The sequence below is a fragment of the Sphingomonas floccifaciens genome, from assembly GCF_042681125.1.
GTDB lineage: Bacteria > Pseudomonadota > Alphaproteobacteria > Sphingomonadales > Sphingomonadaceae > Sphingomonas > Sphingomonas floccifaciens.
In genome coordinates this window covers 111,724-168,412 of the sequence record NZ_JBHUFC010000006.1, presented here as the reverse complement: position 1 = coordinate 168,412, position 56,689 = coordinate 111,724, and the positions used below count along the sequence as shown (strand labels likewise).

The 56,689-nt window shown below is 66.7% G+C and carries 55 protein-coding genes (2 of these 55 running past the window's edge); 26 read left to right on the top strand and 29 right to left on the bottom strand.

The genetic code is table 11. The features are described 5' to 3' along the window. From ACFSC3_RS14345 to rpsF, 10 genes are all read right to left on the bottom strand, one after another. On the bottom strand, nt 1-249 hold the beginning of the coding sequence (locus tag ACFSC3_RS14345; protein ID WP_380941117.1) for a patatin-like protein. The gene continues 2,028 nt to the left of window position 1, outside the view; 249 of the gene's 2,277 nt are visible here — the first part of the coding sequence; it begins with the start codon at nt 247-249; its stop codon lies off the left edge, out of view. A 13-nt stretch (nt 250-262) separates the two neighbouring features. Next, entirely contained in the window at nt 263-958 is a 696-nt protein-coding gene (locus tag ACFSC3_RS14340; protein WP_380941116.1) for an endonuclease/exonuclease/phosphatase family protein, read from the bottom strand. A 25-nt stretch (nt 959-983) separates the two neighbouring features. Beyond that, nucleotides 984-1,169 carry a hypothetical protein gene (locus tag ACFSC3_RS14335; RefSeq protein ID WP_380941115.1) on the bottom strand — a complete coding sequence of 62 codons (186 nt, stop codon included), beginning with the start codon at nt 1,167-1,169 and terminating at the stop codon, nt 984-986. A gap of 46 nt (nt 1,170-1,215) precedes the next feature. Next, a complete protein-coding gene (locus ACFSC3_RS14330; protein ID WP_380941114.1) occupies nt 1,216-2,568 on the bottom strand; it encodes a sensor histidine kinase in 1,353 nt (450 codons plus the stop codon). Beyond that, nucleotides 2,565-3,290, bottom strand: coding sequence for a response regulator (locus tag ACFSC3_RS14325; protein ID WP_380941471.1), 726 nt, complete (start codon nt 3,288-3,290; stop codon nt 2,565-2,567). Before ACFSC3_RS14325 ends, ACFSC3_RS14330 begins: the two co-directional genes overlap by 4 nt. Before the next feature lie 92 nt (nt 3,291-3,382). Next, nucleotides 3,383-4,147, bottom strand: coding sequence for an EF-hand domain-containing protein (locus ACFSC3_RS14320; RefSeq protein WP_380941113.1), 765 nt, complete (start codon nt 4,145-4,147; stop codon nt 3,383-3,385). 73 nt (nt 4,148-4,220) lie between these two features. After that, entirely contained in the window at nt 4,221-4,991 is a 771-nt protein-coding gene (locus ACFSC3_RS14315; RefSeq protein WP_380941112.1) for a thioesterase family protein, read from the bottom strand. A gap of 516 nt (nt 4,992-5,507) precedes the next feature. Then, nucleotides 5,508-6,104 carry a 50S ribosomal protein L9 gene (gene rplI / locus ACFSC3_RS14310; RefSeq protein WP_380941111.1) on the bottom strand — a complete coding sequence of 199 codons (597 nt, stop codon included), beginning with the start codon at nt 6,102-6,104 and terminating at the stop codon, nt 5,508-5,510. A gap of 13 nt (nt 6,105-6,117) precedes the next feature. Further along, complete coding sequence (gene rpsR / locus ACFSC3_RS14305; RefSeq protein ID WP_056425007.1) at nt 6,118-6,342, bottom strand: 30S ribosomal protein S18; 225 nt, start codon at nt 6,340-6,342, stop codon at nt 6,118-6,120. Next, on the bottom strand, nt 6,342-6,758 hold the full coding sequence (gene rpsF / locus ACFSC3_RS14300) for a 30S ribosomal protein S6 (protein WP_205495443.1): 417 nt from the start codon (nt 6,756-6,758) through the stop codon (nt 6,342-6,344). Before rpsF ends, rpsR begins: the two co-directional genes overlap by 1 nt. A gap of 196 nt (nt 6,759-6,954) precedes the next feature. Here rpsF and fabD point away from each other — a divergent pair, with 196 nt between their 5' ends. The 7 genes from fabD to mltG all read left to right on the top strand — a co-directional run bounded on the left by fabD (nt 6,955) and on the right by mltG (nt 12,361). Beyond that, a complete protein-coding gene (gene fabD, locus ACFSC3_RS14295; RefSeq protein ID WP_380941110.1) occupies nt 6,955-7,890 on the top strand; it encodes an ACP S-malonyltransferase in 936 nt (311 codons plus the stop codon). Between the two features lie 40 nt (nt 7,891-7,930). Then, nucleotides 7,931-8,326, top strand: a complete 396-nt coding sequence (locus tag ACFSC3_RS14290) for a GxxExxY protein (protein WP_380941109.1) — start codon at nt 7,931-7,933, stop codon at nt 8,324-8,326. A 43-nt stretch (nt 8,327-8,369) separates the two neighbouring features. Continuing rightward, on the top strand, nt 8,370-9,110 hold the full coding sequence (gene fabG, locus ACFSC3_RS14285) for a 3-oxoacyl-[acyl-carrier-protein] reductase (RefSeq protein ID WP_380941108.1): 741 nt from the start codon (nt 8,370-8,372) through the stop codon (nt 9,108-9,110). Next, a complete protein-coding gene (locus ACFSC3_RS14280; RefSeq protein WP_380941107.1) occupies nt 9,107-9,622 on the top strand; it encodes a hypothetical protein in 516 nt (171 codons plus the stop codon). The genes fabG and ACFSC3_RS14280 overlap by 4 nt, the downstream gene beginning before the upstream one ends. A gap of 80 nt (nt 9,623-9,702) precedes the next feature. Next, the gene (locus tag ACFSC3_RS14275; protein WP_056424990.1) at nt 9,703-9,939 is read left to right on the top strand and encodes an acyl carrier protein; all 237 of its coding nucleotides are present in this window, start codon (nt 9,703-9,705) and stop codon (nt 9,937-9,939) included. Nucleotides 9,940-10,053: 114 nt separating this feature from the next. Next, a complete protein-coding gene (gene fabF, locus ACFSC3_RS14270) occupies nt 10,054-11,313 on the top strand; it encodes a beta-ketoacyl-ACP synthase II (RefSeq protein WP_380941106.1) in 1,260 nt (419 codons plus the stop codon). A gap of 79 nt (nt 11,314-11,392) precedes the next feature. Beyond that, nucleotides 11,393-12,361, top strand: coding sequence for an endolytic transglycosylase MltG (gene mltG, locus ACFSC3_RS14265; RefSeq protein ID WP_380941105.1), 969 nt, complete (start codon nt 11,393-11,395; stop codon nt 12,359-12,361). Nucleotides 12,362-12,720: 359 nt separating this feature from the next. Here the strand turns inward: mltG and ACFSC3_RS14260 are convergent, their stop codons facing one another. The 9 genes from ACFSC3_RS14260 to ACFSC3_RS14220 form a co-directional block, all read right to left on the bottom strand. Beyond that, complete coding sequence (locus tag ACFSC3_RS14260) at nt 12,721-13,107, bottom strand: hypothetical protein (protein ID WP_380941104.1); 387 nt, start codon at nt 13,105-13,107, stop codon at nt 12,721-12,723. Beyond that, the gene (eda, locus tag ACFSC3_RS14255; RefSeq protein ID WP_380941103.1) at nt 13,104-13,715 is read right to left on the bottom strand and encodes a bifunctional 4-hydroxy-2-oxoglutarate aldolase/2-dehydro-3-deoxy-phosphogluconate aldolase; all 612 of its coding nucleotides are present in this window, start codon (nt 13,713-13,715) and stop codon (nt 13,104-13,106) included. Before eda ends, ACFSC3_RS14260 begins: the two co-directional genes overlap by 4 nt. A gap of 258 nt (nt 13,716-13,973) precedes the next feature. Next, a complete protein-coding gene (gene glk / locus ACFSC3_RS14250; RefSeq protein ID WP_380941102.1) occupies nt 13,974-14,948 on the bottom strand; it encodes a glucokinase in 975 nt (324 codons plus the stop codon). 103 nt (nt 14,949-15,051) lie between these two features. After that, complete coding sequence (edd, locus tag ACFSC3_RS14245; RefSeq protein WP_380941101.1) at nt 15,052-16,872, bottom strand: phosphogluconate dehydratase; 1,821 nt, start codon at nt 16,870-16,872, stop codon at nt 15,052-15,054. 119 nt (nt 16,873-16,991) lie between these two features. Then, a complete protein-coding gene (gene pgl / locus ACFSC3_RS14240; RefSeq protein ID WP_380941100.1) occupies nt 16,992-17,699 on the bottom strand; it encodes a 6-phosphogluconolactonase in 708 nt (235 codons plus the stop codon). A 112-nt stretch (nt 17,700-17,811) separates the two neighbouring features. Next, entirely contained in the window at nt 17,812-19,269 is a 1,458-nt protein-coding gene (zwf, locus tag ACFSC3_RS14235; RefSeq protein ID WP_380941099.1) for a glucose-6-phosphate dehydrogenase, read from the bottom strand. Nucleotides 19,270-19,513: 244 nt separating this feature from the next. Continuing rightward, nucleotides 19,514-20,443 carry an N-acetyl-gamma-glutamyl-phosphate reductase gene (gene argC / locus ACFSC3_RS14230; protein WP_380941098.1) on the bottom strand — a complete coding sequence of 310 codons (930 nt, stop codon included), beginning with the start codon at nt 20,441-20,443 and terminating at the stop codon, nt 19,514-19,516. Next, entirely contained in the window at nt 20,440-21,246 is an 807-nt protein-coding gene (locus ACFSC3_RS14225) for an NlpC/P60 family protein (protein ID WP_380941097.1), read from the bottom strand. The genes argC and ACFSC3_RS14225 overlap by 4 nt, the downstream gene beginning before the upstream one ends. Further along, a complete protein-coding gene (locus tag ACFSC3_RS14220; protein WP_380941470.1) occupies nt 21,191-21,529 on the bottom strand; it encodes a MarR family transcriptional regulator in 339 nt (112 codons plus the stop codon). The genes ACFSC3_RS14225 and ACFSC3_RS14220 overlap by 56 nt, the downstream gene beginning before the upstream one ends. 232 nt (nt 21,530-21,761) lie before the next feature. Here ACFSC3_RS14220 and secG point away from each other — a divergent pair, with 232 nt between their 5' ends. Both secG and ACFSC3_RS14210 read left to right on the top strand, forming a co-directional pair. Beyond that, nucleotides 21,762-22,145 carry a preprotein translocase subunit SecG gene (secG, locus tag ACFSC3_RS14215; protein ID WP_380941096.1) on the top strand — a complete coding sequence of 128 codons (384 nt, stop codon included), beginning with the start codon at nt 21,762-21,764 and terminating at the stop codon, nt 22,143-22,145. Nucleotides 22,146-22,230: 85 nt separating this feature from the next. Continuing rightward, nucleotides 22,231-23,865 (top strand): CTP synthase, encoded by a 1,635-nt coding sequence (locus ACFSC3_RS14210; protein WP_380941095.1) that lies wholly within the window; start codon nt 22,231-22,233, stop codon nt 23,863-23,865. Nucleotides 23,866-24,086: 221 nt separating this feature from the next. On the opposite strand, the gene ACFSC3_RS14205 is transcribed toward ACFSC3_RS14210, so the two are convergent. Then, entirely contained in the window at nt 24,087-26,048 is a 1,962-nt protein-coding gene (locus ACFSC3_RS14205; RefSeq protein WP_380941094.1) for an ATP-binding protein, read from the bottom strand. Nucleotides 26,049-26,225: 177 nt separating this feature from the next. Then, complete coding sequence (locus ACFSC3_RS14200) at nt 26,226-26,693, bottom strand: Hsp20 family protein (protein ID WP_380941093.1); 468 nt, start codon at nt 26,691-26,693, stop codon at nt 26,226-26,228. A gap of 261 nt (nt 26,694-26,954) precedes the next feature. Here ACFSC3_RS14200 and ACFSC3_RS14195 point away from each other — a divergent pair, with 261 nt between their 5' ends. Then, on the top strand, nt 26,955-29,429 hold the full coding sequence (locus ACFSC3_RS14195; protein ID WP_380941092.1) for a TonB-dependent receptor: 2,475 nt from the start codon (nt 26,955-26,957) through the stop codon (nt 29,427-29,429). Between the two features lie 212 nt (nt 29,430-29,641). Here the strand turns inward: ACFSC3_RS14195 and ACFSC3_RS14190 are convergent, their stop codons facing one another. Continuing rightward, nucleotides 29,642-29,887: a hypothetical protein gene (locus ACFSC3_RS14190; RefSeq protein WP_380941091.1), complete on the bottom strand. Its 246-nt coding sequence runs from the start codon at nt 29,885-29,887 to the stop codon at nt 29,642-29,644. A gap of 205 nt (nt 29,888-30,092) precedes the next feature. Here ACFSC3_RS14190 and ACFSC3_RS14185 point away from each other — a divergent pair, with 205 nt between their 5' ends. The 5 genes from ACFSC3_RS14185 (at nt 30,093) to ACFSC3_RS14165 (ending at nt 37,898) form a co-directional block, all read left to right on the top strand. After that, entirely contained in the window at nt 30,093-31,343 is a 1,251-nt protein-coding gene (locus tag ACFSC3_RS14185) for a lipoprotein-releasing ABC transporter permease subunit (RefSeq protein ID WP_380941090.1), read from the top strand. Continuing rightward, nucleotides 31,336-32,022 carry an ABC transporter ATP-binding protein gene (locus tag ACFSC3_RS14180; protein WP_380941089.1) on the top strand — a complete coding sequence of 229 codons (687 nt, stop codon included), beginning with the start codon at nt 31,336-31,338 and terminating at the stop codon, nt 32,020-32,022. The genes ACFSC3_RS14185 and ACFSC3_RS14180 overlap by 8 nt, the downstream gene beginning before the upstream one ends. Further along, nucleotides 32,019-32,498 carry a glutathione peroxidase gene (locus ACFSC3_RS14175; protein WP_380941088.1) on the top strand — a complete coding sequence of 160 codons (480 nt, stop codon included), beginning with the start codon at nt 32,019-32,021 and terminating at the stop codon, nt 32,496-32,498. Before ACFSC3_RS14180 ends, ACFSC3_RS14175 begins: the two co-directional genes overlap by 4 nt. A 215-nt stretch (nt 32,499-32,713) precedes the next feature. Next, the gene (gene dnaE, locus ACFSC3_RS14170) at nt 32,714-36,187 is read left to right on the top strand and encodes a DNA polymerase III subunit alpha (RefSeq protein WP_380941087.1); all 3,474 of its coding nucleotides are present in this window, start codon (nt 32,714-32,716) and stop codon (nt 36,185-36,187) included. Nucleotides 36,188-36,314: 127 nt separating this feature from the next. Then, nucleotides 36,315-37,898 (top strand): long-chain fatty acid--CoA ligase, encoded by a 1,584-nt coding sequence (locus tag ACFSC3_RS14165; protein WP_380941086.1) that lies wholly within the window; start codon nt 36,315-36,317, stop codon nt 37,896-37,898. 283 nt (nt 37,899-38,181) lie between these two features. Here ACFSC3_RS14165 and ACFSC3_RS14160 read toward each other — a convergent pair whose 3' ends face one another. From ACFSC3_RS14160 to ACFSC3_RS14140, 5 genes are read right to left on the bottom strand one after another with little or no spacing between them, the layout of a single operon-like run. Beyond that, nucleotides 38,182-38,328 carry a hypothetical protein gene (locus ACFSC3_RS14160; protein WP_380941085.1) on the bottom strand — a complete coding sequence of 49 codons (147 nt, stop codon included), beginning with the start codon at nt 38,326-38,328 and terminating at the stop codon, nt 38,182-38,184. Nucleotides 38,329-38,376: 48 nt separating this feature from the next. Next, nucleotides 38,377-39,453 carry a PA0069 family radical SAM protein gene (locus ACFSC3_RS14155; protein ID WP_380941084.1) on the bottom strand — a complete coding sequence of 359 codons (1,077 nt, stop codon included), beginning with the start codon at nt 39,451-39,453 and terminating at the stop codon, nt 38,377-38,379. Nucleotides 39,454-39,506: 53 nt separating this feature from the next. Next, nucleotides 39,507-40,034 (bottom strand): molybdenum cofactor biosynthesis protein B, encoded by a 528-nt coding sequence (moaB, locus tag ACFSC3_RS14150; RefSeq protein WP_380941083.1) that lies wholly within the window; start codon nt 40,032-40,034, stop codon nt 39,507-39,509. Beyond that, entirely contained in the window at nt 40,024-41,799 is a 1,776-nt protein-coding gene (locus ACFSC3_RS14145) for a lytic transglycosylase domain-containing protein (RefSeq protein WP_380941469.1), read from the bottom strand. The genes moaB and ACFSC3_RS14145 overlap by 11 nt, the downstream gene beginning before the upstream one ends. 44 nt (nt 41,800-41,843) lie before the next feature. Continuing rightward, nucleotides 41,844-42,551: a uracil-DNA glycosylase family protein gene (locus ACFSC3_RS14140; protein ID WP_380941082.1), complete on the bottom strand. Its 708-nt coding sequence runs from the start codon at nt 42,549-42,551 to the stop codon at nt 41,844-41,846. A 124-nt stretch (nt 42,552-42,675) separates the two neighbouring features. Here ACFSC3_RS14140 and ACFSC3_RS14135 point away from each other — a divergent pair, with 124 nt between their 5' ends. The 8 genes from ACFSC3_RS14135 to ACFSC3_RS14100 all read left to right on the top strand — a co-directional run bounded on the left by ACFSC3_RS14135 (nt 42,676) and on the right by ACFSC3_RS14100 (nt 53,115). Continuing rightward, a complete protein-coding gene (locus tag ACFSC3_RS14135; protein WP_380941081.1) occupies nt 42,676-44,337 on the top strand; it encodes an electron transfer flavoprotein-ubiquinone oxidoreductase in 1,662 nt (553 codons plus the stop codon). 243 nt (nt 44,338-44,580) lie between these two features. Then, nucleotides 44,581-46,200 (top strand): tetratricopeptide repeat protein, encoded by a 1,620-nt coding sequence (locus ACFSC3_RS14130; RefSeq protein ID WP_380941080.1) that lies wholly within the window; start codon nt 44,581-44,583, stop codon nt 46,198-46,200. A 4-nt stretch (nt 46,201-46,204) separates the two neighbouring features. Continuing rightward, on the top strand, nt 46,205-47,035 hold the full coding sequence (locus tag ACFSC3_RS14125) for a 4-(cytidine 5'-diphospho)-2-C-methyl-D-erythritol kinase (protein ID WP_380941079.1): 831 nt from the start codon (nt 46,205-46,207) through the stop codon (nt 47,033-47,035). Between the two features lie 178 nt (nt 47,036-47,213). Further along, the gene (locus tag ACFSC3_RS14120) at nt 47,214-47,936 is read left to right on the top strand and encodes an enoyl-CoA hydratase/isomerase family protein (RefSeq protein WP_380941078.1); all 723 of its coding nucleotides are present in this window, start codon (nt 47,214-47,216) and stop codon (nt 47,934-47,936) included. After that, nucleotides 47,933-48,664: an N-formylglutamate amidohydrolase gene (locus tag ACFSC3_RS14115; RefSeq protein WP_380941077.1), complete on the top strand. Its 732-nt coding sequence runs from the start codon at nt 47,933-47,935 to the stop codon at nt 48,662-48,664. Before ACFSC3_RS14120 ends, ACFSC3_RS14115 begins: the two co-directional genes overlap by 4 nt. 9 nt (nt 48,665-48,673) lie before the next feature. Further along, nucleotides 48,674-50,395, top strand: coding sequence for a dihydroxy-acid dehydratase (ilvD, locus tag ACFSC3_RS14110; protein ID WP_380941076.1), 1,722 nt, complete (start codon nt 48,674-48,676; stop codon nt 50,393-50,395). Nucleotides 50,396-50,512: 117 nt separating this feature from the next. Further along, nucleotides 50,513-51,922, top strand: coding sequence for an NAD(P)H-hydrate dehydratase (locus tag ACFSC3_RS14105; RefSeq protein WP_380941075.1), 1,410 nt, complete (start codon nt 50,513-50,515; stop codon nt 51,920-51,922). Beyond that, a complete protein-coding gene (locus tag ACFSC3_RS14100) occupies nt 51,907-53,115 on the top strand; it encodes a class I SAM-dependent RNA methyltransferase (RefSeq protein WP_380941074.1) in 1,209 nt (402 codons plus the stop codon). Before ACFSC3_RS14105 ends, ACFSC3_RS14100 begins: the two co-directional genes overlap by 16 nt. Here ACFSC3_RS14100 and truA read toward each other — a convergent pair. Further along, nucleotides 53,090-53,836: a tRNA pseudouridine(38-40) synthase TruA gene (gene truA, locus ACFSC3_RS14095; protein WP_380941073.1), complete on the bottom strand. Its 747-nt coding sequence runs from the start codon at nt 53,834-53,836 to the stop codon at nt 53,090-53,092. The genes ACFSC3_RS14100 and truA overlap by 26 nt on opposite strands. After that, a complete protein-coding gene (gene fmt / locus ACFSC3_RS14090; protein ID WP_380941072.1) occupies nt 53,833-54,750 on the bottom strand; it encodes a methionyl-tRNA formyltransferase in 918 nt (305 codons plus the stop codon). Before fmt ends, truA begins: the two co-directional genes overlap by 4 nt. Before the next feature lie 58 nt (nt 54,751-54,808). Here fmt and recR point away from each other — a divergent pair, with 58 nt between their 5' ends. The 3 genes from recR to ACFSC3_RS14075 all read left to right on the top strand — a co-directional run. After that, nucleotides 54,809-55,405, top strand: a complete 597-nt coding sequence (gene recR, locus ACFSC3_RS14085; RefSeq protein WP_380941071.1) for a recombination mediator RecR — start codon at nt 54,809-54,811, stop codon at nt 55,403-55,405. Between the two features lie 32 nt (nt 55,406-55,437). Beyond that, on the top strand, nt 55,438-55,962 hold the full coding sequence (def, locus tag ACFSC3_RS14080; RefSeq protein ID WP_380941070.1) for a peptide deformylase: 525 nt from the start codon (nt 55,438-55,440) through the stop codon (nt 55,960-55,962). Between the two features lie 226 nt (nt 55,963-56,188). Then, a protein-coding gene (locus ACFSC3_RS14075) for a DNA recombination protein RmuC (RefSeq protein WP_380941069.1) crosses the window boundary here: on the top strand, nt 56,189-56,689 show its 5' portion. The gene runs 927 nt beyond the window's last position; only the first 501 of its 1,428 coding nucleotides appear in the window; the start codon lies at nt 56,189-56,191; its stop codon lies beyond the right edge, outside the window.

Here is a 56,689-nt window from a genome sequence, read left to right as displayed (position 1 = left end):
GATCCCGCCCGCGCTGGCGCCCGCGATGATGTCGGGCAGGATGCGCAGGCGCAGGTCGGCGTGGTCGGCGATCTCGGCCAGCAGCGCCTGATAGACACCCTCCGATCCGTCGCCCGGAGCGGCGGCATCCTGGAACGCCCGGCTTGCGCAGGCCAGTCGCCAGATCTCGCCGGTGATGCCGTGCATATAGACCGCCAGGCTGATCCCGCCGTAGCAGACCAGCGCCAGCCGCAGTTCCTTGTCGCGCATCCGCCCCTTTCGATCAGGCGAGGTCGAGCCGCGCCCAGATCGGAAGATGATCCGAAGCGGTGCGCGCGGCAAGGCTGGCGTGGACCCCGCATTCGACGACCCGCCAATCACGCGAGACGAGGATGCGGTCGAGCCGCGCGACAGGCCGGCGGGCGTGGAAGCTCGGGCCTGTCTCCGCACTGGTGAAATCGCGACAGAAGTCCTTCAGGCACCCGGCGGCACGGGTCCATTCGTTGAGGTCGCCCATCATCACCGTCGGATATTGCACCGACGATGCCGCGATATGCGCCAGGATCGCATGCGCCTGCCGCCGCCGCCACAAGCCCGACAGGTCGAGGTGCATGCCGACGACGCGCAAGGGCGTGCCGTTCACCCGCACGTCGGCCATCACCGCACCGCGCGGCTCCAGCGTCGGCAGATGGATGGCCTCGCAGTCGGTCACAACCGCATCCTTACGCACGAGCAGGGCGTTCCCGTGCCAGCCCATCGATTGGGTGCGGATGCCGACTGGCAACGCCTTCCAGGGCGTGTGCTCCTCCAGCAAATGCGGCGCGATGACGCCCGCGCGCGCGCCGAAACGGCGATCGGCCTCCTGCAGCGCAATTACGTCGGCGTCGATCTCGCGCAGGACGTCGATCACCCGCATCGGATCGCGTCGGCGATCGGTGCCGATCGCCTTGCGCATATTATAGGAAGCGACGGTAATCATGCAGGCCGAAACCTAATCGTCACCGTCATTCGGCCTCGGCGGCTTGGCGTCGCGCCTCCCGAGCGGCATCGGACAGGCTTTCCGCAGTCCCTTCCGCGGCATGCGGGGTCATGCTGACCGCGACGCTGCCCGGTCCGTCCAGGACCACGATCCCTTCCTCGGCAACGGCCTGGCCCGCTTGTTCTTCCGGCTGGTGGCGGTGATCGATCATGACGCTTTACCACTCCTTCACGCGGCCGAACGGTTGATATTGCGGGTTAGTTTCGTGGCGGCGGCAGCGTGATCGTCGCGGCCAGTCCGCCGCCCTCGCGATTGGCCAGACTGAGCGTCCCGCCGACATCCTGAACGATCGCGCGAGCCAGCGCGAGGCCGAGGCCGATGCCCCCCGTGTCGCGGTTGCGGGACGTCTCGACCCGGATGAAGGGTTCGAAGACATGGGTCAGCTTGTCGTCGGGGATACCGGGGCCGCGATCGAGCACGGCAATGCAGGCGCCGCTCGCCGTCCGTTCGACAACGACTTCGGCCGCCCCGGCATATTTTACCGCATTCTCGACCAGGTTGCGCACCGCGCGGCGCATCGTTGCAGGACGGATACGCCATGGCAGCCGCTCCACCTCGCGTGTCGCGACATCATGGCCGAGATCGCGGAAATCCTCCGCCACCGCATCGACCAGCGCGGCCAGATCGACTTCGGTCACGGCCTCGCTCGACCGGCCGAGGCGCGCGAGCGAAAGAATGTCCTCCAACATCCGCGCCATCTCGTCGATCGTATCGGCCATGCGCTGGCGGTCGTCGTCATCCTCGACTGATTCGACGCGGACGCGCAGTGCGGCGAGCGGCGTGCGCAGATCATGGCCGATCGCGCCAAGCATCCGGTCCTTCTCGTCGAGCATGGCCGTCACCCGCGTGCCGAGCTTATTATAGGCGGCGATGACGGCGCGGACGTCGGCAGGGCCGCGTTCCTCCACAGCCTCGGCATCCTCACCGGGGCGGAACGCGCGAGCTGCGGTGGCGAGCGTACGCAGGGGGCGCGTGATCCGGCTGCCGATCCACAGCACAGACAGCAGGACGATGCCGTAGAGGATCAGGGTTTGGGTCAGCAGCGCGATCAGCAGTCGCGGCCCCGGTTGTGGCCAAGGCGCGCGCAACGCGAGCCAGCGCCCGTCGGGTTGCTGAACCGCAATTTCCATCTGGCCCGGCCGATTATAGTGCCGGGCGCCTTTCCAACCGGCACGGTCCGTCCCCTCGTCGCTTTCCCCAAGCCTGTTCGTATCGACTTGGCGGAACGGGATGCCGGCCGCCGTCAACTGCCTACGGAGCTCGGCTTCCAGCTTGGGTTCAGGCGTCTTCAAGAACGGCAAGATTGGGTTGGTCGGTTGCCGCCGAATTCGGCCGCGGTCTGCCAGCAAGGGGCGGCCGCCGTTGGCTTCCCGCTCCAACGCGTCGGCGACCCGAGTTACCGCCAGGCGCGCGGCCTGCATCAAACGAGCGTTCGCCCGCTCGTTCAGGATCAGGCCGAAATTGATCGCCTGAGCGACGAACAACGCAAGCGCGAGCAGAGCCGCCATCTGGCCGGCGAGGCTACGCGGCCAGATATGCCAGCGCTTCACAGCCGGATGACTTCGGCGGCCAGGGTGTATCCGCCGCCCCAGACCGTCTTGATGAGTTGCGGAGCCTTGGGATCGGGTTCGATCTTCTTGCGCAGGCGGCTGACCTGGTTGTCGATCGCCCGGTCGAAGGCGGCGGCCTCGCGACCCTGCGTCAGATCGAGCAGTTGATCGCGCGTCAGCACCTGACGCGGGCGCGTCACCAGCGCGTGGAGCAGGTTGTACTCACCAGTCGACAGAGGCACCGCGACGCCTTCGCGGTCGACGAGGTTGCGCTCACCGGTCTTCAATACCCAGCCGGCGAAGGCGAAGCTGCCAGTCTCCGGCGCATGCTGGCGCGCGCCACCCGCCGCCAGGCGACGCAGCACGACCTTGATCCGGGCGGCGAGTTCGCGCGGGGAAAAGGGCTTCACGACATAATCGTCGGCGCCCATCTCCAGCCCAACGATCCGGTCGGTCTCCTCGCTCTTGGCGGTCAGCAGGATAACCGGCGTCTCGCTCGTCGCGCGGATATGGCGGCACAGCGACAGCCCGTCCTCTCCCGGCATCATGATGTCCAAGATGACCAGATCGATCGCATAGGCGTTCAGCCGGGCGCGCGCCGCCTCCGCATCGCCGACTTGGGTCACACGGAAGCCCTGCTTGGTCAGGTACTGCGCCAGCGGTTCGCGGATCGACCGCTCATCGTCGACGAGCAGCAGGTGGGGCAGGTCGGAAGAGGCCATCGTCATAGGGGTAACCGCATCGGGGTTCGATCGCCAGCACCGGGCCACGCACCGACCGGGGGGAGGTGCGCGCGGCCCGGTGCCGGTTCCGGTCAGGCGCCGGTCGGCGCCGCCGGAGCGGGGGGCGCAGGGGGCATCGCACCGCGACGCTGGCCGCCGCCACGACCACCGCGCATGCCGCCGCCGGCCTGGAGTTCGGCGGCGTCGAGAACGCCGTCGCCGTTGACGTCCATCCGGTCGAATCGCTCCTTCGACATCGCGTCGGACTCGGCGCGGGTCAGCTTGCCGTCACCGTTGGTATCGGCGCGCATCCCACGTCCGCCGCCCGGAAGGGCCGCCATCTCGGTCGCGTCGATCGTGCCGTCGCGGTTGGTGTCCATCCGGTCGAAGCGGGCCTGCGATCCGGTATCGAATTCGGCGCGCGTGACGCGACCGTCGCCGTCGGTGTCGAGCCGGGCCAGACCATCACCGGGACCGCGCACCCCGCCGCCGCGGCGACCGGGCATCACACCTTCGGGACGTGGCGCGGTCATCTCCTGCGCGGGGGCGTAGGGTCCGCCCATCGCGGCGGCCGCGCGCTTGGGCGGCTTGCCGGCGCGGCGCTCATCATGTGTCAGAATGCCGTCGCGATTGGTGTCCTGGCGGGCGAAGCTCGCCTCCGCGCGGGCGAGGAACTCGGCGCGGGTGATCTGTCCGTCGCCGTTCGCGTCGGCCTTGGCCGGCTTCGGCGCGACGGGGGCGGTCTGAGCATAGGCGAAACCGCCGAGGGCGACCGTGCCGAACAGAGCGGCGGCGGTGAGGGTCTTGAACATCTGCGTCTCTCCGGCAGGGAAGGGCATGGGCAGGTCGTCTGCCACCTCGTCGGTATCGACCCGCGCCGTCGCATATCTGTGTCCGGCCCGCGGGAAACTGTCGCGAAATGTCGCAGGATCAGCCGAAGATCGCGACACCCTGCATCGCGTCGGCGACCGGGGTGCCGTCCGCCGCCCACATCGTCATCCGCTGGCTCGAATAGCCGCCGATCGCGCGGTCGGTGCGGCTGTGGATCAGCCACCAGCCATCGGTCGTGGTCGGACGGGGGACGAGCAGGTTGAGCTGCCAGGTCAGCGAGCTCATCGCCGCTACGTCGCGGTTCAGCTGATAGGCGGCGGGCGGCAGGCCGTCTGCGATCGCGATCAGCGCGACTTCAAGATCGAGCCGGTCATGTTCGACCAGGCGCGCCCAACGATGCCATTCGCCGCGATCGCCCGGCTGACCCTGATCGAAGAACTCGAAATTGCCGGTGAAGTGATCGGCTGGCCCGCGATAGAGCGTCGCGTCCGGGGGCGGCGCTGGATGCACGGCGGGCGTGCTGCGATCGAACGCGATCGAGGAGTCGACGTCACGCATGAAGACGAAGGTCGCGCGAAAGCCCAGGCCCGCATCGCTCTCGATCGTAGCCTCGACGAATGCGGCGTTGCGTCCGCGGCGCAGCGTGCGCGCGGTGATGGTGACCGTACCGGCGAGCGGGCCGACGAAGGCTATCTGCGCCGATCGCAGCGGCGGCAGGTCGGGGGCGGTTGACTGCGCGGCGTGGAGCGCGAGTGCCGACGACAAGCCGCCATAGGCGGTGCGCCCTTGCAGCCAGTCGGACGGAATCACGCCGCTAAACCCGCCTTCGATGGGGCTCAGTCCGGCGAGGATATCGGCGAGGGCGGTCATACGGGCGGCTCCGGATCAGTGCGCGGCAGGGCGGGGATGCGGCGGTCAAAATGACGGCGAACCCATCGGGGAGCAATGGCGCCGCGATCATCGGACAGTGGCTGCCATGGCCCGTCATCCCGGACTGGATCCGGGATCCAGGGTAACGGGCGACACCGCCTTTGGCTCTGGATCCCGGATCAAGTCCGGGATGACGAAGGAAAGAAGAAGAGGTGTACGACCGTATCGATCCGGGACAGGCCGTTCATCGCCGGGAAACCTTTTGCCGATGCGGCGCATTGAACGATCAAACAACAATTGGTCGCTCAAATGAAACAGATTGTCCCGGTCATCCTCGCTCTCATCCCGCTTGCCGCGGTCATCGGAGCGTGCGTCACCTGTCCCTGATCAGCGTTCGCCGTCTGGCTTCGATCGGGATCGATTTGGCGTCCTGAAGCCGCGAAATACCAGCCAATACGAAAGAAGCCGCCCGTATCGCTACGGGCGGCTTCTTTCGTTTGTCGCGTATGACGCGGATCAGCCCTGCTGGGCTTCACCCTCGTCCGACTGCACTTCGGCGGTCGCGCCCGGCTCGGCGTTCGGATCGTAATCCTCGGTGAAGCCAGCCTCGTCCTTTTCGAACATCGCCGACATCACGTCGACGCCCGAAGCCTGCATCTCTGCCTCTTCCGGCGAACGGGCGACGTTGACCTTGACGGTCACCGACACTTCCGGGTGCAGGGCGACGCGGACTTCCGACAGGCCGATCGCCTTGATCGGACGGTCGAGAACGACCTGCGACTTGTTGACCTTGTGGCCCTCGGCTTCCAGCGCCTCGACGATGTCGCGCACCGCGACCGAGCCGTACAGCTGGCCGGTGTTCGATGCCTGACGGATCAGGGTGACGGTGGTGTCCTTGAAGCTCGCCGCTTCCTTCTCGGCTTCGCCGCGACGGTTGGCGTTCTCCGATTCGATCCGCGCACGGTTCGCTTCGAAGACTTTCTTGTTGGCTTCGTTGGCGCGCAGCGCCTTCTTGCGCGGCAGCAGGAAGTTACGAGCGAACCCGTCCTTGACCTTCACCACGTCGCCGATGGCGCCGAGCTTCTCGACGCGCTCAAGCAGAATGACGTCCATGACTGCTACTTCCTCACTTCACGATGTAGGGCAGCAGGCCCAGGTGACGGGCGCGCTTGATCGCCGTGGCGAGTTCACGCTGCTTCTTCGCGCTCACCGAGGTGATACGCGACGGGACGATTTTGCCACGCTCGGACACGAAGCCCTGAAGCAGACGGACGTCCTTGTAATCGATCCGGGGAGCGTCCTTCGCGGAAAACGGGCAGCTCTTGCGGCGGCGGAAAAATGCGCGGGCCATTATGCGGCTTCCTCTTCACGGTCACGACGGGGCGCACGATCGGGGCGGTCACCGCCACGCTCGCCGCGGTCGGCACGACGCTCACGATCGCGCTCCTGCTTGCGCATCATCACGGTCGGACCCGCTTCGTGCTCGTCGACCTTCACGGTCATGTAGCGGATGATGTCTTCGTTGATGCCGGCCTGACGCTCCAGCTCGGCGACGGTGTCACCGGGGGCATCGATTTCGAGCATCACATAGTGCGCCTTGCGGTTCTTCGCGATGCGATAGGCGAGGCTGCGAAGACCCCAGGTTTCGGTCTTGACGACCTTGCCACCCTTGTCTTCGACGATCTTGGTCGCGGCTTCCGCCAGCGCGTCCACTTGCGCCTGTGCCAGATCCTGGCGCGCAAGGAACGTGTGCTCGTAAAGAGCCATGCGTCTTCTCACTGTTGGCCGATCGCTGACGCCGCCCCATGCGACGCCCCTCCGGCTGTCTTTCCATCCCGACGATGTGTGGGGAGCGCGGGCCTATGGTCGAAACGCGGGCAAAACGCAACCCGTTCGCAGCCGAGCCTTGTCGAGGGACCGCACTTTCTTCTACCGGCGCGCATCGAACGGAGGTTTTGACATCATGCGCGCTTTCATCTTCCCCGGGCAGGGCAGCCAGTCGGTCGGCATGGGCAGTACACTCGCCGCCGCCAGCCCCTTCGCTCGCGAAGTATTCCAGGAAGTGGACGAGGCGCTGGGGCAGCATCTGTCCAAGCTGATGGCGGAGGGTCCCGAGGGCGACCTGATGCTGACCGAGAACGCCCAGCCCGCGATCATGGCGAATGCGATCGCGACGCTGCGGGTGCTGGAGCGCGAAGGCGGCGTCCGCTTGGCGGAGAAGGCGGATTATGTCGCGGGCCATTCGCTCGGCGAATATACCGCGCTGTGTGCGGCAGGAGCGCTCGATCTGGCGACGACGGCACGGCTGCTGAAGCTGCGCGGCCGGGCCATGCAGGCCGCGGTGCCGGTGGGCGAGGGCGCGATGGCCGCGATCCTGGGCGCCGATCGCGACAAGGCGCAGGCGATCGCCGACGCGGCGGCCGAGGGACAGGTCTGCACTGTCGCGAACGACAATGATCCGTCGCAGGTCGTGATCTCCGGTCACCGCGAGGCGGTCGAGCGGGCGGTCCCGCTGGCCAAGGAGATGGGCGCCAAGCGTGCGATCCTGCTACCTGTATCCGCGCCGTTTCACTGCCCGCTGATGCAGCCCGCCGCCGATGCGATGGCGGAGGCGCTGGCCGGCGTGACCCTGCAGGCGCCGCTGGTGCCGGTCTATGCCAACGTCACCGCCGCACCGGTGGCCGATCCGGCGACCATCACGGCGCTGCTGGTCGAACAGGTGACCGGCATGGTGCGCTGGCGCGAATCGGTGCTGGCGATGGTCGCGGGCGGAGTGCACGACTTCATCGAACTCGGCGGCAAGGTCCTCGCGCCGATGGTCAAGCGGACGGCGCCGGATGCTGTTGCGACGAGCGTGGTGACGATGGACGATATCGAGGCTTTGGTTAAGAGGCTTTAGTAATAAGAAGCGGTTTCAGAGAAGGCGCGAAGGCGCGAAGATGATTGATCTAGAGGCGACCGCGACGGACGTTATCGACGCCGCCCTCCTGTTGCATCGTCAGATCGGGCCAGGCCTTCTCGAGAGCGTTTATGAAACTCTGCTGGCAGCTGAGTTGAACAGGCGCGAGCATCGGGTGCTTCGGCAGCAGCCGATCGACTTCACGTTCAATGGGATGCGGTTTGATGCAGCGTTCCGCGTCGATTTGATCGTCGGCCCGGGGCTGGTCGTCGAAATCAAATCAGTCGAACGGCTGACCGCGGTCCACACCAAGCAACTTCTGACCTATCTGCGATTGATGGAGCAGCCCCTAGGGCTGCTCATAAATTTCGGTGGTGAAACTCTGAGAGAAGGGCTCAAACGCGTGGTGAACACTCACAATTCCTTTGCGCCTTAGCGCCTTCTCTGAACCAATTTCCTTCTTTCTTCGAGGTAGTAAGATGTTCGACCTGACAGGCATGACCGCGCTGGTGACTGGCGCTTCGGGGGGGATCGGGTCTTCGATCGCCAAGGCGCTCGCAGCGCAGGGGGCTAGGCTGGCGGTTTCGGGATCGAATACCGACAAGCTGGAGGCGTTTCGTGCCGGGCTCGGTGGCGATCATGTGGCCGTGCCGTGCAACCTGTCCGACGCCGCTGCGGTCGACGCGTTGGTGCCGCAGGCCGTCGAGGCGCTCGGGGGGAAACTCGATATCCTCGTCAACAATGCCGGCGTGACGCGCGATAATCTGGCGATGCGGATGAAGGATGACGAATGGGATCAGGTGATCCGCGTCAATCTGGAGGCTGCCTTCCGCCTCTGCCGCGCTGCCGCCCGGCCGATGATGAAGGCGCGGTTCGGCCGGATCGTGTCGATCACCTCGGTCGTCGGCGCGACCGGCAATCCCGGGCAGGCGAACTATGCCGCGTCGAAGGCGGGGCTGGTCGGGATGTCGAAGGCGCTGGCGCAGGAACTCGCCAGCCGCGGCATTACCGTCAACTGCGTGGCGCCCGGCTTCATCCGGTCGGCAATGACCGACGTGCTGCCTGAGGCGCAGAAAACCGCGCTGCTGACCAAGATTCCCGCGGGCGACTTGGGCGCGGGAGAGGATATCGGCGCGGCGGTCGTCTATCTCGCCTCGAAGGAGGCGGGCTACGTCACCGGGCAGACGCTGCACGTCAACGGCGGGATGGCGATGCTGTGAGCGCGCTGTTGATGCTGGCCGCGCTCGCCGCGGCGGATGATGGTGCCGTCGCGCGCTGTGCCATCACCAAGACCCCCGTCGCCGAGCGCGAGGCGATGCAGGCCGCGACGATCGTCAGCGTGACGCGCGGCACGCCGCCGTCGGCCAAGGCGGACGCGTTGCTGATCAAGCTGCGGGCGCGTGCGGCCGAATGCCAGCCGGGCAGCGGTGCGGTCGATGCGCGCGCTGGCGAGATCGCGGTCGCGACCGTCGTCGTCGAGACGCTGTCGAACGCGCTCCAGAGCGGCGGGGTCGATGTGCCGGCGATCACCCGACAGTTAACCCGCACGCCACCCGCGACCCTCGACGCCTTGCTCGCGAAGAAACGGACCGCCGATGTCGACGCGCTGATGACTCGCTTGCAGGCGGCAGCAGGACCGAAGGGCACGACGCCGACCGTGTCGCGCCTGCTGGCCGGCTATGCCTTCAACGTCGCTCGGCTGGGCAAACTGTTCAAATCGACCGCAAGCTGACACCTGCCGCCCCTTGCGCGGGTGAACCCCGCGTTCTAGGTGCGTTCAGGAATTCGGATTTTCACAAGAAGGAACTGGGTATGAGCGAAACCGCCGACCGCGTGAAGAAGATCGTCGTAGAGCACCTGGGCGTCGAAGCCGACAAGGTGACCGAGGATGCGAGCTTCATCGACGATCTGGGCGCGGACAGCCTCGACATCGTCGAGCTAGTGATGGCGTTCGAGGAAGAGTTCGGGGTCGAGATCCCGGACGACGCCGCCGAGAAGATCGCCACCGTCAAGGACGCGATCACCTACATCGACGAGCACAAGGGCTGATCGCCCCTTGGCCCCGCCCGGCTTGCCCGGCGGTGCCACTCGATTTTCAGCGGCTCCCCGTCCCGGGTCCGGGGCCGGGAGCCGTTGTACGTTTGAGCTGATACGGAGAGCTGTATGCGCCGCGTAGTCGTGACCGGGCTGGGCCTGGTGACCCCGCTGGGAGCGGATGTCGAAACCGCCTGGGCCAACATCATCGCGTCGAAATCGGGCGCGGGCACGATCACGCGGTTCGATGCGACCGAATTCCAGTCGAACTATGCCTGTGAAGTGAAGCCCGCCGACCATGAATATGGTTTCGACGCGGGCAAGCGGGTGGATCACAAGATCCAGCGCCAGGTCGATCCGTTCATCGTCTATGGCATCGACGCCGCCGGCCAGGCGCTGGAAGACGCGGGCCTGACCGACATGTCCGAAGCCGAGCGCTTCCGTGCCGGCTGTTCGATCGGATCGGGCATCGGCGGCCTGCCGGGCATCGAGAGCGAATCGCTGGTTCTGGCGGCGAAGGGCCCGAAGCGCGTCTCTCCGCACTTCGTCCATGGCCGGCTGATCAACCTGATTTCCGGTCAGGTCAGCATCAAATATGGCTTGATGGGCCCGAACCATGCGGTCGTCACGGCGTGCTCGACCGGTGCGCACTCGATCGGTGACGCCGCGCGGATGATCGCGATGGACGACGCTGACGTGATGCTGGCGGGCGGCGCGGAAAGCACGATCTGCCCGATCGGGATCGCCGGTTTCGGCCAGGCGCGCGCGCTGTCGACCGGCTTCCGCGACGAACCGTGGCGGGCCAGCCGGCCCTGGGACCAGGGCCGCGACGGCTTCGTCATGGGCGAGGGCGCGGGCGTTATCGTGCTCGAGGAATATGAGCGCGCGAAGGCACGTGGCGCGAAAATCTATGCCGAAGTCATCGGTTACGGCCTGTCGGGCGACGCGTATCACGTCACCGCGCCGCATCCGGAGGGATCGGGTGCGTTCCGATCGATGGAAATGGCGATGCGCAAGTCCGGGCTCGCGCTTGAGGACATCGATTACATCAACGCGCACGGCACCTCGACCCCACTCGGTGACGAGCTCGAGCTGGGCGCGGTGCGCAAGCTGTTCGGCTCCGCGCTCGACGGGCTCAGCATGTCGTCGACCAAGTCGGCGATCGGCCACCTGCTCGGCGGCGCCGGCGCGGTCGAGAGCATCTTCTGCATCCTGGCGATGCGCGACGGGATCGTCCCACCGACGCTGAATCTCGACAACCCCAGCGAGAATTGCGTCGGCGTCGATCTGGTCCCGCACACCGCCAAGAAGCGTCCGGTGAAGGCGGTGCTGAACAATTCGTTCGGCTTCGGCGGCACCAATGCCTCGCTGGTCATGCGGGCTTTGTGATATTTTGTGCCCCGGCGCAGGCCGGGGCCGAGTTGCAAGCCGGTGGCGACTAGACCCCGGCCTTCGCCGGGGTGCGGATATGCGTAAGCTTGGTTGCCTTGGCCTGATCCTCGCCCTCGCGGCGATTGCCGGCGTGTTCCTGGTCTTCCAGAGTTGGAGCGGCGCAGGGCCGTTGCCGCACAGTACATCGGTCGAGATCGCGCAAGGTTCAACGCTCACCAGCGCCGCCGCCGATCTGGAGAAGGCCGGCGTGGTGCGGTCGGCCAGCCGTTTCCTGCTGTTCGCCAAGATTTTCGGCGGCGGCGAGCCGATCCGCGCGGGTGAGTACCGCTTTCCCGCCAAGGTCAGCCCGTCCGACGCCTTGAAGCTGATGCAGGCCGGCCGCGCGCTCCAGCGGCTCGTCACGATACCCGAAGGCTGGCCATCGGTGCTGGTGCATGAAGCTGTCATGGCCGCGCCGCAACTCGAGGGGGCGGTCGCCGTTCCCGCCGAAGGGTCGGTCCTGCCCGACAGCTACAGCTACGAACGCGGCGATACGCGGGCGTCGGTCGTCGAGCGGATGCAGGCGGCGATGACGCGCTATCTCGATGCCGCCTGGGCGAAGCGCAAGCCGACGACGGTCGCCAAGACCAAGCAGGAGGCGCTGGTCCTCGCCTCGATCGTCGAGAAGGAAACCGGCAAGCCTGAAGAGCGCCGCACTGTCGCCGCGGTCTATTCGAACCGATTGCGGATCGGCATGCCGCTTCAGGCGGACCCGACGACGATCTATCCGATCACCAAGGGTCGGCCGCTTGGACGGCGTATTCGGCGTTCGGAATTGCAGGCGAAGAACGGTTACAACACCTATGCCATGCCCGGCCTGCCGGTCGGGCCAATCGCCAATCCCGGGCGGGCGTCGATCGATGCAGTGCTTGATCCGGCACCATCGAAGGCGTTGTATTTCGTCGCTGATGGGACCGGCGGCCATGTTTTCGCCGACACGCTGGAACAGCATAACGCGAACGTGAAGAAGTGGTACGCCATCCGCCGGGCGCGGGGCGAGATGTGATGCTACGACGGCTGATCGTCGCGCTGGCGTTCGCGTCGGTGACGACGCCAGCCGCAGCCTGTACGATCGCCCTGCCCTATGCCCCGCTCTCGGCTTTACCGAAGGGGACGGAGCGTGCGTTGCTTGTCGATGTGATCGCCACGTCGTTCGGTCGAGATGGCGCTTCCGCCAAGGTGAGGGTCATCCGAAGCTCGGATCGACTCAGGCGATTGGCACGATCATCCTGGTCCCTTACGTGGTCTCGCTTTGTGCCGACCGGAGAGTGCCGGTCCGTGGCGAAAGACTGGCGGTCTATCTGGGCAAGGGAAGGGCGCTTGGCTGGGCCACGCCCGAGGAAGCGGCGACGTTCGACCGCAGTTTCAGGCCAGCAGCCAGGCTCGCGCGGTCGCCTCGTCGGTAAAGAGCCCGAAGTCGTCGTTGCTCGCCAGTCGCGTGATCTGAAGCTTCGACAGGAAGCTCGCGAAGACGAAGGCATTGCGGTCGCCGGGGCGCTTCAGCGCGAGTGCGCGGTCGCGAACATGGAGGGCAACCGATGGGGACTGAACCGATTCGATGCGGATCTGTGCGCAAACCCGCCGGAAGCGCTCCCGGCAGTCGTGATGCATCGGCAGGATCGCGACGAAGAAACGATCGACCTGCTCGGTCGTCCAGAAGCCTCGAATGGTGATATCGAACACGCCGTCGTCGGCCAGCACGGCGGTGAAGTCCCCGTCGCCGGCCGATCGATCGCCGTGGATTTCGGTCAAGGCCTGAGCGCCGAAGCCTCGCGCGCCAACCGCTCGACCTCCGCCATCGAGGCGCCCTTCGGCGTCACCCAGCTGCCGCCGACGCATCGTACCGGGCCGAAACCGAGATAGGTCGGCGCGGTTTCGGCGGTGATCCCGCCGGTCGGGCAGAACTGCGCTTCGTAGAAGGGCGCGGCGAGCGCCTTCAAAGCAGGGAGGCCGCCATTGGCTTCGGCCGGGAAGAATTTGAAATGACGCAGGCCCAGTTCGTAGCCACGCATGATGTCGCCGGCATTGGCGACGCCGGGCAGGAAGGGCACGCCGCTGCGGACGATCGCCTCGCCCAGATCAGTGGTCAGGCCCGGCGAGACGATGAATTCGCCGCCGGCGTCCATCACGCGAGCGAACTGTTCCTTCGACACGACCGTACCGGCGCCGACGATCGCGCCGGGCACCTGCTTCATCTCGCGGATGGCGTCGAGCGCGGCGGGGGTGCGCAGCGTGACTTCGAGCACCTTCAGACCGCCGGCCACCAGGGCCTCTGCGAGCGGACGGGCGGTCGCGACGTCGTCGATCACCAGCACCGGGATCACCGCGCCGGTGCGCATGATGGTTTCGATATCAGGCATGGGGTCTAAACTCCGGCAGGACGGGGATCGTGATCGCCCCCGGGAAGGCGCTGACGAGGAGCACAGCGCAGCGTGTAGCGGCGCTACACGCAAGCAAGCGACGACGTCCAGCGTCTTCCCGGGGGTGACGGCTCCGCCGCAGGCCGATTTTGCTCCAGTGCTGCGGCCTTCGTCGGTCACGATGCTGCAGCATCGCTCCACTCCTCACGTCTTGCCCTGAACCAAAATCGACTCTGTCACGACCCCGTCCTGCCGGGTTTAGACCCCGGGATGCTCCTGCGCAAAAGCGGCCGCGGCGCCGAACAGGCCGGGCTGGGGATGGGTGATCAGCTTGACGGGAATGCCCGCCATCAGGTTGCGGAAGCGGCCCTTGGCGACGAAGCGGTCGACGAAGCCCGAGCGCAGGAGATGGTCCTTCAGGCGCAGGCCCAGGCCGCCGGCGATGACGACGCCCTTCGGCCCGTGGGTCAGAGCCAGATCGCCCGCAACCGCGCCCAGCGACAGGCAGAAACGGTCGAGCGCGGCCATCGCCAGGCTGTCGCTGCCCTCCAGCGCCATCGTCCAGATCGCCTTGTCGTCGAGCCGCTGCACCGCGCGCCCCTCGATCGCTGCCAGCGTTTCGTAGATGAGGACGATGCCTGGTCCGGCGACGATCCGCTCGACGGAGACGCGGTTGAAGATGCTGCGGGCGTGGGCGAGGATCGCGTCCTCGATCCGGTCGAGCGGAGCGAAGTCGGTGTGCCCCCCCTCGGTCTCGATCACGCGATAGCCATTGCCGGGGACGCGCATGACGCCTGCGACGCCCAGGCCGGTGCCGGGACCGCAGACCGTGATCATGCCCCGCTCGGGCAACGGGCCTTCGGGGCCGCACAGATGGAGGAAGTCGCTTTCCGGTACCTGGGCGACGGCGTGGCCGACCGCGCCGAAATCATTGACCAGCGTCCAGGTGTCGACGAGCAACCGTTCGTTGATGAGCGCAGGGCGGATGATCCACGGATTGTTGCTCAGCCGGATCATGTCGCCCCCGACGGGTGCGGCGACCGCGATCGCGGCGGCCCGGGGCAGGGTGCCACCCTGCATCTCGGCATAGGCCTCCCAAGCGAGTTGGAGGCTGCCGTGCTCGGCGGTCTTCATCGTCGTCGGTTCGCCCAGCGATACGACGCGGCCGCCCTCGACCTCCGCGATGGCGAAGCGGGCGTGGGTTCCTCCGATATCGACCGATACGACTTGCACTCTGCTCTCCTCCGTCATCCCGGGCTCGACCCGGGATCCAGGGCCAAGGGCTATAATCTTGTTTGGCTCTGGATGCCGGATCAAGTCCGGCATGACGAGGGTATCAGAACCCGCCGGCCGCCAGCATGGCCGATCCGCCCTCTTCGGCGGTCGAGCAGCCCTGGCGCATCAGCGCGAACAGCTCGCGACCCGTACCCATCGCGGGTGGCGGCGCCTCGGCGGGCGTGCGCGCGGCCCATTCGGCGGCGTCGACCAACGCTTCGAGCACACCGGCATCGGCATCCAGTCGCACCACGTCGCCGTCGCGCAGCTTCGCGATCGGACCGTCGGCCAAAGCTTCCGGCGAGAGGTGGATCGCCGCCGGCACCTTGCCGCTGGCGCCCGACATGCGGCCGTCGGTGACCAAGGCAACGCGGTGGCCGCGGTTCTGGAGCACGCCGAGCGGCGGGGTCAGCTTGTGCAATTCCGGCATGCCGTTGGCGCGCGGTCCCTGAAAGCGGACGACGACGATGACGTCGCGGTCGAGCTCGCCGGCTTTGAAGGCGTCCTGAACCTGTTGCTGATCGGAAAAGACGCGGCAGGGTGCTTCGATGATCCAGCGGTCGCGCTCGACCGCCGACACCTTGATGCAAGCGCGGCCGAGATTGCCCGACAGGATGCGGAAGCCGCCTTCGGCCGAGAAGGGCGTATCGACCGGCCGCAGGATCGTGTCGTCACCCGAAGCCTCCGGAAGGTCGCGCCAGACGAGCGTGTCACCGTCCATGTCGGGCTTGCGGCCATAATCCGCCATCTCGCCCGCGACGGTCAGGATGTCGCCGTGAAGCAGGCCGCCCTTCAGCAGCTCGCGGATGGTGTAGGCCGTGCCGCCGGCATCCTCGAACCCGTTCACGTCCGCCGCACCGTTGGGATAGACGCGGGCGAGCAGGGGCACGACGCTGGAGAGGCGGTCGAAATCTTCCCAGTCGATGACGATTCCGGCACACCGCGCGATCGCGGGCAGGTGGATCAGGTGATTGGTCGAACCGCCCGTCGCCAGCAGTGCGATTGCGGCGTTGACGATCGCCTTTTCATCGACGCATCGGCCGATCGGGCGGTAATCGCCGCCGTCCCAGCCGATCTTCGCCAGCCGGTGGACCGCCGCGCGGGTCAGTTCCTGGCGCAGCTTCGTGCCTGGATTGGCGAAGGCCGCGGCGGGCACGTGCAGGCCCATCGCCTCGACCATCATCTGGTTCGAGTTCGCCGTGCCGTAGAAGGTGCAGGTGCCCTTGCCGTGATAGGCCGCGATTTCGGAATCGAGCAGTTCCTCGCGATCCGCCTTGCCCTCGGCAAACCGCTCCCGGACGGCGGCTTTTTCCTTGTTCGAGATGCCCGAACGCATCGGCCCGCCGGGGATGAGGACCATCGGCAAGTGGCCGAAGCGCAGCGCCCCCATCAGCAGGCCCGGCACGATCTTGTCGCAGATGCCGAGCAGTGCGGCGCCCTCGAACATTCCGTGGCTCAGCGCGATCGCAGTCGACAGCGCGATCGTGTCGCGGCTGAACAGCGATAGTTCCATGCCCGCGAAGCCCTGCGTCACCCCGTCGCACATTGCGGGCACGCCACCCGCGACCTGCGCGGTCACGCCCGCCTCGCGCGCCCAGACCTTCATCTGCTCCGGGTAGCGGTAATAGGGCGCATGGGCCGACAGCATGTCGTTGTAGGCGGTGACGATGCCGATGTTCATCGATTGACCGCGGCGCATGTCGTCGCGCTGTTCCTCGGTCCCGGCATAGCCGTGGGCGAGATTGGCGCAGCCGAGGCGCGGCCGGTCGACCCCACCCTCACGCTCGCTGGCGATCAGCGCGAGATAGGCGGCGCGCTTCTCGCGCGAGCGGTTGATAATGCGGTCGGTGACGGCAGCGACTTGGGGGTGGAGGTTCGGCATAAGCAAATTCCGGTTGTCACCCTCACCCTTCCGGCGCTTTGCGCCTCCCTCCCTCTCCCGTCGGGAGAGGGAAGGGGCCCGCTCGCGCCAGCGAGTGGGAAGGGTGAGGGTGACTTAGTTCACGGCGCCCAGTGGATATCGACGGGCAATTCTACATCCGCGAGAATACGTCCGATTGGATAGGGCGACGACTGCCCCTCCTTCACCGCATCCTCGATAACCTGACGCTTCGCGTCACCCGTCACCGCGATCATCATCGCGCGGGCCGAGGTCAGCGCCGCCTTGCTGAGCGTCACGCGGGCCACCGGCGCCTCGGGCGGCAGCGGATCGGGCATGACGCCCAGCGCGCGGCGCTCCTTGGGGCCATTCAGCGCTTCGTCGAAATCGGGGCCGGGGAAGATCGATGCGGCATGGCCATCGCCGCCGACACCCAGCAGAACGAGATCGAGCGGCCAGTGCAGGTCCTGAAGCAACGCATCAGCCGCGCGGCCGGCCGCCTTGTAGTCGGGAGCGGTCGCGGACACGAGCGGGATCACCCGCGCCCCCTTGGGCAGGAACGCCTTGCCGATCGCGGTGACGTTCGACAGCGCATCGCCCAGCGGCACGATGCGTTCGTCGCCGGGAATGATCGTGACACGCTTCCAGTCGATCTTGGCCTTGGCGAGCTTCTCGTAGATCGGCAGCGGGGTCTTACCGCCGGCCAGCGCGATCACCGCCGCGCCGCGGGCATCGATCGCGCTTTCGATGATGAAGCCGATATCGCCCGCCACCGCGTCGGCCATCTCGGCCGCGTCGTCATAATCCCACCATTCGATTTCGGTCGTCATGTCAGTCCTAACTCAATTTCGTCATGCCGGACTTGATCCGGCATCCAGGGTCACGAACCGATCGCTTGCGGCCCTGGATCCCGGGTCGAGCCCGGGATGACGGCAGAAATTCCTATTCCGTCCACGTCACCCCGTCCCGCTCGGTCAGCGCGATCCCGGCCGACGGCCCCCAGCTACCGCTCGGATAGGGCTTGGGCTTCACGTCGTTCGTCTCCCAGCCGGCGCGGATCGTGTCGATCCAGCGCCACTGGGCCTCCACTTCGTCGCGGCGGACGAACAGCGTCGGATCGCCCTCGATCAGGTCGAGCAGCAGGCGTTCGTACGCGATGCGGCGGCGGGTGCCGGCGAATTCGGTGTCGAGGCTGAGGTTCAGTGGAACCTCGCGCAGGCGGATGCCCTCGCGGTCGAGGCCGGGCTGCTTCGCCATCACCAGCAGGCGGACATATTCCTCCGGCTGGAGGCGGATGACCAGGGTATTGGGCTGCAACTGTCCGCCGCGGTCGGCGAAGATCGAGTGCGGCACCGGCTTGAACTGGATCGCGATCTCGCTCTGCCGCGCGGGCAGTCGCTTGCCGGTGCGCAGGTAGAAGGGCACGCCCTGCCAGCGCCAGTTGTCGACATGCGCCTTGATCGCGACGAAGGTTTCGGTCGAGGACGGCTTGCCGAGCTCGTCGGCATAGGACTTCACGACCTTCTCGCCGACCGCACCCGCACCGTACTGACCGGTGACGGTCAGGTGCCCGGCGTTCTTCGGCTCGATCGGTCGGAGCGAGCGGAGCACCTTCACCTTCTCGTCGCGGATCGAGGTGCCGTCGAACCGGGCAGGGGGCTCCATCGCGATCAGCGCGACGAGTTGCAGGATATGGTTCTGGACCATGTCGCGCAGCGCACCCGCGCCCTCGTAATAGCCGGCGCGATCCTCCAGCCCGACCGTTTCGGCGATGGTGATCTGGACGTGGTCGATCCCGCGCGCGTTCCACACCGGCTCGAACAGCGAATTGCCGAAGCGCAGCGCCAGGATGTTCTGGACGGTTTCCTTGCCCAGATAATGGTCGATGCGGAACGTGCGCTCTTCCGGGAAGGCGGCGGCGACGGCGTCGTTGATTTCGCAGGACGAGGCGAGGTCGTGGCCAAGCGGCTTTTCCAGGCTGATCCGCACCGTCTCGCCGGCGAGACCCGCCGATTCAAGACCCTTGATCGTGGGCTCGAACAGCGACGGCGCGGTCGAAAGGAAGATGGCGAGGCCGCCCGAAATATCACCGATCTTATCGGCCAGCGCCGGAAAACCATCGGTCTTCGACGCGTCGAGCGGCTGATATTGGATGCGGTCGAGGAAGGACGCGATCTGGCTGGCGTCCTTGCGGTCGGCGGGCAGGAACTCGTCGAGCGCAGCCGCAGCGAATTCGCGGAAGCCGGCATCGTCATAGTCCGACCGGGAAGTGCCGGTGATCGTCAGCGCGGGCGGGAGCAGCTTGTCCGCGTGCAGGCCGAACAGCGACGGGATCAACATCCGCCGCGACAGATCCCCCGTCGCTCCGAACAGCAGCAGCTTGCCAACGGCTCCGGTCACTCGTGCGCCCCCCCAAAGAATGCGGCCCCTCCCTAGCGGCAACGGGGCAGGGGGCAAGGCTCCGGCGGCCAAGAAATCGTATGTGGGGGTGAAACGACCGTCTGCAGCGGTGTGGGCAAGGCGGGACGCCCTCCCCTGTTCGCCCCGAGCTTGTCGAAGGGCCGCCTTTCTTCGCGCCTCAGGCGATCGAGCCCGAAGAAAAGACCAGCCCTTCGTCACGTTCGATACGAACGGCTTGCTGTCTCTAAAGCACCAATCCCGCAGCCGGTTCGAATCCGGCCATGACGTTCAGGTTCTGCACCGCCGCACCCGCCGCCCCCTTGCCGAGGTTGTCGAGCGTCGCGATCAGCCGGGCGTGGCCGCGGTCGGCATTGCCGGTGACGCGCAGGGTCAGGCGATCGGTGCCGGCGTCGTCCTCGATCCGTACGAGAGAGGCGCCGTCGTCGACCACGCGGACGATGCGGCTGCCCTCATAAGCCGCCGACAGCGTATCGCGCAGCGCGTCGGGGCTGGGCCGGCGGGGCAGGGTGTGGAGCGCGATCGGCACCTCGACCACCATGCCGCGATAGGTTCGCGCGACCGAGGGCGCGAAGATCGGTGGATGCTCGAGTCGCGCGTGCCGCTGCATTTCGGGCACGTGCTTGTGTTCGAGCGACAGAGCATAGCCGCGCCACGCCGTCGTATCGACGCCGCCCTCGAAGTCCTCGATCATCTGGCGACCGCCGCCTGAATAGCCGGAGACGGCGTTGACCGTAAGCGCACCATCGGCGGGGATCAGGCCGGCCCGGACCAACGGGCGGACGAGCGCGAGAAAGCCGGTCGGGTAGCAGCCGGGATTGGTGACCCGCGGCGCCTCCGCAATCAGCGCGGCCTGGCTCGGCTCCAGTTCGGGGAAGCCATATGTCCAGCCGTCGGCGGTCCGATGCGCGGTGGAGGCGTCGATCACGCGGGTGCGCGGATTGTCGATCAGCGCGACGCTCTCACGTGCGGCGTCGTCGGGCAGGCACAGGATGACGAAGTCGGCGTCGTTCAGCGCCGCCCGCTTGGCGGCGGCGTCCTTGCGCAGGTCGCCGTCGAGCGTCAGCAGCTCGATCTCGGGCCGACCGCTCAGCCGTTCACGGATTTCGAGGCCGGTGGTGCCGACCGCCCCGTCGATGAAGACCGAGCGCCTCACGGCAGCCGCCGCCGCGTTACGATATCACCCAGATCAGCGATCCCAACCCGCGAGACGCCGGCTTCGCCGACATGGATCGCGTGACCTTCGTCGACCGCGATCGCGACGTCACTCTCCGTAAACAGAAGATCGCCGCGGAGGATCGGCGCGCTGTCGGCGACCGCGTGGCCTAGGTCGCGCTGCTGGATGTCGACGAAGCGCGCGACCTTCAGGCCGGTTAGCGACAGTACGAGCGAGACTAGCCCGCCGCCATCGACCCCGGCGCTCGACCGGCCGGCGGCGACCGCCGGGGTTCCGACCAGCGACTCGGCAAGCGCGACGAAATCCTTGGCCGGTGCATCGAGTGGGCGGATCGTCGATGCGTCGAAGGTCGCGGCCTCCTCGGCGGTCAGCCGCGAGCCGACCGGCAATGCCGCTCCGGCGCCGCACACGACATGGGTGACCGCGACCGGTACGTCGAGCGCATCGGCTGCGACGAAGCCCACCGTCCCGTCGACCCCGCCGACGCCCCAGGCCAGCCCGTGCGACATCTCGAGGACGTCGAACGATTCGCCACGCAGGATTTCGGAGATTGCCGGGCCGCCATGCGCGGCGAGGATCGGCGCCTGCCGCGTCGCGCTACGCTGGACCGCGGCGGCATAATGTGGGGCGAACACGCGATCCGCGAGCCGCACGTCGGCGAGGTCGCCGCGCGCTGCCTCCACCCGGCCATCGACCTTGTGGCTGCGCCCGGTGAGCGCGAACCGCTTACGCGTGCGCGGGCTGGCGCTGGGCGGCGCCGAAGCTGGCCGGTGTTCCGTCACCGGAGAGGAAATGCCCGAATTCTGCAAGAAAGTCTGCCCCCTTAGGCGTGCGCGCGACGAAGATGTTACGCTTGTCGGTGTCGTCACGCTGGCGGCGCAGATAGCCGAGAGCACCCAGGCGATTCAAGGCACGCGTAACGACCGGTTTCGAGACATTGAGCGCACGCGCCAGTCCACGCACCGTATGGGGGCCTTTTTCCAGATAGACGAGCATCAACAGCGCCATCTGGCGGTTGGTCAGATCCGGTTCGCCCGAACGCACGTAATCGACCAGCGTGTGCATCCAGGTGAACAGCGACTTTTCGGAGATTGCGTTCACGATTTCGGGTCCGCTTCTTACCGTTGCGAGCCCGTCACGGCGGGCGGTCTTGCAGCATTAACGCGAGGATAAGCCTAGGGTTTCAGTGCGTTCGCGAAATGTTTGCGGGTGCGTAGGCCGGGGTGCGGTTGATCGCGGCGGCGCCGTCGCCTATGTGCGCGGCCAGTCCACCCCAAATGATCGGTTTCGCAGTCTCATGTTCACCTTCCTGCTTGTCGTCCAGGCGATCATCGCCGCGCTGCTCGTGACGGTGATCCTGATGCAGAAGTCGGAAGGCGGCGGGCTGACCACCGGCGGCAGCCCGTCGGGCCTGATGTCGGCGCGCGGCGCAGCCGATTTCCTGACGCGGATGACGGCGATTCTCGCGGGCCTGTTCATCGTCATGTCGATCGGCCTGGCGTTCCTGGCGGCGGCCAACCGGACCTCGACGGTCGACACCAGCCTGGCGCGCACCGCCCCGGCGCCGCAGCAGGCACCGGCCACGACCGGCGACCAGGACGCGCTGAAGGCGGCGGCCGACGCGGCTGCACAGAATGCCGTGGCGCCGGCCAACGGCAGCGGCGTTCCGCTCCAGCAGTAATCGCACACGCATTACCGCTTTCACGCCAAGCGCGGCACTTCCGCGCTTGCCCAACACGCATGTTCAAGGTTAGGCGCATCCTCCCATGGCGCGGTATATCTTCATCACCGGCGGCGTGGTTTCGTCGCTCGGCAAAGGCCTCATGGCGGCCTCTCTTGCAGCTCTGTTGCAGGCACGCGGCTACCGCGTCCGCATCCGCAAGTTCGATCCCTATCTGAACGTCGATCCGGGCACGATGAGCCCGTATCAGCACGGCGAGGTGTACGTGACCGACGACGGGGCGGAAACCGACCTCGACCTCGGCCACTATGAGCGCTTCACCGGCGTACCGAGTCGCCAGAGCGACAACATCACGTCCGGGCGCATCTATCAGACGATCATCGCCAAGGAGCGCCGCGGCGATTATCTTGGCGCGACGGTGCAGGTGATCCCGCACGTCACCGACGCGATCAAGGAATTTGCCCGCGCCGAAACCGAGGATCTTGATTTCGTCCTGTGCGAGATCGGCGGGACGGTCGGCGACATCGAATCGCTGCCGTTCATGGAGGCGATTCGTCAGCTCAGGAACGACATCGGCCGGCAGAACACCTGCTTCGTCCACCTGACGCTCGTGCCCTACATTGCCGCTGCGGGCGAATTGAAGACCAAGCCGACCCAGCACAGCGTCCGCGACATGACCGCGCTGGGCATTCAGCCCGACGTGCTGGTGTGCCGCTGCGAACGCCCCCTGCCCGCCAGCGAGCGCGCCAAGATCGCCCTGTTCTGCAACGTGCCGCCCAGCCACGTCATCCCCGCGCTCGACGCCAAGTCGATCTACGGCGTGCCGCTGCAATATCATGCCGAGGGTCTCGATCACGCCGTGCTCGACAGCTTCGGCCTCCCTTCTGATGGCTCGCCGGACCTCACCCGCTGGGACGACATCATCGACCGGCTGACCAACGTCGAAGGCGAAGTGTCGATCGGCGTGGTCGGCAAATATGTCGGCCTGCAGGACGCGTACAAGTCGCTGCACGAGGCGCTGGTCCATGGCGGCATCGCCAACCGGGTGAAGGTCAACATCCGTTGGCTAGACGCCGAACTGTTCGAGCAGGCCCCCGACGACATCGCTGCGACGCTGGAGCCGCTCCACGCGATCCTCGTCCCCGGCGGCTTCGGCGAACGCGGGTCGGAGGGCAAGATCGCCGCCGTCCGCTTCGCCCGCGAGCGCAAGGTGCCCTATTTCGGCATCTGCCTCGGCATGCAGATGGCCTGTATCGAAGGCGCGCGGAACACCGCCGGCATTGCGGAAGCATCCACCACCGAATTCGGCCCGACGTCGGAGCCGGTCGTCGGCCTCATCACCGAATGGATGACCGCCGAAGGCCTCCAGCAGCGCCAGGAAGGCGGCGACTTGGGCGGAACGATGCGACTCGGCGCCTATGACGCATCACTGGCCGGCAACAGTCATGTCGCGAGCATCTACGGCGATCAGGCGATCAGCGAGCGCCACCGCCACCGCTATGAAGTGAACGTCCATTACAAGGACGCGCTGGAGGCCGGCGGCCTGCGCTTCTCCGGCATGTCACCCGACGGCGCGCTGCCCGAGATCGTCGAACGGCCCGACCATCCGTGGTTCGTCGGCGTGCAGTTCCACCCGGAGCTCAAGTCGAAGCCGTTCGAACCGCATCCGCTGTTCGCGAGCTTTATTGCAGCGGCGGTGCGGCAGAGCCGGTTGGTCTGAGGTTGCATCAAAGCCGTCCAGCTTAGGACGGCGCGACCTTTAGAATGGGATCCAGCTAAGCTGACCCGCCCTGTGCTCCGGCGGAGGCCGGGGCGTTGGCGATCGCTAGGGCTTTGGTGGCCAAGGCTCCGGCCTTCGCCGGAGCACGAAACGGGTTTCGGCTAACCGAATCGCAGTATAGCGCTTAGTGATCTAGCAAGCTCAACGCGAACGTTGGTGACTCAACCTCGCAGCATCCGATCAACGCGCCCGGCGAGATCGTCGACGGAGAAGGGCTTGGTCAGGATTTCCATGCCCGGCTCGACATGGCCGTGGTTCAGCGCCGCATTCTCGGCATAGCCGGTGATGAACATCACCTTGAGATCCGGCCGCTGCGCCCGGGCGGCGTCCGCGACCTGGCGACCGTTGAGGCCACCCGGCAGGCCGACATCGGTAATGAGCAGGTCGACGTGCGGCGTTGTCTCCAGCAGTCTCAGCCCCGCAGCACCGTCGGCCGCTTCCAGCACGCTGTAGCCGAGGTCGGTCAGGGCATCGACGACGATCATCCGCACCATCTGTTCGTCGTCGACCACCAGTACCGTCGTCACGCCGGTCGCGCGGGCCGGGGCGGGGCGCCCCACCGTCACGTCCAGCGGCGCGTCGCCCCCATGTTGCGGGAGGTACAGCGACACCGACGTGCCATTTCCGACCTGCGAATGGATACGGACGTGGCCGTGACTCTGCTTGGCGAAGCCGTAGACCATCGACAGGCCGAGACCGGTGCCTTCGCCCATCGGCTTGGTGGTGAAGAAGGGGTCGAAGACGCGTTCCAGCGTCTCCTTGTCGATGCCGGTTCCCGTGTCGCTGACGCTGACCTTCACATAGTCGCCCGGCAGCATGCCCAAAGTCGCGGCGACCTGACTGTCGACGGTGACGTTGGTCGTCTCGATCGTCAGCCTGCCACCATCGGGCATCGCATCGCGCGCGTTGATGCACAGATTGAGCAACGCATTTTCCAGCTGGTTCGCATCGACCATCGTCGCTGACAAATCGTCCGCGCCGACGGTTTCGACCGCGATGCCGGGACCTACCGTGCGCCGGACCAGTTCGACGAGATCGGGGAGCAGGCGGTTGATCAGGATCGGCTTTGGACTGAGCGTCTGACGGCGGGAAAAGGCCAGCAGGCGATGGGTCAGGGCGGCGGCGCGCCGTGTCGCACCCAGGCCGGCGGTCAGATATTTTTCGACATCGGCCTGACGTCCTTGCGACAGGCGGAGCGCGATCATCTCGAACGCACCCGATATTCCGGCCAACAGGTTGTTGAAGTCATGGGCGAGACCACCGGTCAGCTGGCCGACCGCTTCCATCTTCTGCGCCTGGCGCAGCGCCTCTTCCGCGTCGCGAAGGCGCTCCTGCTCGGACAGGCGTTCGGTGACGTCATAAACGAACTGATAGGCACCGCTGATCTCGCCGCCTTCATCGCGCAGCACGCCAAAGCGCATCTCGTACCATCGTCGCGCCAGCGTCGGATCACCGAATTCGGCGACTTCGGTGAAGGCTTCACCCGCCAGCGCGCGGCTCCAGACGGCCTCGACGGCGGCGCGATGGTCGGGCTTGTCGGCCAGCAGATCGAGCATCGAAAGGCCGATCCGCGGGCGGGTACCGAAGATCCGTTCGAATTCGTCCGCCGCGGCGTGATTGATGGCGAGCCAGCGAAGGTCGCGGTCGGCGACCTGCACGAAGGCAGCCGTGCCTTCAACGACGTCCGCCAGCACGCGCCGTTCCGAGAGCGCAGATGCCACGCGTGCTTCGAGCTCACGTTCGGATGCGCGACGATTGGTGATGTTCTTGAACAGCACCGCGACCTGGCGATTCTGCGCCGGTTCGACGCGAAAGGCCGACAATTCGAACAGATTGCCGGTTGCGGCGAATTCCTGCTCGAACCGGATTTGCCGGCCGGTTTCGAGGACAGGGCGGAAGCGCGCGATCCAGCTATCGGCTTCCTCCGGCACCATCTCTCGCACGCGCAAACCCACCGCATTGGGTATTCCGGCCTGTTGCGTATAAGCGGCGTTGGCCGCGATATGGACATAGTCGCTCAACGGCCCGCATGGGCCGTCGATGAACTCGATCACGCAGAACCCTTCGTCCATCTGGTCGAAAAGCGCGCGGAATCGATTGTCGCTCAGTATCCCCGCTGGCATCGCCGCCAGCGTAGCAGCGGTGTGTTCGCAGAACTATTTGAATTTTTGATTGGTACGCAAGCGTTTCGACCGGAATGGTGCGAAACGAAAGGCAAAGCGCCCGGATCGAAAATCGGTCCGGGCGCCCTCTTCGCGGCGCTGAAAGGGAGCACAGCGCCACTAGCTTGTCGGCCGGCGTTATGCGGCCTTGGCCTCGATCGCAGGAACGTCTTCCACGGTCGATCCGCTGCCGATCGCGACCTTCTTGGGTTTCATCGCCTCGGGCACTTCACGAACCAGCGAGATGACTAGCAGGCCGTCCTTCAGGTCGGCATCCACCACGCGGATGAAGTCGGCGAGCTCGAACCGACGCTCGAAGCTGCGGTTGGCGATGCCCAAGTGAAGCATCTGTGCCGCATTGTCCTGCGCCTCGCTCTTCTTGCCCGCGACGACCAGCAGGTTCTGCTGCGCGGTGATGTCGAGTTCATCCGGACGAAAGCCCGCGACCGCCAGCGTGATGCGGTAGCGATCCTCAGCCACGCGCTCGAGATTGAACGGCGGATAATTCTCGGCCGGCGCGCTCCGGGTGCCCTGTTCGAGCATGTCGAACAGCCGGTCGAAGCCGATGGTGGAGCGGCGGTAAGGGGTAAAATCGATCTGACGCATGGGTTCAAAGCCTCCAAATATGAGCGTTCTGAAACGTCGCATCCGAGTGCCCGCTTGTGCGCGACATCGGAGTCGCCGCGGCCCGTTTCGCGGCGCCGCGTGGCGCATATTTGGAATGAGAAATCGGGGTTTCAAGAGGGGCTAAGTCACTGAGAACGTGCAAGGCGTAGTGCAGCTTTCGCAGCCGATATTCCTTCTTTGTATAAAGTCCCATCCGATAGGTGGGAATAAGGGGGAAACCATCAAAAAGGGGCCTGCCACATGCCGACCATCCTGCCACTTGCACTGATCCTCCAGACGACCACTGCCGTCCCGCCGCCATCGGTCGTCGTCCAGGGCACGCCCGCGACTCAGGTCATGCCGGGCGATCCGCAGCGGACCGAGGAGGACGTCCAGCGTAGTTCGGTCGCTTCAGATATCGTCGTCACCGCGCGGCGCCGCGAAGAGCGCGCGCAGAATGTGCCGATCGCACTGTCGGTCGTCGGCGTGAAGGAGATAGACGACACTGGCAGCTTCAACGTGGCACGGCTCCAGCAGCTTCAGCCGACGCTGCAATTCTACTCGACCAACCCGCGCAACTCGTCGGTCAACATTCGCGGCCTCGGTGCGCCGCTCGGCCTGACCAACGACGGGATCGACCAGGGCGTCGGCGTCTATATCGACCAAGTCTATTTGAGCCGCGTGGCGGCGGCGACGCTCGACTTCCTCGACGTGCAGCAGGTGGAGACGCTGCGCGGGCCGCAGGGGACGCTGTACGGCAAGAACACCGTCGCCGGCGCGATCAACATTACCAGCCGCGCGCCGAGCTTCGACTTCGAGGGGCGGGCGGAGGTGTCCGCCGGCAATCTGGACTTCAAGCAGGCGAAGGCGTCGATCTCCGGCCCGCTGGGCGACCGCGTCGCGGCGCGACTGGGACTGGCGACGACCAGCCGGCGCGGAACCGTCTTCAACGTTCGCAGTGGCACCTATGTCAACGAGCAGGACAATCTGGGCGTCCGCGGCGCACTGCTGTTCCGCGCGAGCGACAGCCTCGATTTCACGCTGAGCGGCGACTACTCGCGCCAGAACCCCGAATGCTGCGCGCAGATCTTCGTGCGGGTCGGGAACACGCAGCGCCCGCTCAATCGCCAGTTCGACGCGCTGGCGCGGGCGCAGGGCTATGAGCCGGTCAGCCGCAATCCGTTCGATCGGCTGACTGATCTGGATGCTGAACTCAACGCGAAGAACGTGCTGGGCGGCGCGTCGCTACGCGGCGAATTGGAAACGGGGGCGGGGCGGCTGACGTCGATCACCGCCTGGCGATTCTGGGACTGGCTGCCGGCCAACGACCGCGACTTCACCGGCCTGCCGATCACGACGCTGTCGCAGAACCCGACGCATCAGGACCAATATACGCAGGAATTCCGCTTCGCCGGCGACGGCAAGGGCTTCGACTATGTCGTCGGCCTGTTCGGCTTCTACCAGGACATCCACACGACCGGCGTCCAGCGCCAGGGGTCGGCGGCGAGCCGCTGGCTGATTAACCCGTCGACCCGCGATACGTCGGTAGCGGGATCGCCGTTCTTGGCGAACGATCCGAGCGTGCTGGACGGGCTGACCGCGAACAACGACATCCGCCTGAAGAATTTCAGCGGCGCGCTGTTCGGCAAGTTCAACTGGCGCATCGACGACCGCTTCACCCTGTCGCCGGGCTTCCGGGTGAACTACGACGACAAGGTCGGCAGCTACGTCAGCATCGTGCGCGACGCGCAGGGCAATCTGGTCCCTTATTCCGGCGGCACCGCACGGCAGGCGGCGCAGCGCGACGCGATCCAGCCGCAGGCGTTCACCGACGAGGCCTATCGCGCCTGGAACGTCTCATACGACCTGACCGGGTCGTACAAGCCGGCGCAGGACGTGTTGCTCTATGCGACCTATGCGCACAGCTTCAAATCGGGCGGGCTGAACCTGAACGGCGTGCCGGTGGTCAACGGTGTGGTTCAGACCCAACTCGCGCAGATCGCGCCGGAGAAGGTCGACCATTTCGAAGCCGGCGTGAAGTCGCAGTTCTGGGATCGCCGCGCGACGCTGAACGTCACCGGCTTCTGGACGACGATCCGCGATTATCAGGCGATCGTGAACAACCAGTCTACCTCGACGCTGCGCGGCTATCTCGCCAACGCCGGCAAGGTCCGGGTGCGCGGGATCGAGGCGGACTTCTCGATCCGTCCCTCCGATCGCCTGACCGCCTACCTCAACGGCGCGTTCAACGATGCACGCTACCTCGATTTCAAGAATGCGCCGTGCCCGCCCGAACTGTCGGGCGGCGGCAGCGGCACGCCGATCGGCGCGCCGGGTGCGCCGGGAACGAACAGCCCGATCGTGTGCGATATCTCGGGCCAGCGCCTGCCGGGCGTGTCGAAATGGGCGTTCTCGTACGGCGGCGAGTATAATCTGCCGGCGCGGTTGTTCGGGCTCGACGGGCAGACCTATGTCGGGGTGGACGCGAGTACGCGGACGACATTCTCGTCGAATGCCTCGCGGTCGATCTACACCGACATCGACGGCTATACGCTGACCAATCTGCGCGCCGGGTTCCGGAGTACGAACGGATTCAATGTGTTCGGCTGGGTGCGGAATGTGTTCGATACGCGTTATTATGAGGTGTTGGCGACGACGCCGGGGAATACCGGGCTGATCGCGGGGAATGTGGGCGATCCACAAACTTATGGAATCACCTTAGGCAAGAGCTTTTAACGTCTGCCCCATTCCGTTCGCCCTGAGCCTGTCGAAGGGCCGTACTGCGATACGCCCGGATTGACCTGGCGGCACGAAGTGCGGTGCTTCGACAAGCTCAGCACGAACGGCCTTGTGTGGCTTGAGTTGGGGTCGGTTCCGATCGACGCTATTCCACCGTTCGTGCTGAGCGCAGTCGAAGCACATGGTCGAGGGCCGCCCTTCGACTTCGCTCAGGGCGAACGGGAGGGGGCAAACGGATCGCTCCGGGCGCCAGCGCCGGCGGCGAAGCCGCCGTCGTCGGTCGGGCGCTGACCCAGCGCCCGCCGGCCGGTTTGGGCGTTGCGCGTCGAGCGCGCACCGGCGTGGCATTGCGCCGCCTTCGCCCAAACGCAAACGCCCGGGCCGTTTCCAGCCCGGGCGTCCTGCGTGACGAAAATGAATTCGTCAGCCCCCTTGATGTCCAACCTGCGGCCCACACGTCGATCCTCCCAGAACGACGGGGCCGCAAGGCCTCCCTGAACCACGGCCGTTGCTGCCTGTGTTTCAGTGAGTGTTGGACTATGCCTGCCGGCCGGCCTTGTCATCCCTGAACAGAAGCTGTCGCGACGATTGCGCGACAGTTGTGGGAATCGTGCAACAGCATGCTTGCCGCCGTCCGGCCGCCCCCCTAGGGCGGCACCCATGTTATTGTCGTCCTACGAGCGGATGATCGCCCGCCGTTACCTGCTTCCCGGTCGGGGGGAGGCGTTCATCGCGCTGGTCGCGGGCATCAGCCTGGTCGCTGTCATGCTCGGCGTCGCCGCGCTTGTGGTCGTGATGAGCGTCATGAACGGTTTCCGCGCGGAGCTGTTCGACAAGATCGTCGGGCTGAACGGTCACGCTGTCGTCCAGGGCTATGGCAACCAGTTGCGCGACTGGCGCGAGATACTGGCGGAGACGCGCAAGATCCCCGGTGTCGTGTCCGCCACGCCGCTGATCGAAAACCCGCTGATGGCCAGCGCGGAGGGCCGGGTCGCCGGCGTCATCGTCCGCGGCATGCGGGTCGAGGATATTCGCACCAACCCGACGCTGAATGGCAAGGTCGTCGCCGGGTCGCTCAGTAACTTACGCCCCGACAGCGGGATGATCGGCATCGGCTCGCGGCTCGCTGAATCGCTCGGCGTATCCGAAGGGTCGGAGGTCCAGCTGATCAGCCCCGAAGGTCCCGCCTCGCCGATGGGCACGGTTCCGCGCATCGTCAGCTACCGTGTCGGCGCGATCTTCGAAGTCGGGGTGTTCGATTACGACAAGGCGTTCGTCATCATGCCGATGCAGGACGCGCAGACGTTGCTGCTGATGGGCGATTCGGTCGGCATGATCGAACTGGACGTGACCGATCCCGACCGCGTCGCCGACATTGCGACGCCACTCGCGCGCGTCGTCGGGCGCCGCGGCGTGGTGCAGGACTGGCGCCAGATGAATTCGCAGCTGTTCGAGGCGCTGTCGGTTGACCGGCTGGTGACGTTTACCGTGCTGTCGATCCTGATCATGGTGTCGGTGTTCAACATCCTGTCGTCGCTGATCATGCTGGTCCGTGCAAAGACGCGCGACATCGCGATCCTGCGGACGATGGGCGCGACGCGCGGCGGGCTGATCCGCATCTTCATGACGGTCGGAACCTCGATCGGGGCAGTCGGGATCATTCTTGGCCTGATCCTGGGCTTCATCCTGCTGACTTACCGGCAGAGCGTGGTCAGCTTCCTCGGCTTCGTGAGCGGTCAGCAGATTTGGGACCCGTCGATGCGGTTCCTGACCGAATTGCCGGCGAAGACCGATCCGTTGGAAGTGATCGGCATCGCCGCGATGGCGTTCGGCTTCAGCTTGCTCGCCACGCTGTATCCGGCGTTCAAGGCGGCCAATACCGATCCCGTGCAGGTGCTGCGCTATGACTAATTTCGCTGGCCCGGCCGTTCTCGAAACCACGGATCTGCGCCGCAGTTTCACGCAGGGGGACGTCACGATCGAGGTGCTGCGCGGCGTCAACCTGCGTGTCGGGTCGGGCGAGATCGTCGCGCTGCTCGGGCCGTCGGGTTCGGGCAAGTCGACGTTGCTTCAGGCGGTCGGCCTGCTCGAAGGCGGCTTCGACGGGTCGATCCGCATCCTCGGCACCGAAGCGGCAAAGCTCGACAGCGCCGGGCGGACCGAAACGCGGCGCGACCGCATGGGCTTCGTCTATCAGTTCCACCATCTGCTGCCCGACTTTTCCGCGCAGGAAAATGTCGTGTTGCCGCAGCTGATCCACGGCACCCCGCGCGCCGAGGCGGAAGCGCGGGCCGATACGCTGCTCAGAGCGCTCGGCCTTGCCAAGCGTCTGGGGCATCGGCCGAGCCAATTGTCGGGTGGCGAGCAGCAACGCGTCGCGGTGGCGCGCGCGCTGTCGAACAAGCCCGCATTGGTGCTGGCCGACGAACCCACCGGCAACCTGGACGAAGCGACCGCCGACATCGTCTTCGCCGAGTTCCTGCGGCTGGTGCGCGACCAAGGCTCCTCGGCACTGGTCGCGACGCACAACGAAAGGCTGGCGGCACGGATGGACCGCGTTGTCCGGCTGCATGAGGGGGTACTCGAATGAGCGACCTGACGAGCATTCCCGTCACGACAGCAGACGGTGCGCAAACCGATCTTTCGCCCTATGCTGGCAAGGTTCTCCTGATCGTCAACACGGCGTCGAAATGCGGGTTCACGCCGCAATATGCCGGGCTGGAGGCGCTGCATCGCCGCTATGCCGACCGCGGGTTCGCGGTGCTGGGGTTTCCGTGCAACCAGTTCGGCAAGCAGGAGCCGGGCGATGCGGCGGAGATCGCGAATTTCTGTTCGCTGACCTATGACGTGACCTTCCCCGTCTTCGCCAAGGTCGATGTGAACGGGGAGGGCGCGGCGCCGTTGTTCCAGCATCTCAAGCATGCGGCGCCGGGGCTGTTGGGGTCGGAAGCGATCAAGTGGAATTTTACCAAGTTTCTGGTCGGTCGCGATGGCAAGGTCGTCGATCGATATGCGCCGACGACGAAGCCCGAGGATATCGCGAAGGATATCGAGGCGTTGCTGTAACCACTCTGTCACCGATCAGGCGACACCCTCACTCCGTTCGTGCTGAGCCTGTCGAAGCACCGTTCTTTGAGCCGCGAGCGATCAGCGGGCGTATCGAAGAACGGCCCTTCGACAGGCTCAGGGCGAACGGGTGGGTTCGGCGATCACGCCGATAGGTGTGGATAACCGGCCATGCCGCCTTCCAAACCCTGGCCCGGCGGCTTACTCTCCTACCCGTGACACATTCCGGTTTCGTCCCCCTCCGCGTCTTCTCATCCTACACGATGCTCGAAGGGGCGATCGAGCCCAAGGCGATCGCAAAACGAGCCAAAGCGCTTGGCTTTCCTGCCGTGGCGCTTGCCGATCGCAATGGGCTCTACGCCGCGATGGCGTTCGGGGACGCGTGCAAGAGCGAAGGCGTGCAGCCGGTCATCGGCACGTTGCTCGCGGTCAAACGGCCGGTGCCGGAGGGTGTCGAGGCACCGATCGACTGGTTGGCCCTCTATGCGCAGGACACGACCGGATACGACAACCTCTGTGCGCTGGTCAGCGAAGCACATCTCGGCCGTCCGGTCGAGGAGGATGCCCATGTCTTGCTCGACGCGTTGGAGGGGCGCACCGACGGCCTGATCGCGCTGACCGCGAGCGGGGAGGGCGCGCTCGCGCGACTCTACGCCGAGGATCAGCCGGACGCCGCGGCGGCCTATGCCGATCGGTTGCAGGCTTTGTTCCCGAACCGGCTGTATATCGAGATCAGCCGACGCGGCGACGCGGTCGAGGCACGCGCGGAAGAGGCGCTGATCGACCTCGCCTACGCCCGCGACCTGCCGCTGGTCGCCACCAACCCGTGCTGTTTTGCGGAGGACAGTTTCCACGAAGCCCATGACGCGATGCTGTGCATCGCCTCCTCGAGCTACGTCACCAGCGACGACCGCAAACGCTCCTCGCCCGACGCGTGGATGAAGCCCGCGGACATGATACGCGAGATGTTCGCCGATCTGCCCGAGGCGATCGACAACACCTTGGTCGTCGCTCAGCGATGCGCGGTCGCGGCGCCCAAGCGGAAGCCCATCCTGCCCAGCCTCGCCGGCGACATCGAAGGCGAGGCCGCGATGTTGCGCGATCAGGCGCGTGCAGGCCTGGCGATGCGGCTGGAGAAGGCGGGCATCGCTGACGACGCCGCGGTCGAGACGTACCGGAAACGCCTGGAATTCGAGCTCGACGTCATCATCCAGATGGGGTTCCCGGGCTATTTCCTGATCGTCGCCGACTTCATCAAATGGGCGAAGGAGCGCGACATTCCGGTGGGGCCGGGGCGTGGTTCGGGCGCGGGCTCGGTCGTCGCCTGGGTGCTGACGATCACCGATCTCGATCCGATCAAGCTAGGCCTGCTGTTCGAACGCTTCCTTAATCCGGAACGCGTGTCGATGCCCGACTTCGACATCGACTTTTGCGAAACCCGGCGTGGCGAGGTCATCCGCTACGTTCAGGAACGCTATGGCCACGACAAGGTCGCGCAGATCATCACCTTCGGAAAGCTGAAGGCACGCGCGGTCGTGAAGGACACCGGCCGCGTGCTCCAGATGAGCTATGGCCAGGTCAACCGCCTCGCCGGGCTGATTCCCAACCACCCGACCGATCCCTGGACGCTGGAGCGGGCGCTGAACGGCGTCGCGGAACTGGCGGCCGAATACAAGAACCACAGCGACGTCCGCCACCTGCTCGACCTCGCGCAGAAGCTGGAAGGGCTGCCGCGGCACTCGTCGACCCACGCCGCGGGCGTGGTGATCGGCGACCGGCCACTCAGCCAGCTGGTGCCGCTCTACCGCGATCCACGGTCGGATATGCCGGTCACCCAGTTCGACATGAAATATGTCGAAGGCGCGGGGCTGGTGAAGTTCGACTTTCTCGGCCTGAAGACGCTGTCCGTGCTGAAGAAGGCGGTCGAACTGCTCGGCAATCGCGGTATCGACGTCGATCTCGACACGCTCGCCTGGGACGATCCCGAGGTCTACGCGCTCCTGCAACGCGGCGATACGGTCGGGGTGTTCCAGCTGGAATCCGACGGTATGCGCCGCACGCTCAGTGCCGTACGGCCGTCCAATTTCGGCGACATCATCGCGCTCGTGTCGCTCTACCGGCCGGGTCCGATGGACAACATCCCGACCTTCGGGGCCCGCAAGAACGGGCGGGAGACGGTGCAGTACCCGCATCCGCTGCTCGAGCCGATCCTGGCCGAAACCTACGGCATCTTCGTCTACCAGGAACAGGTGATGCAGGCCGCGCAGATCCTGGCGGGCTATTCGCTGGGCGGCGCGGACCTGTTGCGGCGCGCGATGGGCAAGAAGATCCAGGCGGAAATGGATGCCCAGCGCGCCACCTTCGTCGAGGGATGCGCCGCGCACAACCAGATCCCCGAAGCCTATGCCAACCAGCTGTTCGACTTGATCGACAAGTTCGCCGGCTACGGCTTCAACAAGAGCCACGCCGCGGCCTATGCGCTGCTGGCGTACCAGACCGCCTGGCTGAAGGCGCATTATCCGCACGAATTCTTCGCCGCGTCGATGTGCTTCGACATGCACCAGACCGACAAGCTCTGCATCTTCATCGACGATATGAAGCGGCTGGGCGTGCCGTGCCTGCCGCCCGACCTGAATGCGGCGGAGGCGAAGTTTTCTGTCGAGCCGTATGAGGACGGTCACGCCGTCCGCTATGGCCTGGGTGCGCTGAAGGGCGTCGGCGAGCGCGCGATGGAGCTACTGGTCGCCGAGCGGGAAGAGAACGGCAAGTTCGCCTCGCTCGACGATCTGGCGAAGCGGGTCGATCCGCGCCTTCTCAACAAGCGGCAGGTCGAGACGCTGGCGGCGGCGGGATCGTTCGATTCGATCGACCCGAACCGGGCCGGCGTATTCGCGGTGGCGGAGACTTTGCTGGCGGAGGCGTCGCGCCACAAGCAGAGCGAAATGTCCGGGCAGGGCGATTTCCTGTCCGCGGTCAATGAGCACCGCGTCCACATCGAACTGCCGCAGAGCGCGCATTGGACGCTCGCCAAAAGGATCGAGGCGGAGAAGGAGGCGTTTGGCTTCTTCTTCTCTTCCCACCCGCTCGATCGCTATGCCCATCTGGCGCGCGGGCAGGGCGCGCGGCCGATCGCGGCGCTGGGCGAGGTTCCGGTTGCGGAAGGCGCGCGCTCTGGGGCGACCATCGCCGCCTTGGTCGAAGACGCACGCTGGCGCACATCGGCGCGCGGCAACCGCTATCTGATGATGACGCTCAGCGATCAGTCAGGACAGATTCCGGCGACCTGCTTCGACGAGGCGGTGTCAAAGGATCTTGAAGAGGCGAGCCGCGAGGGTGGATGCGGGCTGATGACCGTCGAGCTCGACCGTCGTGCGGGGGAGGACAGCGCCCGCGTGACCGTCCGCCGCATCCGTCCGCTGGAGGATCTGGCGCAGGCCGCGCGGATGAGCCTCGCCTGCACCGTCGACACGGCGTCGGCCTGGGCCCATCTGGCGAAGCTCCTCGATCCGGCCCGGGGCGGACGGGGCGAAGTGCGCGCGCGCGTGTCCCTGCCGGACGGCGGCGAGGCGATGCTGGTGGTCGGCCGGGACTTTCGGATCGACCCGGAACTAGCGACCGCGGTCGGACGTGTCGTAGGTGTGCGCGATGTTGCGCTGACGACGGAACCCGGACTGTCGCTGGCCGGCTGAAAACTCCGCTTTTATCTAGGAAGGGCGCAGGGGTGGCTCCATACGCCAACCAAATTTAGGTTAGCCTTGCCAAGCCTGGATTGCTCCGGCACCTTCGTTCGAAAGATCGGTACGAAGGAGAGATGCGATGCTTGGCGCCATGCAGGACGTGGAACTGCGGGTACCGTTGCTGCTCGATCACGCCGCGCGCGAACATGGCGGTCGTGAGATCGTCACGCGCTGGGCCGATGGGCGCACCACCCGCACCGACTGGGCCGGCGTCCACCGCGATGCACGGCGACTGGCGCAGGCGCTGGAGCGATTGGGCGTTCGAAAAGGAGAGCGCGTCGCGACGCTGGCGATGAACCATGTCGGTCATTTGGTGGCGTGGTATGGTGCGATCGGGATGGGCGGGGTGATACACACGATCAACCCGCGGCTGTTCGAGGATCAACTCGCCTTCATCGCCAACCATGCCGAGGACCAAGTCCTTCTCTATGACGCGATGTTCGCGCCGATCGTCGAGCGCATGAAGCCGCAATGGACGACGATCCGCCACTACGTCTGTTTCGACAACGGCGAATATGATGAGTTGCTCGATGCGGAGGACGGCGATTATCGATGGGTGACCGGGCCGGAGCGCGAGCCGTGCCTGCTGTGCTACACCAGTGGGACGACGGGCGATCCGAAAGGCGTGCTCTACACCCATCGCTCGAACATGATCCATGCGCTGGCCGAGTTGCAGCCGGCGGTGTTCGATCTCGACAGTCGGGCGGTGGCCCTGCCGATCGTGCCGATGTTCCATGCCGTCGGCTGGGGCCTGCCGTTCGCGAGCGCGGCGGCGGGGATCAAGATCGTCTTTTCCGCAGTCAACGACCCCAAGGTGCTGTGTACCTTGATGAACGACGAGAAGGTGACGCACACCGCCGGCGTTCCGACCGTGTGGCTGGCGATGTTCCAGCACATGGACGCGACGGGCGAAGCGCCCAAGCATCTCAAGGTCGTCACCATCGGCGGGTCGGCGGCTCCGCGCGCGATGATCGAGCGGATCATGAAAATGGGCGTTCGGGTCAATCACGCATGGGGCATGACCGAGACCTCGCCGATCGGCACGATGGGCGCACCCAGTCCCAACTGGGACGACCTTAGCTTCGAGCAGAAGGTCGATCAGACCGTCCGCCAGGGCCGTGTGCCGTTCGGCGTCGAACTGCGCATCGTCGATGACGCGGACGCCGTCCTCCCGCGCGACGGCGAAGCAACGGGCCGGCTCCAGATCCGCGGTCCGTGGATCGTCCAGCGCTATTTCAAGGGCGACGCGGATTGCGTGACTGCGGACGGCTGGTTCGATACCGGCGACGTCGCCGCGCTCCACCCCGATGGCACGATGCGGATCACTGATCGCTCGAAGGATGTCATCAAGTCGGGCGGCGAGTGGATCAGTTCGGTCGAGCTGGAGAACGCCGCGATCGGGTGCGCGGGTGTGGGGGAAGCGGCGGCGATCGGCGTTCGGCATCCCAAATGGGACGAGCGCCCGATCCTGCTCGTCGTGCGCAAGCCGGGCAGTGACGTGACGCCCGCCGAGATCACCGCGCATCTGGCGAAGCACGTCGCCAAATGGTGGCTGCCGGACGAGATCGTTTTCGTTGACGACCTGCCGCATACGGCGACTGGAAAGCTGCTGAAGACGGCGATCCGCGAGAAGTATCGCGATTACCAGCTGGCAGCTGCGTAGGGGTCCTGATTCAACACCTTAGTGCTGAGCCTGTCGACACACCGAAGGTCGCTCCCAAGTCAGAAGCAGGCGGATCGATGTACGGCCCTTCAACAGGCTCAGGGCGAACGCGATACGGACACGGGGAGCTCTCCGCCGTCGTAACGTGCTCCCAAGCTCGCCATGCCTTTGCGAAGTTCCGTCAGTGCTCCCGCGCAGGCGGGAGCCCAGAGCCAAGAGTGACGCAAGTCACTGTATTGCTTGACGCTGGACTGCCGCTTGCGCGGAAGCGCCAGTCGCTTCCCTAGCGCTCCGGCGGCTTCGTCGCATCCTTGTCCTTCGGCGCCGGGGCGTTCTCCGCACCACCTGCCGCGCTGCCGGCGGTATCCGGCACGCTCGATTCGCCGCCCAGGATCGTCTCGTCGGGCTGGGGCTTTTCGTCGGTCATCATGCTCTCCTTCGCGACATCAACGAGCGACGGCGCGCGCATGATCCACGATCAGAACAACTCACCCTGCGCGCCGGCCGGGCGACGGAACAGGTCCGTCCTTAACCGATCCCGCTCCCCATCCAGCCCATGCTTACGGCAGGCGATATGAAACCGCGTCCGCAGCAGGTCCGCCCACGGCCCGCTGCCCTGCATCCGGGTGAAGAAGTTCGGGTCGTTGCGCTTGCCTCCGCGCAGGCTCGCGATCGTCGCCATCACCTTGCCCTTGCGGTCGGGGAAGTGAGTGTCGAGCCAGGCCTCGAACAATGGCGCGACTTCCCAGGGGAGGCGCACCGGGATGAACCCCGCCGCGCAGGCGCCTGCTTCGGCGCCGCGCGCGATCAGTGCCTCGATCTCGTGATCGGTGATCGCGGGGATGACCGGAGAAATCGAGATGCGTACCGGCACGCCCGCCGCGGACAGTTTCGCGATCGCCGCCAGCCGCCGCTCCGGATGGGGCGCGCGCGGCTCGACCGTCATCGCGATCTTCGGATCGAGCGACGTGACCGAAATCATCACCGCCGCCAGTCCCTTCGCCGCCATCGGCGCCAGCAAGTCGAGGTCGCGGCCGACGCGGTCCGACTTGGTCGTGATCGTCACGGGATGATCGCAGGCGGCCAAGACCTCCAGACAGGCGCGCGTGATTCGCCAGTCACCCTCAATGGGCTGGTACGGGTCGGTATTGGTCCCGAATGCGATCGGCCGACAGACATAGCCGGGCTTGGCGAGTTCGGCGCGGAGCAACTCCGGCGCGCTCGGCTTGGCGAACAGCTTTGTCTCAAAATCGAGCCCAGGCGACAGGTCGTGGAAGGCGTGGCTCGGCCGGGCGAAGCAATAGATGCACCCGTGCTCGCAGCCACGATAGGGATTTACCGAGCGGTCGAACGAAACGTCGGGCGACTGATTGCGGGAAATAATCGTCTTGGGGCGCTCGATGGTGACCGTGGTGCGCAGCGGTGACGGGGCGCCATCGATATCACCGCGCGCATCGAGCCAATCCCCGTCCGCCTCAGTTTGCGGAAGGCTGAAGCGCGTACTCTCGTGATTCTGCGTGGCGCCGCGGACGACTCGGGGCTTGGCGTTGGCCATGCCACAACGGTAACCTTGCATGAGAACAATTCAAGAACGAATTACCCTGCGCCCTACCGTTCCATCAGCCGCGGCATCAGCTCGACGAAATTGCACGGTCGATGGCGGATATCGAGCTGGCTCGCAAAGATCCCGTCCCACCCATCCTTCACCGCCCCCGTGGAGCCGGGCAGCGCAAAGATATAGGTGCCGCGCGTGACGCAGGCGCAGGCGCGGGACTGGATCGTGGACGTGCCGATCTTTTCATAGCTGAGCCAGCGGAACAGTTCGCCGAAGCCGGGGATCATCTTGTCGGCGACGCGCTCGATCGCTTCGGGCGTCACGTCGCGACCCGTGACGCCGGTGCCGCCGGTGGTAATGATGCAATCGACCGACGGGTCGTCGATCCAGCCGTGAAGGCGCGCGACGATGGTGTCGGTGTCGTCGCGGACGATGGCGCGGTCAGCGAGCTCGTGGCCGGCCGCGGCGATCCGCGCGACGAGCGTGTCGCCGGAGCGGTCGTCGGCCAAGCCGCGGGTGTCGGAGACCGTCAGCACCGCGATCCGCACGGGGCGGAACGCGATGCTCTCGTCAATTGGCACTGGCGATCGCGCCGGGAGCGGCACTCGCCGAGACGCGGACCGCGCCAGCGCCCGACATGCCGGGGAATTTCGGCCACAGCCCCTGCGCGAGCGCCGAGCGGCTGACGGACGGTTTGCCGGCCTTGCCCTCGTACATCCAATAGTTGCGCAGCACGGTCATGACGTATCCGCGCGTTTCCCAATAGGGGATGCTCTCAATGTAGAGCAGCGGATCGCCGCCGTCGCGCGCCTGGGCGTTCCACAGGCTGACCGGCAGGGGGCCAGCGTTGTAGGCGGCGATCACCTTGGGCAGCAGGCCGCCGGTGATCCCCATGTCGCGCAGCTTTTCGAGGTGGCGCTGACCGACCTCGATATTGGTCGACGGGCGGGTGAGGGCGGCGCGGTCGACGGTCGTTCCGCGCTCGCGCGAATAGTCGGTCGCGGCAGCCGGCATGATCTGCATGAGCCCGTAAGCGCCTGCCGGGCTGACGACCGCGGCGCGGAAGCGCGATTCCTGAAGGGCGTGGGCATAGACCAGCGCCTTGTCGACGCGCCAGCCGCCATCGGGCGTCCAGTTCGGCGTCGGGTAGCGCGCGGTCATCACCGGCTGCGCACCCTGCGGACAATTATGCGACAGCCAGAGCTGCGCGGCGGGCAGGTCGAGCCGACCGGCGAGTCGGGTGAGGGCGGCATATTCGGCTCTGTCGCCGATCTTTGCCTGCTGGCGGATGACCTCGTCAGCCAATTCGCTCTCGCCGATTTCGACCAGGGCAGCGGCGACGCGGACGTTGGGACGGCGCGAGAGGTCATGCCAGTCCTCGGCGGTCGTCTTCTCGCCCGGCGGCGTCAGCGGTGCGGAAATGCCGAGCGCCTGGCGCGCGAGCTGGCCGTAGAAGGTCTCCCCGAACTGCGCCGCACCCTGCAGGCGTCCCTGGACAAGATCGGGCCGTCCGCTCGCCATGTCGGCGCGCGATGCCCAATAGAGCCCGGCAGCGCGCAGGTCGGCATCCGCTGCGCGTCGTGCGACGTTGCCGAAGTTGGCGGCGGCCGCGGCGAAGTCCTTCGACCGCCACGAGGCGAGGCCCGCGACCCAGTCAGCCTGCGCCGCCCATTCGCCCGTCCCGGTCTGGGCAAGTGCCGCGACCCGACGAGCGGCGGCGTCATCGCCGTCGACATAGTAGATCCATGCGACCCGCTGGCGCCATTCGACCAGCGCCTCGGGCGTCAGCAGCGCGGCCTTGCTTTCGACCAGCGCCTCGGCGTCCGTCCCGCGGTCGTCCTTGATGAGCGGCTGCATCGCGATGGCGAGTTCGGCGGCGGCGGCATCGCTCTTGATCGTCGCCGCGCGCTGGCGGTTCGGGGCGCCGTCGAACCAGATAAGGCGTTGCTCGGTCGGAAGAACCGGCAGCGTCTCCGCTCCGCGGCTCTTGGCCAGGCGGGCGATCTGCGCCGCTTGTGGCAGTTCGGGGGCCTCGGCCAGCAGCGCGAGCAGCGGCTCGAGTGCGGCCTTCGGCGAGCCCTTCGCCGTCACGATCTCCGCGCGAGCGATGGCGTGGAGCGGACCCGGCTTCATGGCGTCGAGCTGGAGCTGGGCGTCGCTCCACTTGCCGTCGCGGATCGCAGCGAAGACAGCGCGGTAGCCGGCCCGCTGGTCGCCATCGAGCTGGTCGGGAATCCCGTCACCCTTGGGCGCCGCGGAACTGGTGGGAAAGCGGGCGTCGGCAACGCCGGGAGCGGCATCGGTTTCACCGGTCGGTACAGCCGGGTCTGCGGCGTGTGCAGCCATCGGCAGGGTAGCGGCGATCACCGCGAGCACGAACCTGGAACGCTTCACCGCGGTCCCCCCATCAGCAATTGCAGATCCTTCCATGCCTCCGCCTTCATCGCCGGCTGCTTCAGCAGGAAGCGCGGATGAAGGCTGGAAACCGCCGGAATTTCTACGGTGTTTAGGTTAACGGGTTGCAAAATTCCCGGACCGGAGCGTCCGTCCGTCCCGACGACCGCACGGCTCGCCGCTTGGCCGAGCAGGAGCACGCGCTGCGGCGTCGCAAGCGAGAGATGGTGCCGGGTCAGTTGGCCGAGCCGCGGCAGCATGTCGGGCGCAAGGCGATCATTCAGTGGTCGCGCCGTCGTCAGCGCGACAAGATACACCGATTCGCGGGACAGCCCGATCGCCGCGAGCATCCGGTCGAACAGAGCGCCGGCGACGCCGCCGATCAGGCCATGCTCGTCCGCGAAATCGACGACGATCGCAATCGCGGCGGCCGGGTCGCCTTCGGCTAGTACGGCACCCGGCTGGGCGCCTTCGGGGGCGTCGTCACCGACCCGCCAGGCGAGGAAGGCGTCGAGATTGTCCGGCAGGGCCGCCGCCGCAACGACAGGCGCTGCCGTAGCGTCGATCGCCGGCGCGGGTGGCGGCGGCGCGGCAAGCCAGTCGCGCGGCGCGTCGTCGACGAGCACGTCCACGCCGGCCTCGCGCCACCAGTCGAGCACGCTGCGGGCGCTCGCCGCCCAATCGAGATGCTGATCCGCCCCCATAACTCCGTACTAGGAAGTCACCTTGACGCCGCCGTCAATCTGCCCGAACCGGTCGAAAGGCAAGGCGCCCCGGCTTCGCGACGGGAGGCGGCGCGCACGATAGTGATGAGGATGGAGACGGGACATGGCCGATCGGGAGTCGATGCCCTATGACGTGGTCATCGTCGGCGCGGGACCTGCGGGCCTGTCCGCCGCGATCCGGCTGAAGCAGCTGGCGAACGAGGCCGGCAGTGAACTGGCCGTTTGCGTGCTGGAGAAGGGGTCGGAAGTCGGCGCGCATATCCTGTCGGGTGCGGTGATCGATCCCAAGGCACTCGACGAACTACTGCCCGACTGGCGCGAGGACGGATGTCCGCTGGCCGAAACGCCGGTGACCGACAACCAGCATTGGGTGCTAACCAAGACGGGCCGGCGCGGACTGCCGCATTTCCTGACCCCCGGCTTCATGCACAACAAGGGCACGTATACCGGCAGCCTCGGCAATCTGTGTCGCTGGCTGGCGGGCAAGGCCGAGGAACTGGGCGTCGAGATCTTCCCCGGCTTCGCCGCGGCTGAAGTGCTGTTCCACGAAGACGGCAGCGTGAAGGGCGTCGCGACCGGCGACATGGGCGTGGCGCGAGATGGTACGCACAAGCCTGATTACCAGCCGGGGCTGGAGCTGCATGCCAAATATACCTTCCTGGCGGAGGGTGTGCGCGGCCATCTGACGAAGGAACTGATCCGCAACTTCGACCTGGCGGCGGACAGCGACCCGCAGGTCTATGGCATAGGCGTCAAGGAACTGTGGGACATCGCGCCCGACAAGCATGTCCCGGGCCGCGTCATCCATACCCAGGGCTGGCCGCTGAGTGAGACGCAAGGATCGAACGGCGGCGGGTTCCTGTATCACCAGGCGAACGGTCAGGTCGCGCTCGGCTTCGTGACATGGCTGAGCTACACCAACCCCTATCTCTCGCCCTTCCAGGAAATGCAGCGATGGAAGACTCATCCCGCGATCGCCGAGATTTTGGAGGGAGGAAAGCGCGTCTCCTACGGCGCGCGGGCGATCAATGACGGCGGGTTGCAGTCGGTCCCGAAGCTGGTCTTCCCCGGCGGCGCGCTGATCGGCTGTTCGGCAGGCTTCCTGAACGTGCCGCGGATCAAGGGCACGCATACCGCGATGAAGTCGGCGATGATGGCGGCCGAGGCTGCTTTCGCCGCGATCCAGGCGGGCCGCACGGGGGACGAGCTGGAGGCCTATCCGCAGGCGTTCGAAGCGAGCTGGGTGAAGTCCGAGCTGTCGATGGTCCGCAACGTCGTCCCGCTGGTGAAGAGGTTCGGCGATTTCTTCGGCTCCGGCCTCGCCGGCGTCACCATGTGGCTGGAGAATTTCGGGTTGAAGGTGCCGTTCACGCTGCACCACAAGCCCGATAACGAGACTTTGTGGCGCAAGGATCTGGTCCCGCCGATCGATTATCCCAAGCCCGATGGCAAGCTGACGTTCGACCGCCTGTCGTCGGTGTTCCTGTCCAACACCAATCACGAGGAGGATCAACCGGTCCATCTCACGCTGCGTGACCCGGATATCCCGATCGCCTATGATCTGCCGATGTTCGACGAGCCGGCGCAGCGCTATTGCCCGGCCGGGGTGTACGAGGTGGTCGGTGCGGAGACGGGTGATCCGAAGTTCGTCATCAACGCGCAGAACTGCGTCCACTGCAAGACCTGCGACATCAAGGACCCGACTCAGAACATCAACTGGGTCGTGCCCGAAGGTGGCGGGGGACCGAATTATCCGAATATGTGAGCCCGGGAGTAGCGGAGCTGTGCCGGGCCAGCCGGCGCGAGCATGGCTCGCGTCCGACCCGCGTTTTCGCGAAACCTCTGCGAGACTTCGATCGGTGCTCCCGCGCAGGCGGGAGCCCAGAGTCGCGAGCACCGCAACCTGTTGTATGGCTTGGCCCTGGGTTCCCGCCTGCGCGGGAACACCGGTAAGTTTCGGCCATCTGGAGGCTCATTTGCAGATGTCTGGCCTTCGGGGAGCAGTCTCATGGCGTTGACTCCCATGACGGCCCGCGCGGCTATTGGCGCCGTCAGCCTGCTGCTGGCTCTGTCCGCGACTCCCGCCCACGCCGACGTCCCGCAAGCGCTCGGCGCCTATGTCCGGGCGCGGGCAGCGGATGCGGCGGGGCGGAGCGATGTGGCGGTCGAGGGCTATCGCGCGGCGCTGGCCGCCTCGCCCGGCAACGCGCTCATCGCCGTGCGGGCGTATCGCGAGGCGATGGTCGCAGGCGACCTGCCGCTCGTCCGCACCTCTGTCGCCGCGCTGAAACAGGCGGGCATCGCACCCGCCGATGTTGCCGTGATCGACGTTGCTGATGCGATCGCCGACCGCCGCTGGCAGGAGGCGAATGCCGCCGTCGACCGGATGGCGAAGGGGCCGCTTGATTTCCTGGTGCCGTCGATCAAGGCGTGGCTGGCATTCGAACGCGGCGACGCAGGCGGAGCGGCGACGCTCGATCCCGAGGCGAAGAGCGCGCTGGAGCGGCGCTTCAATCTGGAGAACCGCGCGCTGATCGATATCGCGGCCGGACGCGCTGACGCGGGCGTCACCGCCCTGCGGTCGCTGGTTGCGGGCGGGACCGACAGCGTAACCATCCGCGCGGCGGCGGCGCAGCTGCTGGTCGCGCAGGGACGGCGCGACGATGCGCGCGCGCTGCTTGCCGGCAACGACCCCGTGCTGGTCGCGCTGCGGGAAGGCCTGCGGGGTGCGAAGCCGATGGCGGCCTTCGGCGTCTCGCGCATGTTCGTGCGACTGGCCGGCGATCTGGTCGATGGCGACGCCCGGCCGTTGGCGATCGTGCTATGCCGCGCCGCGCTGGTACTTGACCCGCGCGATGATCGCGCCCGGCTGACGCTCGCCGGCGCACTGTCGAACGACGGCGCGCAGGGGCGGGCGATCGCGACCGTGGAGGCGGTGGATCGCCGCGGCCCGTACGCCGCCGCGGCGGACGCGATGGCGGTGACGATCCTATCACGCGCCGGCGACACCGATCGGGCGCTGGACGCAGCCGAGCGCGCCGCCAATGCCAAGGGTGCAGGCGCCGATGAGGCGCAGCGGCTGGGCGAGTTGCTCGACGGGGCAGGGCGGCACCGCGAGGCTGCCGCCGCCTATGCCACGGCGCTGGATCGCGCCGGGGCGGCGGCGGACTGGACGCTCTACCTCCAGCGCGGCGGTGCGCTGGAGCAGGCCGGGCAGTGGGCGGAGGCAAAGCCGTTCCTCGAACGCGCGGTCGCGCTGGCGCCGCAGGAGGCGCATGCGCTCAATTACCTCGGCTATGCGCAGGTCGAGCGGGGCGAAAATCTGGCTGTCGCCCGGGCGCTGCTCGAACGCGCGGCCAGGTTGCAGCCCGACGATGCCGCAATCGCCGATTCGCTCGGTTGGGCCTATGTCCGTACCGGCGACCTCGCCAGGGGCCTGCCGCTGCTCGAACGCGCCGCGCGGGCCGAGCCGGGCGATGTGACGATCAACGACCATCTGGGTGATGCCTATTGGGCGCTCGGTCGGCGGTACGAGGCGCGCTATGCCTGGCGAGCCGCAACGGTTTACGCCGATGTCGCAGAGCGCGACCGGATATCGGCGAAGCTCGCGAATGGACCGGCGAGCTGAGGCCATGATCGTCGAACCCGCACCCGCCAAGCTGAACCTCGCGCTCCACGTCCGCCGGCGGCGGGAGGATGGCTATCACGAACTGGAGACGCTGTTCGCCTTCGTCGCGGACGGCGACGTGTTGAGTTTAGCGGAGGCCGAGTGCGACCGGTTCGAGATCGTCGGGCCGTTTGCGGGCGGACTGACGCCGGACGGGGATAATCTGGTGACGCGGGCGCGCGACGCGTTTGCACGGGACGTCGCGGCGCTGCCGCCGCTGGCGATCACGCTCGACAAGCGGTTACCCGTCGCTTCGGGCATTGGCGGGGGGTCGGCCGATGCGGCGGCGATGCTGCGTGCGGCGGCCCGGCTTGCCGATGTGGTGACCGATGACCCGCGATTGATGGCCGTTGCGGCGGCGCTCGGCTCGGATGTTCCCGCCTGCCTGCTCGGGCGGACGGCGTTCGGTGCGGGGCGTGGCGAAGACCTGCGCGTGGTCGAGGGGCTGGCCGGGCGGCCGGTGGTGCTGGTCAATCCGAACGTTGCCGTCCCTACCGCTCCGGTGTTCGGGCGATGGGACGGCGTCGACCGTGGGCCGCTGCCTGGTGGCGATGCCTGGTCGGTTGCGACGCTCGGCCGCAACGATCTGTTCGTGCCGGCCAAGCTGATCGCGCCGGTGATCGGCGAAGTCGTCGATGCGCTCGACCGGTTGGACGGCGCAGTGCTCGTCCGCATGTCGGGATCGGGAGCGACCTGCTTCGCGGTCTTTAACGACCCTGACGCCTGCCGCGCCGGAGCCTATGCGATCCGCGCGGCCTATCCCGCGTGGTGGTGTCTCGAAACGGCACTTGTGTGACAGTCGATTGTGCCGATCCGGGACGGTTTGGGCGTTTGCGGGCGCGTGCCAAGAGAGCGGGGCGGGTTGGCACGGTCTGTGCTGAGAACATGCGCAGCGGATCGAACGCCGGGAGCGAACCGTCCGCCGGTGGCCCGTGGCTCAGCCACGCGCCACCGCCCCGCCCCTGGGGCCGCGAATGATCCGATCCCACCGCGACGGGCCGGTGCTGCGTATCGCCTTCGACCGTCCCGAAGCTCGCAACGCGATCGATGCCGCCGGCTGGGATGCCTTGGCGGAAGAGATCCAGCGAGCGGCGCAGAGCGATGCCGACGTCGTCATCCTCGCGTCCGGCGTCGATGGAGTTTTTTCCGCCGGTGCCGATCTGACGATGCTCAGTGCGCTGCACGACGATCCCGCTCAACGGCCGGTCTTTCGGAAGCGGATGGCGCGGGCGGTGGAAGGACTGTCGTCGCTGCCGATGCCGGTCGTCGCCGCGGTCGATGGTGGTTGTCATGGCGCAGCGGTCGCCCTGGTGCTTGCGGCCGACATCGTGATCGCCGGCGACCGCGCGAGCTTTGCGGTCACGCCGGCTAAGTTCGGCATCGGCTATCCTGAAGCGGACGTCGCACGGCTAGTGGGGCGGGTCGGCCGCGGACAGGCCAGCCGCATGCTTTTCACCGCTGCGCCGATCGCGACGGACGAGGCGGTGCGGATCGGGCTGGCCGACATGCGCGCGGCCGCGGCCGGGCAAGTCGCCATTCAAATCGCCGGGACGATCGCCGGCAATGCCGCCAGTGCGGTTCGGCTGCTCAAGCGCACGATCCATGGGCCGGCGGACGGTGACGCCGGTTTCGATGCTGCGTTCGGCGGAACCGACTTCGCCGATCGGCTCGCTGCATTCCGGGCGCGCGCGCGATGACGCCGCGGATCATCGCCGGCCATGCGCCGGTTCTGTTGCTGTGCGATCACGCCAGCAGTCATGTGCCCCGGGACATCGACCTGGGCATCGCGCCCGATCTGCTCGACCGGCATATCGGCGTCGATATCGGCGCAGGTGCGCTGACGCTCGCACTGGCGGACGCGCTAGACGCACCTGCCGTTCTGGGCGCCGTATCGCGGCTCGTCATTGACCTGCATCGCGAGCCGGATCATCACGGCCTGATCCCGCCCGAGAGCGATGGGCACCCGATCCCCGGCAATGTCGGTGCCGACCGTTTCGCCCGGATCGCGCGCTTCTACACGCCATATCACCGCGCGATCCGAGAGGCGGTAACGCGGTTCAGGCCGGCACTGATCGTCGCGATCCATAGCTTCACGCCTCGACTCGAAAGCAGCACCGCGCCACTTCGGCCCTGGCACGTCGGCATCCTGTCCAACCGCGATCGCCGGGCCGCGCAGCCCGCGATCGAATCGCTGGTGGCGCGCCCGTCGCTGATCGTCGGCGACAACGAGCCTTACAGCGGTCGCATGCTAAACCTGACACTCAACCGGCATGCGGAGGCGCGAGGGATCCCCTCGTTCAGCATTGAAGTGCGCAACGACCTGATCGCCGCCGCCGCCGGTGTTGAAGATTGGGCACGCATCGTCAGCGAAACGATCTTCCATGTACGCAACAGTCTTGCGCAAAGGGGCTCATCCGCGACATAGGCTTGCCGCATGACCCAGCGTTTCGACAAATCCCGCCTGCCCAGCCGTCACGTCTCCGTCGGCCCCGAGCGTGCCCCTCACCGTAGCTATTATTATGCGATGGGCCTGACCGAGGAGGAGATCGCGCGTCCGTTCGTTGCGCTCGCCTCGGCTGGCAACGACAGCGCGCCCTGCAATACGACGCTCGACGCTCAGGCCGACGCAGCGCGCAAGGGTGTGGAGGCGGGCGGCGGCATGCCGCGGCGCTTCAACACCATCACCGTGACCGATGGGATCGCGATGGGCCATCAGGGCATGAAGTCTTCGCTGGTCAGCCGTGAAGTCATCGCCGATTCGATCGAGCTCAGCGTGCGCGGCCACTGCTATGACGCGCTCGTCGGCTTTGCAGGGTGCGACAAGTCGCTGCCGGGCATGATGATGGCGATGCTGCGGCTGAACGTGCCGTCGATCTTCGTCTACGGCGGGTCGATCCTGCCCGGCCGGTTCGAGAACCGCGACGTGACGGTCGTCGACGTGTTCGAGGTCGTCGGGCGCTACGCCGCCAAGGCCTGTCCGATCGAGGAAGTCCACGCGCTGGAGAAGGTTGCCTGCCCGGGTCACGGCGCCTGCGGTGGCCAGTACACCGCCAATACGATGGCGTGCGTCGGCGAGGCGATCGGATTGTCCTTGCCGAACAGCAACATGGTGCCGGCACCTTACACGTCGCGCGAGCAGATCGCTGTCGCCGCGGGCGCGCAGGTGATGGAGTTGATCGCCGCCAATCTCCGCCCGCGCGACATCTGCACGCGCGAGGCGTTCGAGAACGCTGCGCGTATCGTCGCGGCAACCGGTGGGTCGACCAACGGCGGGCTCCACTTGCCTGCGATGGCGCATGAAGCGGGGATCGATTTCTCGCTTCACGACGTCGCTGCTATATTCAAATCAACGCCTTACCTGGCTGATCTGAAGCCCGGTGGGAAGTATGTCGCCAAGGATATGTACGAAGCCGGCGGCGTCTATATGCTCATGAAGACGATGCTCGGCGAAGGGTTGCTGCACGGCGACTGTCTGACCGTCACGGGCAAGACGCTGGCCGAGAACATCGATCAGGTGACGTGGAACCCGGACCAGAAGGTCATCTATGATGCGAAGTCGCCGATCACGCCCACCGGCGGCGTCGTCGGTTTGCGCGGTTCGTTGGCGCCGGACGGGGCAATCGTGAAGGTCGCCGGTATGCATCGGTTGCAGTTCGAAGGGCCGGCGCGCGTGTTCGATTGCGAGGAAGATACCTTTGCTGCGGTCGAGGCGCGCGACATCGCCGAAGGGTCGGTCGTGGTGATCCGCTATGAAGGGCCGAAGGGCGGTCCTGGCATGCGCGAGATGCTGTCGACCACCGCGGCGCTCTACGGCCAGGGGTTGGGCGAGAAGGTCGCGCTCATCACCGATGGCCGCTTCTCCGGCGCCACGCGCGGCTTCTGCATCGGCCATGTCGGCCCCGAAGCGGCGGAGGGCGGGCCGATCGCGCTGGTCCAAGACGGCGATACCATACGCATCGATGCCGAAGCCGGGACGATTGATCTGCTGGTCGATGAAGCGGTGCTTGCCGAACGTCGCGCGGCCTGGAAGCCGCGTACGAACGACTATCAATCCGGGGCCTTGTGGCGCTATGCCCAGAACGTCGGCCCGGCGTGGGCGGGCGCAGTGACCCACCCCGGAGCGAAGTCAGAAACCCATGTCTTTGCGGATATTTAGAACGGGTTTTGTCGCTGATCTTTCACGTCTTGTCCGATCAGCGGATGGTCCGCGTCAGTGGATCGCCGCTGATCGGCCGCACCCTGCATCTCGCGCTGTAGCAGCGCCCATCCTCCCATGATCCGGCGGGTTCCCGAGGGCGCCCCGATCGTCAACGCCGCACAGATGCGGGCGGCAGAAGAAGCGCTGTTCGCCACCGGCATGTCGCAGGATACGCTGATGGAGCGGGCCGGGGCGGCGGTTGCCGAACAGGTGTCGCGCCTGGCGGGCGGGCGGCCTGTCCTGGTTCTGGCCGGGCCGGGGAACAACGGCGGCGATGGCTATGTCGTCGCGCGACTGCTCGCAGCGCGAAGCGTGCCGGTGTCGGTCGCGCGATTCGGTCAGCCGAAGGCAGGCGCCGCCGCGCGGATGGCAGCGCAATGGGACGGGCCGGTCTGCGATCTGATCGCCGCGCAACCGCACCCTGTCGTGGTCGACGCCTTGCTGGGAATCGGGATCCCACGGCCCTTCGACGACGGCATTGCGGCGAAGCTCTCGGCAATCATGGCGGCCGCCGCCCTGCGGATCGCGATCGATCTTCCAAGCGGGCGCCACGCCGATACCGGCGATGGTTCGGGCCGTGCCGATGTGACGATCGCTCTCGGCGCGTTGAAGCCCGCGCATGTCCTGGGCGAGGGCGGGGCGGCGTGCGGGCATATCCTGCTGGCCGACATAGCGGTGCCGGTCCCGACCGACGTGCTGACGATCGCCGCTCCGGTTCTTCCGAAATGGCGGTATGACGTCAATAAGTTCAGCCGCGGCATGATCGCGGTGGTGTCGGGCGCCATGCCGGGGGCGGGTTGGCTCGCCGGGCGAGCGGCCCTGGCGGCAGGCGCGGGCTATGTTCAACTTGTCGGGACCGCGCCGGCCGAAGGCGCCCCCCATGCGCTCGTTCGCCGGACGATCACGCGAGCAACCGACCTTGAGGCGGTGCTTGACGACGATCGCATCGGTGCCGTCGTCATCGGCCCGGGGCTGGGGCGGGACGAGGACGCGCATACGCTGCTCGACATCGCGCTGGCGTCACCACATGATCTGGTCATCGACGGCGATGCGCTGACTCTGCTCGGTCGGAGCGTTGCCGAGAGGATCGGGGCCGACCGGCGGCGCGTCTGCCTGACCCCGCATGCCGGAGAGTTCGCGCGGATGTTCGATAGCGCTGGCGACAAGCTGACCGCCACGCGAGCCGCTGCACAGGCCAGCGGTGCGACGATCGTCCACAAGGGGCCGGATACGGTCATCGCCTATCCGGATGGCCGGCTGATCGTATCGACGGGGACCAATCCCGGCCTGTCCACCGCCGGGAGCGGTGACCTGTTGGCCGGAATCATTGGTGCGCGGATGGCAGCAGGCGATGGAGGAAGCGACCCGGTCGCCGCCGGCGTCTGGCTCCATGCGCGCGCCGCTAACCATATGGACGCCGTGTTTGCGGTCGATGCGCTGCCCGACCGAATCACGCAGGAAGTGAATGCATGCCCGACACGCTGAGCCCCATCGTCCGCATCGCCGCGCGTGGGGACGGCGTGACCGAGGATGGTCGCCATGTCCCGTTGGCGGCACCGGGCGATCTGTTGTCGGAGTCGGGCGTCCTGACCCGCGGGCCGCATCACCGCGACCCGCCGTGCCGTCACTTCCCATCCTGTGGCGGATGTCAGCTGCAACAGCTTGACGATGAAAGCTATTCTGCCTTCGTCCATGATCGCGTGGCGGGTGTGATCGCGGGCCAGGGGCTGTCTGCGCCGGTCCGTGCGCCGATCCTTTCCCCACCGCGCAGTCGCCGCCGGGCAACCCTTCATGCCGAACGTCGCGGACGTCAGGTCCTGCTTGGGTTCACGGAAGGCAGTAGCCATCGGCTGATCGACCTGGCGGAATGTCATGTCCTGTTGCCCGAATTGTTCGCAATGCTCGCGCCGCTTCGGGGGCTGCTCGCGGCGGTCTTGACCGAACGGGGCCGGGTCGATGTCCATCTCGCGCGTGTCGATCAGGGTGTCGACGTGCTGATCGGTGGCAAGCTGGCCGATGGCTTGCCGGCCGTCGAGGGCATCACGCGCTTTGCCGAGCGGCACGGTTTGGCGCGGCTTTCGGTCGACGACGGCTTCGGCGCGGAAGCGCGGTGGGAGCCGGAGCCGGTGACGATCACGCTCGGCGGTGTCGCGGTGCCCTTTCCGGCCGGCAGCTTCCTCCAGGCGACGGCGGACGGCGAGGCGGCGCTGGTAGCCGCAGTGCGCGAAGGCGTCGGCGACGCGCGCTTGATCGCCGACCTTTTTGCGGGCTTGGGCACCTTCGCGCTCGCGCTACCGGGCAAGATCTATGCGGGCGAGGCGGCCCGCGAGCCGATCCTCGCGCTGAAGGCGGCTGCGGCACGGGCGGGGCGGCCGGTCTTCGCCGAACACCGCGACCTGTTCCGCCGGCCGCTGACGGCGGCCGAACTCGACCGGTTCGACGCGATCGTGATCGATCCGCCGCGCGCGGGGGCGCGGGAGCAGGCGCAGCAATTGGCGAACGCGAAGACATCGCGGATCGTCTATGTTTCCTGCAATCCCAGCAGCTTTGCGCGGGATGCGAAGCTGCTGTGTGAGGGTGGCTATCGACTCGACTGGGTGCAGCCGGTCGGCCAGTTCACCTGGTCGACGCATGTCGAGCTGGCCGCAGCCTTCAGTCGCCCGGATAGTCTGCGCTAAGGAAGAAAAGCCCGTCGGGCGGCGCGTTGAGGCCGAGCGCGGCGCGGTCGCGCGCCTCCAACGCATCTGTCATGTCCTCGGGCGACCAGCGCCCCTCTCCGACCAGCGAAAGACACCCGACCATCGAGCGGACCTGATGGTGCAGAAACGATCGCGCCGACGCGCGGATCGTGACGATGTCTCCGATCCGATCGACATCGAGCCGGTCGAGTGTGCGAACGGGACTATCCGCCTGGCAATGGGCGGACCGAAAAGTGGTGAAATCATGCCGCCCAACCAACCGCGCGGCACCGGCGGCCATTGCGTCCGCGTCTAGTGGACGCGCGAACTGCCATGCGAGCCCCTTGTCCCAGGTCAGCGGCGCGCGGCGGTTGACGATGCGATATTCGTAATGCCGGCCAAGGCAGGAGAAGCGGGCGTGCCAGTCGTCCGGCACGACCCGCGCGCCGATGACCGCGACCGGCTGGGGGCGAAGATGGGCGTTGAGCGCCTCCATCAGGCGAAACGGGGTGATCTCGCGGGCGAGCTCGACATGGGCAGGCATCGCGCGGGCATGGACCCCGGCGTCGGTCCGGCCGGAGGCATAGACCAGCGCTGTCTCGCCGGTGATGCGCGTAACCGCTTCTTCGACTGCCTGCTGAACGCTCGGGCCGTGATCCTGCCGCTGCCAGCCCATGAACGGGCGGCCGTCATATTCGATGGTGAGGGCGAAGCGCGTCACAGCCGGGTGCCGGGCGAGATGGGAAAGCCGCGGAGGAGTTCGGCCGTCGTCATGACGCCCCGCCCGGCGCGCTGAACGCTGGTGGGGCGGATGGCGCCGTCCGCGCAGGCGATGGTCAGGTCATCGTCGAGCACCGTGCCCGGAGCTTGCTGCGGCTGCGTGTCGGTTCGGGGGCAAATGACGGCCTGGAGCACCCGAACCCGTTCCCCGCCATGTTCGAACCAGGCGCCGGGAGGATTGAACGCGCGGACCTGTCGCTCGACGTCGGCCGCGGTGCCGGTGAAGCTAAGCCGCGTTTCGGCCTTGTCGATCTTGGCGGCATAGGTCACGCCGTCGTCGGGTTGCGCTACCGCCGGATGGGCGTCGAGATTAGCGAGCACCTCCACCATCAGACGCGCGCCCATCACCGCGAGTTCGGCGGTGAGATCGCCCGCCGTCTTGCCGTCGATCGGAGTGCGACCCTCCGCGCGGACAGGGCCGGTATCGAGGCCCGCTTCCATCTGCATGATCCCGACCCCGGTTTCCGCATCGCCGGCCAGAATCGCGCGCTGGATGGGAGCAGCCCCACGCCAGCGGGGGAGGAGCGAGCCGTGGACGTTGAGGCAGCCATGACGTGGCGCGTCCAGCACGGCGCGCGGCAGGATCAGGCCGTAGGCCGCCACGACCGCGACATCGGCGGCATGGGCAGCAAAATCCGCCTGAGCCTGAACATCGCGCAGGCTGACGGGGGTGAGGACGGAAATGCCCAGTGCCTCCGCCCGTTGATGAACCGGCGAGGCCACCGCCGCCTTGCCGCGCCGCCCGCCCGGACGTGGGGGCTGGCTATAGGCCGCGACGACATCGTGTCCGGCGGCGACGAGCGCGTCGAGCGTCGGCACCGCGAAGTCGGGGGTTCCCATGAAGACGATCCGCATGGGCGATGCGCTTCCACGCTGGCGTGCGTCGGCGCAACCCCCTATCTGTTCCTGCGTCATGGCATCACCCGAGATCGAAGCTCTTACCAACGCGCTGGCGCGGCTCCCCGGCCTCGGGCCGCGATCGGCGCGGCGGGCGGTGCTGCACCTGTTGAAGCGGCGCGAGACGACGCTGGCGCCGCTGCTGTCCGCGCTGGCGGCCGTCAACGAACGGCTGGAAACGTGTGGCGTGTGTGGGAATGTCGACACGTCGAACCCGTGCGCAATCTGCGCCGATCCGCGCCGCGACCTGCGGTCGCTGTGCGTGGTGGAGGAGGTGGCGGACCTTTGGGCGCTCGACCGGTCACGGCTGTTTCCCGGCAAGTTCCATGTGCTCGGCGGGCGGCTGTCGGCGCTGGAGGGCGTGCGGCCCGAGGATCTCGCGATCGATGGTCTGGTCCGCCGGATCGAGGCGGGCGGGATCGACGAGGTCGTGCTGGCGATGAACGCGACGCTGGAGGGGCAGACCACCGCGCATTATGTCGCCGAGCGGATCGAACGCTTTCCGGTTCGCGTGACGCAGCTCGCCCATGGCCTGCCGGTGGGCGGTGAGCTCGACTATCTCGACGACGGCACCCTGGCGCAGGCGCTGCGGGCGCGGCGTCCCGTCGCTTGACGCACCGCCCCCGACCGGATTAGCCGCACGGCATGACCGTGATGACCATTCTCGAAATCCCCGACGCGAGACTTCGCGCCGTTGCCGAACCCGTCGCCCAGGTGGACGACGCCGTCCGTACGTTGATCGACGATATGTTCGACACGATGTACGACGCGCACGGCATCGGCCTCGCCGCGACGCAGGTGGGTGTCGAGAAGCGCGTCGTCGTGATCGACCTGCAGGAAGGCGAGGACGAGGAGGGCAAGCCCGTCCGCAATCCCAAGGCGTTCGTGAACCCGGAGATCCTCTCGGTCAGTGAGGAAATGTCCAAGTACAACGAGGGCTGCCTGTCGATCCCGGAGCAATATGCCGAGGTCGAGCGTCCCGCCCGCTGCCGCGTGAAGTGGCTGGACCGTGACGGAGCGCAGCAGGAGGCCGATATGGACGGCCTGCTCGCGACCTGCATGCAGCATGAGATCGACCATCTGAACGGCGTGCTGTTAATCGATCACATCTCGCGGCTGAAGCGGGACATGATCGTGAAGAAGCTGAACAAGGCGCGGCGGATCGGCTGAACCCTCGGCGGCGTCGCTCGCATCCTCTCAACCGTCATCCTCGCGAAGGCGGGGATCAATTGATGGAGAGGATGCGGTTGTTTCCGCGACGCCAGCCAGAATTGATCCCCGCCTGCGCGGGGATGACGGCCGGGAGGGGCTCGTAACGCCTCACCGCACACCGCTTGTCCCCCGTCCGCTCGCGGGATAGGTTCGATATCTGTTCCCGCCAGCGTCGAGCATTTTCATGGATTCCACCGCCTTCCTCCTGATCGTCCTGGCGCTCCTGATCGGCGTCGGCGTCGGCTCGCTGCTCGGCAGCCGCGGCGTGGCGACCGTCCGCGCCGAGCGCGACGCGCGCGAAGCAGAGTTCAAGCGGGCCATCTCCGAACTCGCGGTCGCCTCCGAACGGGTGCGCGACATGCCCGAGCTGCGCGAGGCGCTGGAAGTCACCACCGAGGAACGCGATCGCGCGCGGCTCGAATGCGTCGAGTTGCGGACCAAGGCCGCCGCGTTCGAATCGCGGTTCGCCGAGTTCAAGGCCGACCGCGAGGCGATGGCCGCTCAGTTCCGCGAGCTTGGGGCGAAGGTGCTCGACACCGCGCAGGAGAACTTCCTGAAGCGCGCCGATGCCCGCTTCGGGCAGGCTGGCGAGGCGAACGAGGCGAAGATCAAGGCCCTGCTGGCACCGGTCGAGACGACGCTCAAGCGCTACGAAGAGGGGCTGCACCGGGTCGAGAAGGAGCGG

Bases quoted from the DNA above. Each gene is read 5' to 3' on its own strand.
- ACFSC3_RS14340 (WP_380941116.1), bottom strand. From the start codon at position 958: ATGATTACCGTCGCTTCCTATAATATGCGCAAGGCGATCGGCACCGAT.
- ACFSC3_RS14335 (WP_380941115.1), bottom strand. From the start codon at position 1,169: ATGATCGATCACCGCCACCAGCCGGAAGAACAAGCGGGCCAGGCCGTT.
- ACFSC3_RS14325 (WP_380941471.1), bottom strand. From the start codon at position 3,290: ATGGCCTCTTCCGACCTGCCCCACCTGCTGCTCGTCGACGATGAGCGG.
- ACFSC3_RS14315 (WP_380941112.1), bottom strand. From the start codon at position 4,991: ATGACCGCCCTCGCCGATATCCTCGCCGGACTGAGCCCCATCGAAGGC.
- rplI (WP_380941111.1), bottom strand. From the start codon at position 6,104: ATGGACGTCATTCTGCTTGAGCGCGTCGAGAAGCTCGGCGCCATCGGC.
- rpsR (WP_056425007.1), bottom strand. From the start codon at position 6,342: ATGGCCCGCGCATTTTTCCGCCGCCGCAAGAGCTGCCCGTTTTCCGCG.
- rpsF (WP_205495443.1), bottom strand. From the start codon at position 6,758: ATGGCTCTTTACGAGCACACGTTCCTTGCGCGCCAGGATCTGGCACAG.
- fabD (WP_380941110.1), top strand. From the start codon at position 6,955: ATGCGCGCTTTCATCTTCCCCGGGCAGGGCAGCCAGTCGGTCGGCATG.
- ACFSC3_RS14290 (WP_380941109.1), top strand. From the start codon at position 7,931: ATGATTGATCTAGAGGCGACCGCGACGGACGTTATCGACGCCGCCCTC.
- fabG (WP_380941108.1), top strand. From the start codon at position 8,370: ATGTTCGACCTGACAGGCATGACCGCGCTGGTGACTGGCGCTTCGGGG.
- ACFSC3_RS14275 (WP_056424990.1), top strand. From the start codon at position 9,703: ATGAGCGAAACCGCCGACCGCGTGAAGAAGATCGTCGTAGAGCACCTG.
- fabF (WP_380941106.1), top strand. From the start codon at position 10,054: ATGCGCCGCGTAGTCGTGACCGGGCTGGGCCTGGTGACCCCGCTGGGA.
- mltG (WP_380941105.1), top strand. From the start codon at position 11,393: ATGCGTAAGCTTGGTTGCCTTGGCCTGATCCTCGCCCTCGCGGCGATT.
- eda (WP_380941103.1), bottom strand. From the start codon at position 13,715: ATGCCTGATATCGAAACCATCATGCGCACCGGCGCGGTGATCCCGGTG.
- edd (WP_380941101.1), bottom strand. From the start codon at position 16,872: ATGCCGAACCTCCACCCCCAAGTCGCTGCCGTCACCGACCGCATTATC.
- pgl (WP_380941100.1), bottom strand. From the start codon at position 17,699: ATGACGACCGAAATCGAATGGTGGGATTATGACGACGCGGCCGAGATG.
- ACFSC3_RS14220 (WP_380941470.1), bottom strand. From the start codon at position 21,529: ATGCACACGCTGGTCGATTACGTGCGTTCGGGCGAACCGGATCTGACC.
- secG (WP_380941096.1), top strand. From the start codon at position 21,762: ATGTTCACCTTCCTGCTTGTCGTCCAGGCGATCATCGCCGCGCTGCTC.
- ACFSC3_RS14210 (WP_380941095.1), top strand. From the start codon at position 22,231: ATGGCGCGGTATATCTTCATCACCGGCGGCGTGGTTTCGTCGCTCGGC.
- ACFSC3_RS14205 (WP_380941094.1), bottom strand. From the start codon at position 26,048: ATGCCAGCGGGGATACTGAGCGACAATCGATTCCGCGCGCTTTTCGAC.
- ACFSC3_RS14200 (WP_380941093.1), bottom strand. From the start codon at position 26,693: ATGCGTCAGATCGATTTTACCCCTTACCGCCGCTCCACCATCGGCTTC.
- ACFSC3_RS14195 (WP_380941092.1), top strand. From the start codon at position 26,955: ATGCCGACCATCCTGCCACTTGCACTGATCCTCCAGACGACCACTGCC.
- ACFSC3_RS14185 (WP_380941090.1), top strand. From the start codon at position 30,093: ATGTTATTGTCGTCCTACGAGCGGATGATCGCCCGCCGTTACCTGCTT.
- ACFSC3_RS14180 (WP_380941089.1), top strand. From the start codon at position 31,336: ATGACTAATTTCGCTGGCCCGGCCGTTCTCGAAACCACGGATCTGCGC.
- ACFSC3_RS14175 (WP_380941088.1), top strand. From the start codon at position 32,019: ATGAGCGACCTGACGAGCATTCCCGTCACGACAGCAGACGGTGCGCAA.
- ACFSC3_RS14165 (WP_380941086.1), top strand. From the start codon at position 36,315: ATGCTTGGCGCCATGCAGGACGTGGAACTGCGGGTACCGTTGCTGCTC.
- ACFSC3_RS14160 (WP_380941085.1), bottom strand. From the start codon at position 38,328: ATGATGACCGACGAAAAGCCCCAGCCCGACGAGACGATCCTGGGCGGC.
- ACFSC3_RS14155 (WP_380941084.1), bottom strand. From the start codon at position 39,453: ATGGCCAACGCCAAGCCCCGAGTCGTCCGCGGCGCCACGCAGAATCAC.
- ACFSC3_RS14145 (WP_380941469.1), bottom strand. From the start codon at position 41,799: ATGGCTGCACACGCCGCAGACCCGGCTGTACCGACCGGTGAAACCGAT.
- ACFSC3_RS14140 (WP_380941082.1), bottom strand. From the start codon at position 42,551: ATGGGGGCGGATCAGCATCTCGATTGGGCGGCGAGCGCCCGCAGCGTG.
- ACFSC3_RS14135 (WP_380941081.1), top strand. From the start codon at position 42,676: ATGGCCGATCGGGAGTCGATGCCCTATGACGTGGTCATCGTCGGCGCG.
- ACFSC3_RS14130 (WP_380941080.1), top strand. From the start codon at position 44,581: ATGGCGTTGACTCCCATGACGGCCCGCGCGGCTATTGGCGCCGTCAGC.
- ACFSC3_RS14125 (WP_380941079.1), top strand. From the start codon at position 46,205: ATGATCGTCGAACCCGCACCCGCCAAGCTGAACCTCGCGCTCCACGTC.
- ACFSC3_RS14120 (WP_380941078.1), top strand. From the start codon at position 47,214: ATGATCCGATCCCACCGCGACGGGCCGGTGCTGCGTATCGCCTTCGAC.
- ACFSC3_RS14115 (WP_380941077.1), top strand. From the start codon at position 47,933: ATGACGCCGCGGATCATCGCCGGCCATGCGCCGGTTCTGTTGCTGTGC.
- ilvD (WP_380941076.1), top strand. From the start codon at position 48,674: ATGACCCAGCGTTTCGACAAATCCCGCCTGCCCAGCCGTCACGTCTCC.
- ACFSC3_RS14105 (WP_380941075.1), top strand. From the start codon at position 50,513: ATGATCCGGCGGGTTCCCGAGGGCGCCCCGATCGTCAACGCCGCACAG.
- ACFSC3_RS14100 (WP_380941074.1), top strand. From the start codon at position 51,907: ATGCCCGACACGCTGAGCCCCATCGTCCGCATCGCCGCGCGTGGGGAC.
- fmt (WP_380941072.1), bottom strand. From the start codon at position 54,750: ATGCGGATCGTCTTCATGGGAACCCCCGACTTCGCGGTGCCGACGCTC.
- recR (WP_380941071.1), top strand. From the start codon at position 54,809: ATGGCATCACCCGAGATCGAAGCTCTTACCAACGCGCTGGCGCGGCTC.
- def (WP_380941070.1), top strand. From the start codon at position 55,438: ATGACCGTGATGACCATTCTCGAAATCCCCGACGCGAGACTTCGCGCC.